Genomic DNA, 57,350 nt, shown 5'->3' with positions numbered 1-57,350 from the left:
CACCTCGCCCGGCCCCGGCTCACGCACCTCCAGGTCCGTCACGACCCGGACCTGCTTCCCGTCGAAGATCACGCCTCGCATCACACGGCCCCCTTGGGCTCCCTGGGCAGGCCGAGCACGCGCTCGGCGATGATCGTGCGCTGGATCTGGTCCGAGCCGCCGTAGATCGTGTCGGCCCGCGAGAAGAGGAACAGGTGCTGTGCGGCGTCCAGTTCGTAGGGAGCCGACGCCGACCAGTCGGCGGGGCCCACCCCGGCCGCCGCGCCCCGCACCAGCACCGCGAGTTCCCCGAGCCGCTGGTGCCACCCGGCCCACAGCAGCTTGGCCACGCTCGGGGCGCCCGCGTCACCGGAACTCCCCAGGGTGCGCAGGGCGTTCCAGCGCATCGTGCGCAGCTCGGCCCACTGCCGCACGAGCCGTTCCCGTACGACGGGGTCCCGCGCCGCGCCCGACTCCACGGCCGCCCGCACCACCGCGCCCAGTTCCTCGGCGAACCCGATCTGCTGGGCCAGCGTGGACACACCGCGTTCGAAACCGAGCAGGCTCATGGCGACCCGCCAGCCGTCGCCCGCCCCGCCGACGACGTGCTCCGCGCGGGCGCCGTCGAAGAAGACCTCGTTGAAGTCGCTGGTGCCGGTCATCTGGCGGATGGGGCGGACCTCGATCCGGCCGGGCTGGTCCATGGGCACGAGCAGGAAGCTCAGCCCGTGGTGCCGCGCCGAGCCGGGCTCGGTCCTGGCCAGCACGAAACACCAGTCCGCCACGTGCGCGAGCGACGTCCAGACCTTCTGCCCGGTGACGCGGTACGTACGGCCGTCCGGCTCGCGCACGGCCGCGGTGCGGATCCCGGCCAGATCGGATCCGGCGCCGGGTTCGCTGTAGCCCTGGCACCAGAGTTCGTCGCCGGCGGCGATCGGCGGGAGGAAGCGGGACTTCTGCTCGTCGCTGCCGTGGGCGAGGAGCGTGGGCGCGAGCAGGTTCTCCCCGATGTGCCCGGAACGCGGCGGCGCCCCCGACCGCGCGTACTCCTCGGCCCAGACGACCTGCTGGGTGAGACCGGCGGTGCGGTTCCCGTACCCGCCCCGGCCCCACCCGAGCCCGATCCATCCGGCGGCACCGAGGGTGCGCTCCCAGGTACGGCGGTCCGCGACGCCGCTGACGTGCGAGGCCAGCCAGTCACGAGCCTCGCTGCGAAACGCGTCGTCCTCCGGCGTGAAGCCAAAGTCCATCAGGGCTCTCCTCTCACCGGCGCCGCAGGGGCAGATTCCCCAGGGGCGCGGGCCACTGCGCGACAAGCCACGAACCACCCGCACCCGCCACCCGGCCACCGCCCCGAGCTACCGGGCGTTCGGCCGCTCCCCCCGAGCCGCGGCCCGCTCCATCCCCGCCACCCGCTCCAGCATCGGCATCGGATCCACCCCCACCGACCCGGGCAGGAACTCCGCGATGGCCTCCACGGTCCACCCCCCGGAGGCATACGCCGCACGCAGCTCCCTCGGCTGCGCCCACACCGCGATCTTCGCCCCGGCCACCGTGTAGACCTGCCCGGTGATCCCCTCCCGGGAGGCCGCGTCGGACAGCAGGTACACCACGAGCGGGGCGACGTCCTCCGGCTGCCCGATCTCCGCCAGTTCCACCGGCACCCCCGCCGACATCCGGGTCCGCGCCACCGGCGCCACCGCGTTGGCGGTCACCCCGTACTTGTGCAGCCCCAGCGCCGCGCTGCGCACCAGCGAGATGATCCCGCCCTTGGCGGCGCTGTAGTTGGCCTGGGAGACGGACCCCTGGTGGTTGCCGCTGGTGAAGCCGATCAGCGTCCCGGCCCGCTGCTCCCGCATCACCGCGGCGGCCGCCCGGAACACCGTGAACGTGCCCTTCAGGTGCGTCGCGACGACCGGGTCCCACTCCTCCTCGGTCATGTTGAAGAGCATCCGCTCACGGAGGATCCCGGCCACGCAGACCACACCGTCCAGCCGCCCGTACGACGCCAGCGCCACGTCGACGACCCGCTGCCCGCCCGCCATCGTGGAGATGTCGTCGGCGACGGCCACCGCCTCCCCGCCCGCCGCCTCGATCTCCTTGACGACGGCCTCGGCGACCTCGCTCGCCGGTGAGGCCCCGTCGACCGTGACGCCGTAGTCGTTGACGACGACCTTCGCCCCCTCGGCCGCCGCGGCGAGCGCGACCGCCCGGCCGATGCCGCGCCCGGCACCCGTGACGGCGACGACCTTGCCTGCCAAGAAGTTCCCCACGCCCGGCCCCTTCCCGTCCCACGGTTTCTGACGGACCGTTAGATTGTCGGTTCCCGAATTCTACGACCCGTCAGATACGGGAAGACAAGCCCCGGGGAGTACTCATGTCGCTGCCGGACGCGTTCCACGACATCGCCAAGCGCGTGAACAACTGGGGGCGCTGGGGGGCCGACGACGAGATCGGCACCCTGAACCTGATCACCGACGAGGTCGTCCGGGAGGCGACGGCGACCGTGCGCACCGGCCTCCGCGTCCCGCTGGCCCTGCCCCTCCAGCAGGACGGCGTGCAGACCGGTGTGATCCCCGGCCGCGTCAACCCCCTGCACACCATGGTGCAGATCAACCAGGAGATCTTCGGGCCGGGCACGGTCGCGTGCAGCGACGACGTCGTGACCATGGGGCTCCAGGCGGCCACCCACTGGGACGCGCTGCCCCACGTCTCGCACTCGGGCCGGCTCTACAACGGCCGCCCGGCCCACACCGTCACCCCGCACGGCGGCGCCGCGTTCAGCGGCATCGGCACGGTCCGGCACGTGGTCTCACGCGCAGTGCTGCTGGACGTCGCCCGGGCCCGGGGCGCGGAGCGGCTCGACGGGGGGTACGCCGTCACGCCCGAGGACCTGGACGCCGCCGAGGAGCTGGCCGGCACCCGGGTGCGGGCCGGTGACCTCGCGCTCGTGCGGACGGGACAGATCCGGAGCCTCCTGGCCGGGGACCGGCACGGCTACGCGTACCCGTCGCCGGGGCTGTCGATCCGTACGCCGGAGTGGTTCCACGCGCGCGATGTCGCGGCCGTCGCCAGCGACACCCTGACCTTCGAGGTGTTCCCGCCCGAGGTGGACGGACTGTGGCTGCCGGTGCACGCCCTGCATCTGGTGGAGATGGGGATGCCGCAGGGGCAGAACTGGAATCTCGAAAAATTGTCCACAGCCTGTGGAGAAGCGGGCCGCTATGCCTTTCTGCTGGCCGCGACACCCGAGCCGTTCACGGGCGCCACAGGTGCCCCGGTGGCGCCCGTGGCCGTCCTCTAGGACCACGGGCAGGAACACCCCATGGCGCCCCTGCTCGAAGAGCTCGGGGGAGCGTTCACGAGGAGCAGCCGAGGACCGCCCCGGGTGGGGCGCACTGGTCGGGTGTGTTGCCGGTGATGACGGCACCCGTCAGGACGACCGCACCACCGTCACGCAGGACACCGCCGCCCTGCTCGCCCGCGGTGTTCCCGGTGACGGTGGCGAGGACCAGTGTGGAGGTGCCGGCGAGGTTGTACAGGCCGCCGCCGCCGAGTTCGGCCTCGTTCTGCGTCACATGGGTGGCGACCAGCCGCACCGAGGCGCCGAGGTTGGCGATGCCGCCACCGTTCGAGGCGGCCGAGTTCGTCGCGATCCTCGACGAGTTGACGGTCAGGTCACCGGCACCGGCGAAGACGCCTCCGCCTTCGAAGGTCTCGGCGTCGTTGCGGCTCATGGTCACGCTGCTGAGCGACGTGCTTCCGTAGGTGGCCAGTCCACCACCGGTGTAGGTGGCGGTGTTCTCCGTGACGGATCCGCCGCTCACGGTCAGCCGGCCGGCGGTGCCGACATGGACGCCGCCGCCGTCCGAGGCCGTGTTGCCCGACACGAAGCTGTTGGACAAGCGGGCGGTCCCGCCGGAGGCGACGGCGACCCCGCCGCCGAGTCGCGCGGCCTCGCCACCGGTGACGCGGGAGTTGGCCAGCGACAGGATCCCTTGCGTGAGGACGCCGCCCCCGGACCCCTCCGGGGTCGCCGTGGCGCTGCCGTTCGCCAGTGTGACGCCGTTGAGCGTGAGTGATCCGCCGGCCGCGACCTCGGCGATGCGGAACGGCGTGCCGGCGACGCGGGTGATGCTGGCCGAGGCGCCGCTGATGACCAGGTTCCCGGTGATCACGGGAAGCCCGTTGGGGCCGTTGGGACCCGGGGACTGGGCCGGGCCGGAGAGCGGGTAGTCACAGCCCGGCGTGAGCGAAATGGACCCGGAACCACGGCTGTTGGCCTGGTTGATCTCCTGGATCAGCGCGGCGACGTTCCCGCACGGCACCGTCGCCGCCCGGCGTGGGCCGAGGCTGCCGGCGGCGGCGTGCGGCACCGTACCCGCCACCGCCGTACCCAGCAGCGCGGCCAGCGCCAGGCTGCGCACTCTTCTCACGGTCAGCACGGGATCTCCCTTCGTCGGTGCGCCGGGCTGCCTCTCGGCAGTCCCACTTGACCGTGGCCGTCGATCGGGCGCACTCAGGGCAAGCCGGATGAGTGAGTTCCGCGCCCGGGCGAGCCGCATATTCCAATGGGCCATTCGCGTGACATGACACAGAGCGTCTTGCCGGTCCTGTGGCGGAGGTGGATTACTGAAGGAGATCCAACCGGTGGGCCGCCCATCCTCACCGGGGGTTGCGGCAGCCGCACCACCTGCGACTTCTCCGGAGAAGCCGGGAGTGAATGTTGGCAGACCGCGATGGGCACCCCTGGTGGGGACTTGGATCCAGTCGGCCGGTGTCGTCCACGACACCGGCCGACGCCATGCCGGAGCCGGAGCCGGACCCGCACCCCGTCACCCATTACTCCGTCCGGGTGACGTGCGAGGACACCCCCTTGTCACTCGGTTGGCCCTGTGGGTCACTGAGAGTACGAACCGGCGGGCTGCCCATCCCCGAGCCGGGGGGAACGTCGAGGCAGCTCATGCCGGTTTTCTCCTTGCCCAGGGGGCGTACCGGACCTGTTTCTTCGCCCGCCCAGGGCCCGGCAGCGATGACACCTCCGACATCGCCGGACGCCTTGCGCCGGTTCCTCGCACGTCTCCAACGACCAGTGAGGAGTGCTACATGCCCATTTCTCCCAACCAGGGGTCCACCGGCGGCGGAACGCTGGTGACGATCACGGGCACGAACCTGTCGAACACCAGCGCCGTGAAGTTCGGCAGCAAGTCGGCCACCGCCGTCACCAACGTCTCGCCGACCCAGGTCACCGCCGTCTCCCCCTCGGGCACCGGCGCGGTCGGGGTCACCGTGACCACACCCGGCGGGACCAGCAACCCGGTTCCGTTCTTCTACGTCGGCGCCCCCTTCAAGTCGTCCCTGGGGACGTCGTCCGGTCCGCTGGCCGGGGGCAACACCATCAGCCTCAACGGCACCGGTCTGTCGACGGCCACGAGTGTCTCCTTCGGCGGGGTCACCGCGACGCCGACCGTGAATTCCGACAGCTCGCTCAGCGTCACGGTTCCCGCAGGCGCGGCGGCCGGGCCGGTGTCGGTCAGCGTCACCACCGCGGGCGGCACCAACAACGGTCTGACGTACACCTACGTCGACACACCGGCGATCACGTCCCTCACCCCGACCTCGGGTCCGACCTCGGGTGGCACCGCGGTCACCCTCACGGGCACCAACCTCGACAGCACCGAGGCGGTCACCTTCGACGGTGCCGCGGCACCGTTCTCGGTCATCAACACGACGACCCTCTCGGTGGTGACCCCGCCCGGCGCGGCGGGCGCGGTGGACGTGGTGGTGACCAACCCCGCCGGATCGGCCACCGCCGCAGGCGCATTCACGTACGTCGCCGGTCCCGGCATCTGATCCCCCTGGCGGCCTCCGTGCAGCGGAGGCGATGACGCCCGTCCGGGCGGTGGCCCCCCTCCGCCCGGACGGGTCCCGTTCGTTTGCAGGCGTGTCCCCATGCGAAGGAGTACAGCTTTGGCCGCTCCTGTGGTTTCTTCCGTCACCCCCCTCCAGGGGCCGGCCTCCGGCGGTACGACCGTCGTGGTGACCGGATCAGACTTCACCGGCGCCCTGGCCGTTCGGTTCGGTGTGAAGAGCGCGACCTCGTTCACCGTCAACAGCAGTACCCAGATCACGGCTGTCACGCCGTCCGGCACGGGTACGGTCAACGTCACCGTCACCACCAGTCAGGGCACCAGCAGCCAGCAGGTGACGTTCACCTATGTCACCGTTGCCGCTCCCACCCTCACCGGCCTGACCCCCAACCAGGGCCCGACCTCCGGCGGCACCCCCGTCACCCTCACCGGCACCGGCCTCACCGGCGCCACAGCCGTGTCCTTCCGCGGCACGCCGGCAACCTCCTTCACCGTCAACTCCGCCACCCAGATCACCGCCACAGCCCCACCGAACACCGCCGGCACCGCACCCGTCACCGTGACCACCGCCGCCGGCACGAGCAACAGCCTCACCTTCACCTACTTCGCCGCACCCGCCGTCACCGGCCTGACCCCCAACCAGGGCCCGACCTCCGGCGGCACCCCCGTCACCCTCACCGGCACCGGCCTCACCGGCGCCACAGCCGTGTCCTTCCGCGGCACACCGGCAACCTCATTCACCGTCAACTCCGCCACCCAGATCACCGCCACCACCCCGCCGAACACCCCCGGCACCGCACCCGTCACGGTCACCACCGCCGCCGCCGGCACCAGCAACCCCAACAATCCGCAGGCCTACTTCTACTACGCGGCCCGGCCCGCGTTGACCGCCGCTGTTCCACCCTCCGGTTCCGCTGCCGGCGGCACCCTCGTGACGCTGACCGGCACCGACCTGCTCAATGCGACAGCGGTGCGGTTCGACGGGGTGGCGGCGCTCTCGTTCACCGTCGATTCCGCCATCCAGATCACGGCGGTCACGCCGCCCCATGCGGCCGGCACCGCGTCGGTGACCGTGACCACCCCCGGCGGCACCAGTGACCCCGTCGGTTACGTCTACCTCGCGTCCCCGACACTGAGCGCTCTCGCCCCCGATCGCGGACCGGCGAGCGCCGTCACCGTCGTCACACTGACCGGTACCAACCTCGCCACCGCCACCGACGTCCGCTTCGACACGTCTTCGGCGTCGTTCACGGTGGTCTCGCCGACCCAGATCACCGCCGTGGCCCCCACGGGACCGGCCGGTCCGGTCCCCGTCCGCGTCACCACTCCCGCCGGCACGAGCAACCCCGTCACCTACACCCGGATCGCGGCCCCCGTCATCTGACCGGCGGCGTCCGCACCGTCCCGGGCCGGATTCCTCCGGCCCGGGACGGTTCTGGCGTCCTTCACCACCCCCCGCAGCAAGGACGGCCGACGGCGCGGCACTGCACACCCCGAGCTCGGCAGTCCGCGCCGCCACCCCGATCCGGCATCCCGGCCCCGGGTTCCCCGGCCCTGAGACGACGGGCACCGGATCACGACCCACACTCGCCGAGGACTCCCGTCGCTGAAGCCCTCGCCGTCCCCTCACGGCGAATCGTTCCCACAAGCGTGATCAAACCCTTACGACGCGTCAACGCCCGTTCGGAGGTTTGCCACTTATGACCTTTTTGATCCAGGCGCGCACGGAAGCACGACCAGGCGCACCGCATCGTGGCAGGACCGGAGCGTTCAGTCGCCGTGCCCCCGTACACCTCGGTCGCCAATCGGACGGCCGGGCCCTACACCGCCTCGTAGGTGATCCCCTCGCGAGCCGCCACGGCCCCGCCGTACGGCGCGACACGACTCCCGCACACGGCGGCGCCGCGCGGTTCGGCGCCGCAGTCCAGCTCGCACCAGATGCGCTTACCGGTGCCCTCGGCGCTCCAGCCCCAGCGGTCGGCGAGACCGTCGACGAGGGCGAGACCGCGGCCGCCGGTCGCGTCGTCGTCCGCGCATCGGGGCACGGGGGCGCGGACGCTGCGGTCGGCGACCTCGAGGCGGACGATGGCCTCCCCGGACGCCGCACCCGGCAGCGAGAGCCGCAGCACCGCCGGGCACCCGGTGTGCACCACGGCATTGGTGACGAGTTCGGAGACGAGCAGGATCAGCGTCTCGGCGACGGGCTCATCGGCCTGTATGCCGGACCCGGCCAGGCGGGAGCGGGCCCACCGCCGGGCTCGCCCCACTTCTGCGGGGTCGGGCCGGATCTCCAGCTGCACTTGAAGCACCTGCACCGCTCACACCATCCGAACCGGCGGACACTTAGGCTCGCGCCTCACGAGGGCCACGATCGTAGCCATTTTCTGCATGGCCAGAACAACGGCCGGGACGAGGATCACAGAACGTGAATCCCTTGTGGGACAGCATGGTTGACGTACAGTCACGCCAACAAGCGCTTCGGGCATATTCCAGCGCGAAGGAGTACCCGTGCGGCATACTGTGCGACGCTCGCCGCGGGCAGTCGAACAGGCGGCGCCACGGGGTCGCACTGCGCTCGGAGCCACTCGCATCTGACACAAGGTACCGGAGTCGGCAATCGACTCCAGGCCGTAACGAGTCACACTGAGGACACAAGCCGATATCAACGCTCCGTGATTCCGGTGTGCCACGATCCGTGACATCTCCGGGAGGGGCGTGCGGCGATACCCCGGTCAGACGGCCCGTCAGACCGCTTCGGACGCCAGGGTCGCCGCGAGCAGCTCCTCACTCTCCGTGACTCCGCCCGCACGCCGGGTTCGAACCCATGCGCGTTTCAGATGCAGATGGACCTCGGACTCCCAGGTGAAGCCCATGCCGCCGTGCACCTGGAGACAGTCGCGGGCGCCGCGCACGGCGGCCTCGTCGGCGAGGAGCCGGGCCGCGGCGATGTCGGCGGGGTCGCCGGTGACGGCGGCGGCGTAGACCGCGGCGCGGGCCGTCTCGACCCGGACCAGGATCCCCGCGCACAGGTGTGCCACCGCCTGGAAGGCCCCGACGGGACGGCCGAACTGTTCGCGCACCCGGGCGTGTTGCGCCGCGAGTTCGCAAACCCGGGTCGCCGTGCCCAGTTGCTCGGCCGCCGTGAGCAGGATCGCGACGGGATCGGGCGCGGGTCGCCGGGCGGTCACGCGGTGCAGGGGGGTCAGCGGGTCGATCGAGCGCAGCGGCACGGCCCCCGTGGCGTCCCCGCGGACGACGTCCGCATCCGCCAGCCATTCCACGAGCCCGCCGTCCACGGCCGCCACGACCGTCTCCCCGGTGGCCGCGCCCGGTACGGCACCGGCCGCGAGGTGGGTGGCGACGAGCGGGCCGGGCAGCAGCACCCGCCCGGCCTCCTCGAACGCCAACACGGCCTCCGGCAGGCCGAGTCCGACCCCGCCCTGCGCCTCCGGCAGCCGCAGGGCGAAGAACCCGAGGTCCCCGAGGGCCCGCCACAGCCCCCGGTCGACCCGCGGCGGCCCGACCGCACGCCCCGCACCGGCCCCGCCACCACCCTCGGTGACACCGCTTCCGTCGGCCGCCTCCACCGCAGCCCGCAAGGCCGTCCCGTCGAACCGCCGTGCGAGCACCGCGCGCACGCCCTCCCGCAATGCCCGCTGGTCGTCCGTCAGCCGGAACCGCACGCAAGCTCACCGTCCCTTGGGCAGGCCGAGGATGCGCTCGGCGATGATGTCGTGCTGGATCTGCGAGGTGCCGGCCGCGATGGTGTAGGACAGGGCGGACAGCCGGTCGAGGGTCCACGGGCGGTTCAGGTCCAGGCAGTCGGGACCCAGCACCGCGGCGGCGGCGTCGTAGAGCTCCTGACGGGCGTGCGAGTAGCGGAGCTTGAAGACGGAGCCCGAGGCGCCCGGCACCCCGCCCGCCGCCTCCGCCGCACTGACGTTCCACTGTGTGAGCCGCCACAGCGCCCGGAACTCGGCGTGCAGTCCGCCCAGCCGGCGCCGCAGTGCCGGCTCGTCCCACCGGCCGTTCTTGCGGGCCTCGACGGCCAGTTCGCCCAGCACGCGCCGACAGGCCACGACCTCGCCCGCGAACGCCGTGCCGCGTTCGAAGGACAGCGTCACCATGGTCACGCGCCAGCCGTCGTTCTCGTCCCCGACCCGGTTCGCCACCGGCACCCGCACCTCGTCCAGGAACACCTCGGCGAACTCTGCCGACCCGGCGAGCGTCCGCAGCGGCCGTACGGTGATGCCGGGAGCGTCCATGGGCATGGCCAGCCAGGTGATGCCCCGGTGCTTCGGCGCCTCGGGATCGGTCCGCACCAACAGCTCGCACCAGTCGGCGACTTCCGCGTGCGAGGTCCAGATCTTGGAGCCGGTCACCACGTAGGCGTCACCGTCGCGCCGCGCGTGGGTGCGCAGCGCCGCGAGGTCGGAACCGGCGCCCGGTTCGCTGAAGCCCTGGCACCAGACCTCCTCCCCGCGCAGGATCGGCGGCAGCCAGCGCCGCCGCTGTTCCGCGGTGCCCTCGGCGGCGATGGTCGGGCCCGCGTGCAGCAGGCCCACGAAGTTGGCACCGACGTAGGGGGCACCCGCCTTCTCCGTCTCCTCCAGGAAGATCAGGCGGGTCGTCGGGGAGGCGTCCCAGTGGACGTCGGCGTACCCGGCGTCGTGGAGCCGGCGCTGCCAGCCGAGGTCGTAGGCGCGCCGCCCCGGCCAGTCGCCGGGGGACGGCTTGGGCGGGAGGCCGGGGAGCACCGCCGCGAGCCACTCCCGCAGCCGGGCCCGGAAAGCGGCCTCCTCGGGCGTGTCCGACAGGTCCATCAGCGGTCGAGGTCCAGGTCGAGCATCCGGATGGCGTTGCCCCGCATCAGCTTGTACACCGTCTCGTCGTCGAGGCCCTCGACGTGCTCGAGGGCGACCTCCTTGGTGTGCGGGAACGTCGAGTCGACGTGCGGGTAGTCGGTCTCGAAGGTGGCGTTGTCGCGGCCCACCACGTCCAGGGACGCCACCCCGTGCCTGTCGCGGAAGAAGCAGCAGAAGATCTGCCGGTAGTAGTACGTGGACGGCGGCTCGGGGATGGCGCCCCGCACCCCGCCCCAGGCGCGGTGCTCCTCCCAGACGTCGTCGGCGCGCTCCAGGGCATAGGGGATCCAGCCCATCTGGCCCTCGGAATAGGCCAGTTTGAGGCGCGGATAGCGCACCAGGACTCCGCTGAAGAGGAAGTCCATCATCGAGGCCATCGCGTTGTTGAAGCTGAGTGAGGCCTGGACGGCGGGCGGGGCGTCCGGGGAGGCGGCGGGCATCTGCGAGGACGAGCCGATGTGCATGTTGACGACCGTGCCGGTCTCCTGGCAGGCGGCGAAGAACGGGTCCCAGTAGCCGGAGTGGATGGACGGCAGTCCGAGGTGGGTGGGGATCTCGGAGAAGGTCACCGCACGCACCCCGCGGGCGGCGTTGCGGTGGATCTCCCCGACCGCCAGGCCGACGTCCCACAGCGGGATCAGGCACAGCGGGATGAGCCGCCCGCCGCTGTCGCCGCACCACTCCTCGACCATCCAGTCGTTGTAGGCGCGCACGCAGGCGAGGGCGACCTCCTTGTCGTGCGCCTCGGCGAAGGTCTGGCCGCAGAAGCGCGGGAAGCTCGGGAAGCACAGGCTCGCCTCGACATGGTTGAGGTCCATGTCCTTCAGGCGTTCCTTCGGGTCCCAGCAGCCGGGCCGCATCTCCTCGCGGGTGATGCCCTCCAGGGTCATCTCGTCGCGGTCGAAGCCGACGGCGGCGATGTTGCGCTTGTACGGGAACTTCAGGTCCTCATAGACCCACCAGTCGGTGGGCTGGCCGTCCGGGTCCATGGTGATGCGGTATTTGCCGCCGACGTAGGCGAGTTCACCGATGCCCGCGGTCAGCGCCCGGGGGCCGCGCTCGCGGTACTTGGCCGGCAGCCACGTGTCGAAGAGGTGGGCCGGTTCGATCACGTGGTCGTCGACGCTGATGATGCGGGGCAGTTCGGTCGCCATGGGTCCCCTCCGCCGGACGGTACTTATCTGATGACTCGTCAGATAGCATCGCACCTGACGGTCCGTCAGCCAAGGAGCTCGCCGAGCAGCAGGGGGCAGCCGTGAACGACACCCCGCACGCCCTGAGCGCGTCCCGCACGCTGTGGGAGCTGGTCACCCGGCGCGCGGCCCTCACGCCCGACCGCCCGCTCTTCCTCCAGGACGACCGGACGCTGACCTTCGGGGCTCTCCGCACCCGTGCCGAGCGGGTCGCGGCCGGGCTGTACGGCATGGGCGTACGCCCCGGCACCGTGGTCGCCTGGCAGCTGCCCACCCGCATCGAGACGGCCGTGCTGTCCTTCGCCCTGGCCCGGCTCGGCGCCGTGCAGACCCCGGTGATCCCCTTCTACCGGGACCGCGAGGTCGGCTTCGCGCTGCGCGAATCCAGGGCCGGGTTCTTCGCGGTGCCGGGCACCTGGCGCGGCTTCGACCACGCGGAGATGGCCCGGCGGCTCGGCGCGAAGGGCGTCTTCGAGGCCTACGACGACCTGCCCGACGGCGATCCGTCCGTACTGCCTCCCCCGCCCGCCGACGGCACCGCCGTCCGCTGGATCTACTGGACGTCCGGCACGACCTCCGACCCCAAGGGTGTTCTGCACACGGACCGTTCACTGCTCGCGGGCGGCTCCTGCCTCGCGCACGCACTGCGCCCCTCGGCGGACGACGTGGGCTCGATCGCCTTCCCGTACGCCCACATCGGCGGCCCCGACTACACGGTGATGCTGCTGCTGTACGGCTTCCCGGCGGTGCTGTTCGAGCAGTTCGCGCTGCCGGACGCGCTGACGGCGTACCGCGCGCACGGGGTGACGATGGCGGGCGGCTCGACGGCGTTCTACTCGATGTTCCTTGCGGAGCAGCGCAAGCGGCCGGGAGAGCCGGTGGTGCCGTCACTGCGGCTGCTGGCGGGCGGCGGGGCGCCCAAGCCGCCGGAGCTGTACCACGCGGTCGTGCGCGAGATGGGCGTGCGGCTCACCCACGGTTACGGCATGACCGAGGTGCCGATGATCACCATGGGGAACCCGGACGACACCCCCGAGCTGCTGGCGACGACCGAGGGGCGGCCGCCGGAGGGCATGGAGATACGGATCGTGGACGGGGAGGTGCGGCTGCGCGGGGAGGCCGTGTGCCGCGGCTATCTGGATCCGGGGCAGACGGCGGAGGCCTTCGACGCCGAGGGGTTCCTGCGCACCGGCGACCTCGGTCGGCTCACCGAGACCGGGCACCTGGTCCTCACCGGCCGGCTGAAGGACGTGATCATCCGCAAGGGCGAGAACATCTCGGCCCAGGAGATCGAGGACCTGTTGCACCGGCATCCGGCGGTCGGGGACGTTGCGGTGATAGGCCTGCCCGACGCGGCGCGCGGCGAGCTGGTGTGCGCGGTGGTGGAACAGCCGCCGGGGGCCGGGGCCTTGACGCTCGCGAGCGTCACCGCCTTCCTGCGCGCCGAGGGGCTGTCGGTGCACAAGCTGCCGGAGCGGCTGGAGGTGGTGGACGCCCTTCCGCGGGGCGAGACCCTGCGGAAGGTGCTGAAGTACAAGCTGCGCGAGCGCTATTCGGGCACGGTGAAGTAGCGGGCGAACGCGGGGACGACCTCGGCCTCGCCGACCTTGCCGTCACCGTCCGTGTCGAGCGTGGCGGCGGCCGGTCCGGCGACGTCCTCGGGGACGCCGAGGCACTTCAGGACGCGTCCGGCCTCGTCGACCGTCGCCGTGCCGTCGCCGTCGGTGTCCGCGACGTCCAGGGCCGCGTGCAGGAAGGGGCGGGCGATCTCGGCGAACCGGTCGGGGTTGTCGCGCAGGCGCTTGACCGCGCCGTTGACGAACTCCTCGCGCGTGATGCGCTGGTCGCCGTCGCGGTCCGCGATTCCGGCCATGCCCTGCCAGAAGGCCTCGGCACCGCCGTACAGGGCCTGGCCCTTGTCGGACCGGGCCGCCACGGCGAACTCCGTGAGCAGCGCCTTGGCGGCGCCGTAGAAGTCCTCGCGGTCGATGTAGCCGTTGCCGTCCTGGTCGAAGGTGGCGAACCGGGCGGCGATCCTGCGCTCGTACTCGCTGCTGACCATGTCTCTCTCGGGCCGCCTTACGTCGGGTGGGGTGCGTCTCGGTCGGAGCGTACGACGGAGGGTGCCGTTCGGGCGCGGGAAAACGTCACTTGTGCCAAGACCGGGGGAATTCCGGGACAACGGCGTGTCGGAACGGCGACATTCGCCGTACCGTGCGTCATCGGGCCGTCACGCGGACAGGGGTTCGCCCTCGTCGCCGAGGGCCGCCTCCACATCGCCGTACACGTCGAACAGTCTGCGGACACCCAGCGCGCCGAGCACCCGGTTGACGTGGGACCCGTCGGCCGCGCCCCGGGCGGGCAGCACGAGGCGCAGCCGGCCCTGGCACGAGCGGATCAGCCGGCGGGCCGCGATGAGCACGCCGACGCCGCTGGAGTCGCAGAAGAACACCTCGGACAGATCCAGGACGAGACAGTGATGTCCCTCGGCCACCACGTCGTGCACGCGCTGACGCAGCACCGGTGAGGTCACCAGATCCAGCTCGCCCGACACCTGGAGCACGGCCCATTCGCCCTGCTCGCCGCCGGTCACTTTGAAGGTCACCACCACGCCCTTCGATCGCCAAACCGGAAGCAGACCCTACGCTTCCTTGCAGCGCGGCTGCCCAGCGGCGGTTCCCTGAAACGCAACCCGGAAAACGGATCCCCCGCAGAAGAGGCTTGTTTTAGTCGACTTCGATCCTGTTCGATCCTCTTCAGGCAGGTCTGATCGGAGGTCGGTGGGGTAGGCGCGAGCCCAAAGGCACCCGGTGCGAGCGCCGGTGGTCCTCTACCACCTGCAGCCGGTCAGGGGGCGCACATTGCCACAAAGGGGCGTGCGCCACCGGACGTGCCGACTACATTCGAGGAGACGTCGGACACAGGCTGGACACAGCACGCGCGCGGGACACGAGCAGAGGGGGTGAGGGGGTCACATGGCGGAAAAGGACGTACCGCCTCGCTGGGACCGCACGATGCAGCAGCGGCTCGCCCGCGGCGAAGCGGCCGCCCTCGGCGAGCTCTACGACCGGTTCGCCTCCCTCGTGCACGGCCTCGCGCACCGCGTGCTCGGCGACGAGCGCGCCGCCGACGGCATCACCCGCGAGGTCTTCGTCCACGTCTGGGAGCATCCCGACTCCTACGACCCCAGGCAGGGGCCGTTGCGTACCTGGGTCGCCACCCTGACGCACCGGCTCGCGGTGCAGCGGCTGCGCGCCACCGAGACCGCCGCCCTCGCCCGGGACGGCGCCGGCACGGCGGAGGAACTGGAGCACAGGGTGCGCCGCGCCTCGGTCGCCGCCCGCGCCGACTACATCGTCCAGTCCATGCCGGTCCCGCTGCGCTCGGCCCTGGAGCGGGCCTACTTCCAGCGCCGCGACTACCGCCAGACGGCCACCGACCTCGGCATCACCGAGGACGAGGCCCGCCGCCGCCTGCGGCTCGGCCTGCAACTGCTCTCCACCGCCCACGACACCGAACCACCGGGCGCCCCGCCCGGATACGGGGGTGCGGCGTGAACGGGCCGGACCGGTTCGAGGCGTACGAGGGCGGCGCGGGGGAGGACGACCCAGAGGAGCAGGACAACAGCCGGGACGAGAGCGACATCCAGGACGAGACCGACGTGCGGGACGAGACCGGCACCCCGCGCGCAATCGGCGAGTCCGGACACGGCCCCGCCCCGGACACCCCGGACGCCTCCGACGGGCCGGGCAGGCCGGGGCCGGGCGGCTTCGGCAGGCCGGGTGGGCCACGGGCGGGCGGCTTCGGCAAGACGGACGAGCCAGGGCCGGGCGGCTTCGACGGGCCGGGCGGGCTACGGCCGGACGGCGCCGGTGGGCCGGACGAGCCACGGCCGAACGGCCCCCACGGGCCGGACCAGCCACGGCCGGACGGCGCCAATGGGTTGAACGGGCCACGGCCGGATGGCACCGACGGGCCGGACGAGCCGGGCCCGGACGGCCCCGACGGGCCGGGTGGGCCGGGCCGGAGCGAGCGCGGTGGGGCCACGGGGCGCGGGCGGCCGCCGCGGATCCCCACGCCCCGGGCCTCCGTCGAGGACAGCGGGCTTCCGCTGCCCGCGCCGGCGGACCTCGGCGATCCGCCACCGCCCCCCGCCCCTCCGGTCTTCGAGCACCCCGTGCTGAAGGCCCTGCTCGGCGCCTGGGCGCTGGCCGCCTGCTCGGCCGAGGAGGCCACGGCCGTCGAGGAGCACCTCGGCGCGTGCGGCTCCTGCGCCGACGAGGCCCGGCGGCTGCGCGAGGCGGTCGGACTGCTGCAACGCCCCGAGAGCCTCGACCTGGACCCGGGGCTGCGCACCCGCGTCCTGGACACCTGCCTGGAGCGGCGCCCGCCACACGTCCCGGTGCCGGAGTGGGCCGCCGCGTACGACGCCGAGACCGCGCGCCTGGACGCGCTGCTGCAGGACTTCGGCGACGCCGAATGGCACGCGCCGGTGCGGCTGCGCTGGTTCCGCTCCGACGAGTCGACGAGCCGCCGCACCACCGTCGCCGGCGTCATCGCGCACCTGCTCAGCGTCGACGGCCTGGTGGGGGTCGCGCTCGGTCTGGACGACCCGCTGGGCGACGCCCCGGCCCGGCGTCCGACACCGGCGGCCCGCACCGAGGCGTTCTGGCGCGCCTCCCACTTCCCGCCCACCCGGTCCGTCCGCACGCCCTGGCGGGAGCAGAGCCACAACCTCGTGCGCACGGTGTCCTTCACGGGCGGCGGCGCCGAGCAGACGCCGGTGTCGTACGGCGACTTCGAACTGCCGCTGCACGACGCGATGCTGGACCGCGCCTTCGAGTGCTGGGTGCACGCGGAGGACATCGCCGACGCCGTCGACTACCCCTACGACCCGCCCTCGCCGCGCCATCTGCACCGCATGATCGACCTGGCGGCCCGCATGCTGCCGACGGCACTGGCCCACCGGCGCCGGGCCGGTCTGGCCGCCCCGGCCCACCACCGCCACCTGGTCGCCGCGGGCGAACCGGGCCGCAGTCTCCGGCTGGAGATCGAGGGCTCGGGCGGCGGCGAGTGGCTGATCCCGCTGGACTCCCCCGCGGCGAAGGGCTCCGCCGAGCACGAGGTGGCCCACGTGGCCCTGGACGGCGTCGAGTTCTGCCGCCTGGCCGCCGGCCACGTCCCTCCCCAGGAGGCGGCGGCAGGCCAGGTGGGAGACAAGGAGGCGATCAGAGACGTCCTGTTCGCAGCCGCTTCACTCAGCCGGATGTAGTCCCCGGCCCCAGGGACGTGCCCTCAGGGGCGCGGGGGAACCGCGCGAACAACCACGCGCAACCCGCACCCGCCGCCGGACGGGACACCCCTAGCTCCTAGGCGAAGATCACAGTCCGCCGCCCATTGGGCAGAATCCGCCGCTCGGCATGCCACTTGACGGCCCGCGCCAGCGCCTGGCACTCCACGTCCCGCCCGATCGCGACCAGCCCGTCCGGCGTCACGTCATGCCCGACCCGCTCGACCTCCTGCTCGATGATCGGCCCCTCGTCGAGATCGGCCGTCACATAGTGCGCCGTCGCACCGATCAGCTTCACACCCCGCGCATGAGCCTGGTGATACGGCTTCGCCCCCTTGAAGCTCGGCAGGAACGAGTGGTGGATGTTGATGATCCGCCCCGAGAGCGCCTTGCACAGGTCGTCCGACAGCACCTGCATGTACCGGGCGAGCACGACCAGCTCGACGCCCTCCTCACGCACGATGTCGAGCAGCCGCCCCTCCGCCTCGGCCTTCGTGTCCTTCGTCACCGGAATGTGGTGGAAGGGGATGTTGTACGACCCCACCAGCTCGGCGAAGTCCGTATGGTTCGACACCACTCCCGCGATCTCCACGGGCAGCGCCCCGGTCCGCGCCCGGAACAGCAGGTCGTTCAGGCAGTGCCCGAACTTGCTGACCATCAGCAGGATGCGCATCTTCTGGTCGCCCCGGTTGATCTGCCAGTCCATCTGGAAGGAGTCACCGATCGCCGCGAAGCTCGCCCGCAGTTTCTCCACGGTCACCGGGGCGTCCGCCGAGAAGTGGACCCGCATGAAGAACAGTCCCGTGTCGTGGTCGCCGAACTGCTGGCTGTCCTCGATGTTGCAGCCGGTCATGAACAGGTAGCTCGACACGGCGTGCACGATGCCCTTGCGGTCAGGGCAGGAAAGGGTGAGGACGTACTGGTCGGCCGGGACCGCGGCGCTGGTGGACTGCTCGTTCATGCAGGACAGGTTCCCACAAGGAACGACACCACCGGCAATCGTCCCGCTAGGCGGACCTGGTCATGATCCGCAGCACTTCCAGGCTCCGCGGCGCCGCGTCCGGCTCCTCGCCGTCGCTCGCGGCGAGCCGCACGTGCGCGTCCCGGGCCGCCTGGACCGCTTCCGGCCACGCCTCGTGCTCGAGGTAGGCGGCGACCGGTGCGTCGGGCCCGACCTGGTGCATGATCCGCAGCACCCGCAGCACCGCGGTGTCGACGAGGGCCGCCTCCTGCGAGTCACGGAAGATCGTGCCGACGTACTTTTCGGCGGACCAGTGGTCCAGCCAGGTGTCCTCGACCAGCCGGTACACCGCGTCGGTCACGTCACCGTAGCCGTCCACACCGGCCAGCCAGACGTCCCGCTGGAACCCGGGATCGGAGAGCATGTGCAGCGCCGAGCGCACGTTGCTGCGCCAGCGCCACCACGGCATGTCGTTGACAGGCATGCCGCCCATGGTGGAGGAGCGACGGCCACGACGGGAAGAGTTCTCCGAAGCTTGCACGGTCATCGATCGTACGTTCCCCTCCACATCGCTCCCACAGGCCCCCGCAATTCACCTGCGCGTCACCCATTGTTGACCAGAGATCACGCACCGGTTAGCCGTGTGACGGAATCGTGCGGAAGCATGACCGGCAGGCGACGCACCCGCAGCACATTCCTCCCCGGCCTCCTCACCCGTCACGCCAGAGGCGCCGCACTCTCCGCGGGCACGGCGGTCGCGTGCGTGTCGCTCCTCGCCGGATGCGGGGTCGTCCCCGGCACCACGGGGGGTGTCGGGGACGACGACACCATCACCGTCATGACCTGGGCGCCGCAGGACACCAAGGCCACCAACAAGCCCGGCATGCCCGCCTTCGCCCGCGCCTACGCCCGCTGGATCAACGCCGAAGGCGGCATCAACGGCCGCAAGCTCAACGTGCTGACCTGCAACGACCACAACGACAGCGTGGCCGCCGCGAAGTGCGCCCGGCGTGCCGCCAAGGAGAACGTGGTCGCGGTCGTCGGATCCTACAGCCAGTACGCGGACTCGTTCTTCCCCTCGCTGGAGGGCGCGGGCATCCCCTACATAGGCGGCTACGGCATCACCAACGCCGAGTTCACCAGCCCCCTGTCCTACCCCGTCAACGGCGGGCAGCCCGCGCTGCTCGCCGGCCTCGGCAGCGCCCTCGCCGACTGCGGGCCCGTCGCGCTGATCCGGCCCGACACCATCGCGGGCGACCAGCTGCCCCCGCTGCTGGACTCCGGTCTGAAGGCGGGCGGGCACCGGGCCTCGACCGACCAGCGGGCGGCGGAGGACGCCACCGAGTACGACGGTCAGGCCGACCGGGCCCTGCGCACGACCGCCGCCGGCCCGGCGGACGACGGGTGCGTGGTGCCTGCGCTGGGGGACCGCAACGGCACCTTCATGGACTCCTTCCGGCGGGCCCGCGAGGACTACCCCGAGGTGCGGACGGCCACCGTGCTGGGCAGCGTCGACCAGACGGTGATCGACGCGACCGGCGGGGCGTCGGGACCCTACGAGGGCTCGTACATCACCGGCTGGTACCCGGTGGCGAGCGATCCGCGCTGGGACGGGATGAAGCGGGTGATCCGCGAGGAGGCCTTCGGCGACAACCGCATCGATCCCGCGGACGCCGGTGTGCAGACCACCTGGATCGCCTACACGGTGTTCCGGCAGATCGTCGAGTCGCTCGGCGACGGCGAGGTGAGTGCCGACACCGTGGCGGAGGCCCTGGACGACGGTCTCGAGGTCGAGACGGGCGGGCTCACCCCGACGCTGCGGTGGCGGTTCCAGGACAAGCTCGCCGCGGTGGGCTTCCCCCGCCTGGTCAACGCCAACGTGACCCTGCAGGTGGTGCGGGACGGGCGGCTCGTCGCGGCCCGCAAGGGCTTCGTCGACACCACGAGGACCCTGGAGAACGCCGACGTGAACTACTGAGCGTCCCCGCCCGGTGGTTCACGCCGGCCGGCCCGTCCCTGTCACAGCTGCGTCGGCTGGCGCTCGGTCAGGCCGTACTTCCTGGCGATGCCGTTCCACAGCCCGGCCGCCTTGGCCTTCTCCGTGCTGGCGATGCCGCTGGCCCGGTTGCCGGCCTGGGTCTGGCCCGTGGCGCGGGCCTGGCCCTTCTTGCAGCCCTTCTTGCCGGCCGTCTGGTCGGCCCAGGCCGCGTAGTGGTTGTCGGCCGAGGCGGAGGCCTGCCAGGCCTTGGTGAGGGCCGTGGTCAGCGCGGCGTGGTCGGGCAGCTTGTCGACCTCGATGCCGGAGAGCCGGGTGACCAGCGAGTTGCGCTGCTTGGCCGCGTCGCGCAGGTCCTTGGCGGCCTTGGGGAGGTTGTCGCAGCCCTTGACGTCGGCGACCGCGTTGATCACGGTGCTGCGGCTGTTGCCGCTGTCGGCGAGCAGCTTGTCCAGTTCGACCGCCTGGGCCCGGGCCGGGTCCGCGGACGGCGAGGCGGAGTCGTCCGTCGCGGGTGCGGAGGCGGCCACGGTCTTCTTGTCGCCGCCGTCGTCGTCATCGCCGCCCCCGCCACCGGCGAGCAGCGCGCCCGCGCCGACACCGAGGACGGCGATGCCGATGCCGACGGCGGCGATGACGGGAACGCGCGATCCGGTGCGGCCACCGCGCGAGCGGCCCGCGGCGGGCGGGGCGTGAGAAGGCTGGGGAGCACCGTACGGAGCCTGCGACTGCACCTGCGGCTGCGGCTCCTCGATGCGGGGCATCTGCTGGGTGGCCCCGGCAGGGCTCTCGGCGCCCGGGTCACTGCGGAAGAGGTTCTCGAACCCGGCGGGCGGCTGCTTGTCGCCGCCGCCGGGGACCGGCGGGATGTACTGCGTCGCCTCGGCGTCCGGATGCGAGGCGGGCGGCAACGGCCCTGCGCCCGCTCCGGGCCGGGGCCCGGTCCCGAGGAACCGCGTCGCCTCCGGGTCCTCCCCGGAAGGCATCTCGGGCGGCAGTGCCCCCGGGGCGACCGGGGGTATGTACTGGGTCGCCCCCTCGTCGGCGGCCGGGGCGACGGGCGGCAGATACTGCGTGGCCGCGGCGGCGTCTCCCGCGACGGGCGGTATGTACTGGGTCGCGCCCTCGTCCGCGGGCGCGGGCAAGGGGGCGCCTCCGGCCGGGGCCCCGTACGCGCCGGAGGCCGGCGGCAGACCGCCCCCGTACGCGTCGCCACCCTGCCGCTGCTGCGCGGCTCCCCCGTACGCGTCGCCACCCTGCTGCGGTGCTCCCCCGTACGCGTCTGCACCCGGCTGCTGCGGGGCGCCGCCGCCCGGGGCGCCGTACGCTCCCGCGGCGGGCGGCTGCCCGTAGTCGGCGGCGGACTGCGGCGGCCGGCCGGATCCGGATGTGCCGGAGCCCTCCGTGGGCATCGGGGCGCCGCCGCCAGCGGCTCCGTACGAGTCGTAGCCGCCCGTGGCCGCCGGCGGCTGTGGCGTGCTGTACGGGCCGGGGTCGGCCGGTGTGCCGGGGTAGGGGTTCGGGGCCTGGCCGCCCTCCGGGGGGAGGGCGCCCGGGGCCTGGGCGTCCCACGCGGGCTGCTCCGGCGTGCTCCACGGCTGGGACGGGGACTGCCAGCTCTGGCCCGGCGGCGGGGGCGGGGTCTGCTGCTGGTCGGGGCCCCACGGCTGGCCCCACGTCTGGCCCTCCGCGGGGGCCGACGCCTGCGGCGCGCCCCCCGAGGGCGGGGCGGGACGGCGGCCGGCAGCGTCGGCGGGTCCGCCCGTCATGCCCGGCAGCAGGGGTTCGCCACCGTCGGAGGGCAGCACGATGCCTTCGCGCGCGGGGCGCGCCGAGGGCTCCTCGCCCTGTCCACTCTGCGTCACCGGGACTCCTACTAATGGGGGACCTTGTGAATCGTCGGGTCACGCTACCGGGTCCCCAGAGCCCCGTGCCACGCAGCACAGGGCCCGACCACCCGCCCTGTGAGCGCGGTAACACCGACGGCTCACGGCACGTCGCCCACGTCACCTCCCTCGCGCCCGGCGGCCGTTTCCCGCTCGTTCACGCATTCGCGGACCCTGTGTTCATGCCGCCGCCTGCAAGTCGAGCCGTGCCCCGAACTCCCTGACCACCGCCTCGTCCCGGTACGGCTCCAGCCGCTGCTGGAAGTCGTCCAGGTACTCGGCGCCGCGGTTGGAGCGCAGCCCCTCCAGCAGCTCCACGGCCTTCATGCCGGTGTTGCACGCCTCCTCGATCTCACGCTGCTGCACCTGCGCCGTGGCGAGCAGCACATAGCCGATGGCCCGGCGGCGCGCCCGCGTCCGGGGGTGCCCGGCCAGCGACTCCTGCGCGCACCGGGCCGCCGCCTCGGCCTGCCCGAGGTCGCGGTGGCAGTGGGCCAGCTCGTCGGCGAGATAGGCCTCGTCGAAGTGCGCGATCCACACCGGGTCGTCACCTGCGCCCGGGTCGGCCGCCTCGAGGGCGCTCACCGCGAGCCCCGCCGAGGAGTGGGCGGCGCGCACGTCGCCCATGAGGGCGTGCCCGCGCGCCTCCGCCGCGTGGAACATCGACTCCGCCCGCGGCGACACGCGCCCCCGCGCCCCCTCCTGCGCCGCCCGCGCCAACTGCGCGATCTCCCGCGGGTTTCCGAGCTGCGCGGCGAGATGGCTCATGGACGCCGCGAGGACGTACCCGCCGTAGCCGCGGTCCCCGGCGGCCTGCGCCAGCCGCAGCGCCTGGATGTAGTAGCGCTGGGCCAGACCGGGCTGCCCGGTGTCGACGGCCATGTACCCGGCGAGCTCCGTCAGCCGGGCCACCGCGGCGAACAGGTCCCGCCCGACCGCCTCCCGGTACGACCCCGCCAGCAGTCCCGAGACCACGCTGTTGAGGTAGTGCACGACGACCGGCCGCACGTGCCCGCTGCCGTACTGGTGGTCGAGGTCCACCAGCGCCTGCGTCATGGCCTGCACGGCCTGCACGTCGGACTGCCCCACCCGCGGTCCCGCCGAGCGCGACACCTGCGCGTCGGGCACGGAGATCAGCCAGTCCCGGCTGGGCTCGACCAGCGCGGACGAGGCGACGGAGGAGCCGGACAGGAAGTCCCGCCGCCCCACGTCGCTGCGCCACAGCTCGCAGACCTGCTCGATGGCCCCCAGTACCGTCGGCGAGAACTGCAGGCCCACGCCCGAGGCGAGGTTCTTGCCGTTGGCCATCCCGATCTCGTCGATCGTGACCGTGCGGCCGAGCTTGCGTCCCAGGGCCTCGGCGATGATCGCCGGTGCGCGGCCCCGCGGCTGCTGTCCGCGCAGCCAGCGCGCCACCGACGTCTTGTCGTAGCGCAGGTCCAGGCCGTGCTCGGCACCGCACATGTTGACCCGGCGGGCCAGGCCGGCGTTGGAGCATCCGGCTTCCTGGATGAGCGCCTGGAGCCGTTCGTTCGGCTGCCGGGCGACGAGCGGCCTTGCGGCCATGGCGTACCCCCTGAGGCTGCGGTGCCTGCCCACGCACCGAGTTGACGTGTCTTCCGCGGCCGAACCCCCCTCACGTCCCAGCGAAGAGATCCGGCCGTGAAGATCAATGCCCCGCCGACCAGGCGAAAATGCGAGGCATGTGAGGAATGCCGGGGTAACGGCTGTTGCCGGCCCCACTCGTGGCTACCCAGCCCCGGCCACCGTTCCTCCTGCGCGCCCCCGCACATGCACCCATGCGCCCCGGGAACAGGGGCGATGCTCTCCCCCGCGCACGCGGGCGGGCGTAACCCCTGGTGACGACCAGAGTTGTGTTCATCGTGGAAGAGACGATCGCCGGCACCGAAGCCGCTCAGATCCCGAAGCAGCGCGGGGAATCGCTGCTGGAGACCGCTGTTCGCTACGTCGAGGAGCGCCACTGGGACGTGTTCCCCGGCACCTGGCTCAAGGCCGTCGACGGCAGCCAGCGCTGCTCCTGCGGTGACGTGGCGTGTCCGGCGCCCGGGGCGCACCCGGCGCGTCCGGACTGGGCGACGCAGGCGACGGGCAGTGCGACGGTCGCGCGGCGGATGTGGCAGAAGCAGCCGACGGCGTCGATCCTGCTGCCGACGGGGCGGACGTTCGACGCGATCTCCGTGCCGGAGACCGCCGGGTTCCTGGCGCTGGCGCGGATGGAGCGGATGGAGCTGACGCTCGGGCCGGTGGCGCTCACGCCGGACCGGCAGATGGAGTTCTTCGTGCTGCCGGGGGCCGCCGTGAAGGTGCCCGAGCTGGTGCGGAAGCTGGGGTGGTCGGTGTCGTCGCTGGATCTGACGGTGCTGGGTGAGGGGGCCTACGTGGCAGCGCCGCCCACGCGGTTCGGGGCTCGGGGGGCCGTGCAGTGGGCCTGCCGGCCTACGCCGGCCAATCGGTGGCTGCCGGATGCGGAGGAGTTGATCTCGCCGTTGGCCTATGCGTGTGGGCGGGATCGGTAGCGCCTGATTCCGCGTGGTTGCCGTTGTCCGGCGGCTGCGGGTTGATCGTGGTTGTTCGCGCGGTTCCCCGCGCCCCTCAAAGAAGGGCGTCGCCCCGCCGTAGGGTTCTACGTGACGGAGGGAGGCGCGGTGGGATCCAGCGCTGTGCGGGTGCGGGGGCTCTGGAAGCGGTTCGGGCAGCAGGTCGCTGTCGCCGGGATCGATCTCGAGTTGCCCGCGGGCAAGTTCATCGGGCTCGTCGGGCCGAACGGGGCCGGGAAGACCACCACGTTGTCGATGGTGACCGGGCTGCTGCGCCCCGACCACGGGACCGTCGAGGTGGTCGGGCACGACGTGTGGCGGGACCCCGTCGAGGTGAAGGCCCGGATCGGGGTGCTCCCGGAGGGCCTGCGGCTGTTCGAGCGGCTGTCGGGGCGGGAACTGCTGGCGTACAACGGGCGGTTGCGCGGCCTGCCCGGTGCCGAGGTCGACAAGCGGGCCACCCAGCTCCTGGACGTCCTCGACCTGGCCGGGGCCCAGCACAAACTGGTCGTCGACTACTCGACCGGCATGCGCAAGAAGATCGGGCTCGCCACCGCTCTCCTCCACAATCCCGAAGTGCTCTTCCTGGACGAGCCGTTCGAGGGCGTCGACCCCGTTTCCGCGCAGACCATCCGCGGCGTCCTGGAGCGGTACACCGCCTCGGGCGCCACGGTCGTGTTCTCTTCCCACGTCATGGAGCTCGTCGAGTCGCTGTGCGACTGGGTCGCGGTGATGGCCGCCGGGCGGATCCGCGCCACCGGCACCCTCGCCGACGTGCGCGGGGACGCGCCCTCGCTGCAGCGGGCGTTCCTCGAACTCGTCGGCGCGCAGAGCCGGGACGCCGGCTCCGACCTCGACTGGCTGGGCGGAGGGGCGCGGTGAGCGGCCCCGCGCTCACCGCCGTCTTCGTACGGCTGAAGCTGTCGCTGCTGCGCAACGGGCTGCGGCAGTCCGGCGGGCGCAAGGCCGCCTACATCTCCTCCGCCGTCTTCGCGCTGCTGTTCGCCGCGCTCCAGCTGATCGGGCTGATCGCGTTGCGCGGACACGCGCACGCCGAGTCGGTGGTGGTCCTGGCGGTGGCGGTGCTGGGGCTCGGATGGGCGGTGATGCCGCTGTTCTTCCCGAGCGGTGACGAGACCCTCGATCCGACCCGGCTGGTGATGCTGCCGCTGCGGCCCCGGCCGCTGGTGCGGGCCCTGCTGACGGCCTCGCTGGTGGGCATCGGGCCGTTGTTCACGCTGTGCCTGCTGGCCGGTTCCGTGATCGCGGTGGCGCGGGGCGGGGCCGCGTTCGTGGTGGGCGTGGTGGCCGTCGTACTGGCGCTGCTGGTGTGCGTGGCCCTCGCGCGGGCCGTCGCCGCCGCCAATGTGCGGCTGCTGACCAGCCGCAAGGGGCGGGACCTGGCGGTGCTCAGCGGGCTCGTCATCGCGATCGGGGCGCAGATCGTCAACTTCGGCGCGCAGCGGCTCGGGCAGTCGGGGCTGGGTGAACTCGACCCGGTGGCGCACGTCCTGCAATGGGTGCCGCCGGCGTCGGCGATCGGGGCCGTGCACGCGGTGTCCGAGGGCTCCTACGGGCTCGCCGTCGTGCAGCTGGCGCTGACCGCCGGTGCGCTGGTGGCGCTCCTCGCCCTCTGGTCGCGGCATCTGACCCGGCTGATGACCTCGCCCGACGGATCCACCCTGCCGAGCGCCGGGTCGGCCGCCAAGGAGCGGGCCTCGACCGGGCTGGGGCGGCTGCTGCCCGCGGGCCGCACGGGCACGGTCATGGAGCGCGGCCTGCGGTACGTGTGGCGGGACCCGAAGACCAAGGCGGCCTGGGTGACGTCGCTGGCCATCGGGCTGATCGTGCCGGTGTTCAACGCCTGGCAGGGCACCGGCTCGGTGTACTTCGCGTGCTTCGCCGCCGGGATGCTCGGCATCCAGATGTACAACCAGTTCGGGCAGGACACCTCGGCGTTCTGGATGGTCGCGATGACGATCTCCTCGCCCCGGGACGCCTACGTCGAGCTGCGCGCCCGGGCTTACGCCCTGCTGCTGATCACCCTGCCGTACGCCACGCTCGTGACGGTTCTGACGACGGCCATGCTGGGCGACTGGCGGCGGCTGCCCGAGGCGCTGGGGCTGTCCTTCGCGCTGCTCGGTGCGATGCTCGCGACCGGGGCGTGGACATCCGCCCGCTTCCCCTACTCCATCCCGCAGGAGGGCTACAAGAACGTCGCCCCCGGGCAGACCGGGCTCGCCTGGATCTCCATCTTCGGCGGGATGATGGCGGCCGCCCTGCTGTGCGCGCCCGTCATCGCGCTCACGATCTGGCTGAACGTGAGCGCCGACGGCGACGAATGGGCGTGGCTGCTGTTGCCGGTGGGCACGGCGTACGGGGCGGCGCTCACGGCGGCGGGGCTGAAACTGGCCGCTCCGCGCACGGCCCGGCGGCTGCCGGAGATCCTGGCGGCCGTCAGCAAGGGGTGACCCGCCCGCGGTGACCGGCCGTCAGCGGCCGCTTTCGCCTTCGCTGTCCCCGTCGCCGTCGCCGTCGCCCAGCGAGTCCAGGAACGGCTCGATGGCGGCGCGCCAGGCCTCCGGCTGGTCGTAGTGCACCAGGTGGCCGGCGTCGGCGACCTCCGCGTACTGGCCGCGGGGCAGGACCCGGACCATCTCCTGGGCCTCCGCGCGGCCCAGCTCGCCGTCCAGACCGCGCACGACCAGGGCGGGGCAGCGGACCTGGGCCAGCTCCTCCCAGTGCGCGTCGTACACCCACGTCTCACGGGAACGGAGCATCTGCTCCGGCTCGAAGACCGGGCGCCAGCCGTCCGGGGACTCGGCCATCACCTCGGCGTAGAACTCGCCACGGGCCGGATTGGGCCGCTCCACCCAGGGGTCGTCCTCGCCGAACCACTTGCGGACGTCGGCGAGCGTGGCGAAGGGCAGGGGCCAGGACTCGAACCACTGGCCCCACTCGCGCTGCGAGGCGGCTCCGAGCGCGGAGGCCCGCATGTCGCAGATGATCAGCCCGCGGACCAGGTCCGGACGCTTGGCGGCGAGCTGCCAGGCGGTCAGCGCGCCCATGGCGTGACCGATGAGGACCACCGGGGCGAGGCCGAGCTCCTCCAGGGCGGCCTCGGCGTCGTCGACGTAGGCGTCACGCGTGAAGGCGCCCTGCGGGGGTTTGTCGCTGCGGCCGTGGCCGCGCTGGTCGAGGGCGACCGCGCGGTAGCGCGCGGACAGCCAGCGGGCGGTGGACGCCCAGTGCGAGGCGCGGCCCATGAGACCGTGCAGTAACAGCACGCCCGGCGAACCCTCCGGCGCGGTGCGCCCGTCGTACGCCCCCTGGCCGTCCTGCGCCGGGTCGGTCTTGGGCGGGTCGCCGAACTCCCAGGCCGCCAGGCGTACGCCGCCCGTCCCGGTCACGTCGATGCGTCGCGCCATGTCTGGCACCCCCCAAGCTTCGCGCGGACCGCGGCTCATCGGAGCCGGCCGGTCCTGTGAACCGTGTTCTGCCTGCTGTGCCTTCTGCCGTGCTGGTTGCCGTACGCGTCGGTGCACCTGTGCCGTGCGCCGCCCGCAGACTATCGAATGCGCTTTCGAGGATGGCGTTCTCGCGGGCAACACCCCTCGTTCGAGTGACCATCCTCGGGGATTGATCGCCGCTGCCGAGGGGAGATCTTCATCGGGAGGCGGACCGCTCGGGGAAACCGGTCCGAGGGGAATGACCCTGAGAGCTCGGGGCTCCGGGTCAGCACAGGGGAGGACAGGCCCCGGCGCCGCACGGCGCCGGGGCCCTCCGCGTCCTTACGGCACATCCTCCCGCCCCCTCCCCGGCCTGGCGGTCTCACTGTCGAGCCGCGGCCCAGAGCCCTCAGGTCATATGCCTCACGCGACAGCGTCGCACGGGAAACGGACGAGCGCTGCCATTCGACGGACTGGATCCCCGATTCGGTCCGGATCACGCCAAGAGACCTCCGATGCCACAACGACCGCACGGACAGCGGGAGTTGGCGACACCCTGGCGCGAGGGGCGGCCGGGCTCAGGGCTTGGCGACGAACACGTGGGAGGCCACGTCCGACTCCAGCTCGGCCGCCTCGCCGCCGCTGCCCACCAGCACCCCGCCCGCCGACTCGGTCACGCTCACCACCGAGCCGGGCTGCACGCCCGCCCGCCGCAGCGTGTACATCAGCTGCGCGTCCGTCTGGATCGGCTCGCCGATCCGGCGCACCACGACCGTCTTGCCCTCGGCACCCGGGGCGAGGCTGGCCAGCGACACCATGCCCTCGTCCAGGAACGGGTCGGCGCCGTCCTTCTCGCCGAGCTCCTCGAGACCCGGGATCGGGTTGCCGTACGGCGACTCCGTCGGGTGCCGCAGCAGCTCCAGGACGCGGCGCTCGACGGCCTCGCTCATCACGTGCTCCCAGCGGCACGCCTCCGCGTGGACCTGCTCCCACTCCAGACCGATCACGTCGACGAGCAGACACTCGGCGAGGCGGTGCTTGCGCATCACGCGCGTCGCCAGCCGGCGGCCCTCGTCGGTCAGCTCCAGATGCCGGTCGCTGGCGACGGACACCAGGCCGTCTCGCTCCATCCGCGCCACGGTCTGACTCACGGTCGGCCCGCTCTGGTCCAACCGCTCGGCGATACGGGCGCGCATGGGGACCACACCCTCTTCCTCCAGCTCGAGGATGGTGCGGAGATACATCTCCGTGGTGTCGATCAGTCCGGACATACGTGCCCCTCGAATGAGATCTGCCGGAGGCTGGACGGCTCACCGGCGTGTGCGCTGGCCCTGAACCCAATTCTGCCGGATACCACCGACAACCGTGCCGCCGGAGGCGAAGCGGAGGATTACCCGGCCGCGCGCAAGGGTACGGACTTCCCCTTCGGGAGCCTTCCGCCGCTCGGCGCGCGGCCCCCACGGCCGTATTGACACCGCACTGGTCCAGACCGCACCGTGATGCGCGACACCAGCCGCCCAGGCCTGCCCGAAGGGACCCCGTATGAGCGACCGCGCGCCGGCCGGCCCGTTCCTCGACGCCGCCATCGGCCTGCTGCAGCGGCTGCGCGACGAGGAGACCGACAGCATCACCGCGGCCGGGACGCTCCTCGCCGACACCGTCGCGGACGGCGGCCGGCTCTTCGCCTTCGGCGCCGGGCACTCCTCCCTCGCCGCGCAGGACCTCGTCTACCGCGCAGGCGGCCTCGCCCTGATGAACCTGCTCGTCGTGCCCGGTGTCGTCGGCGTCGACGTCATGCCCGCACCGCTCGGCTCCGCGCTGGAACGCGTCGACGGCCTCGCGAGCGCCGTCCTCGACAGCTCGCCGCTCCGCGCGGGCGACGCCCTGCTGATCATCTCCCTGTCGGGGCGCAACGCGCTGCCCGTGGAGATGGCCATGAACGCACGCGCCCTGGGCGTGAAGGTCATCGGCGTGACCTCGGTGGCCTACGCCTCCGAGACGAAGTCCCGGCACTCCTCCGGGACGTACCTCAAGGACCACTGCGACCTCGTCCTCGACTCGGGGATCGCGGTCGGCGACGCGGCACTCACCCACGAGGACATCCCGGCCCCCTTCGCCCCGGCCTCGACGGTCGTCACCACGGCCCTCCTCCAGGCCGTCATGGCGACGACCGCCACCACCCTCGCCGACCGGGGCATCGAACCGCCCCTGCTGCGCTCCGGGAACGTGGACGGCGGCCACGAATGGAACGCCCGGGTCATGGAGCAGTACCGCGACCGGATCTTCTACCGGTACTGAAACCGGCACGGGCGCCGGCACCGGGGTCCGCACCACGGCAGAGAGGAGACCGGTCCCGCCCCGCAGCGGCGGGACCACGCCGGGCGCCGCTCACTCCCCGCCCGACAACCCCGCGAGATCCAGCGCCGCGGCGATCCGCAGCGCCACGTCCTCCGCGTACAGCGCGTCCGAGCGCTCGAAGGCGCTGCGGCCCGCACCCCGCAGGAACGTCACGACACCCAGCGTCCGGCCCCGGCTGCGCAGCACCGCGCACAGGGCGTGCACCGCATCCGGAGGCCACTGGCGGGCCACGGCCCACTCGCGGGCCGCCTCGGGCGGGGCCGTGCCCGCGCTCGCCCGCAGGGCCCCCGCCCGCTCCGCACACTGCAGGGCCGGGTGCCCCTCGGCGTAACGCACGGGCAGGCCCGCGTGCCCGGACAGGCTGCTCGGGCCCGGCGCTCCGGACGGCGTGGCGGCGACCCGGACCAGCCGGACGGGCCCTTCTGCCTCCCCGTCGGTGAGCGCACCCCCGGCGACCCGGTCGATCAGCGCGTGGTCGGCGAACCCGGCCAGGGCGAAGTCCAGGTGGACCGTCGCCGCCTCGGCCGGATCCTCGCACTCGGCCGCCGCCCGCGACGCCCGGTGCAGCTGCTGCGTACGGAACCGCAGCAGGGACGCCTCCTGCTCGGCCTGCTTGGCCTCCGTCACGTCCTGGAACAGCCAGCCCACCCCCAGTGGGACGGGCTCCTCCGCGAGCGGCGAGGCCAGTCTCAGGAAGCCGCTGCGCCAGCACCTGCGCTGCTCACCCTCCGCGGCACGCACGCTCACCCACACCTCGGCGGGCGCGGGCGGCGCGCCCTCCGCCAGCACGTGCTGCAGCGCGCTCTCCAGCTCCTCCACGCCCTGCGACAGCAGCTCCCCGAGCGGGCGCCCCAGCACCGACGTACGGCCGGTGCCCAGCGCCCGGGCCGCGTGCGCGTTGACCACGGCCGGCCGCAGGTCCACGTCCACCAGGACGACACCCCAGCTCGCGTCCTCGAACAGCGCCTCGCTCAGCGCGATCGAACGCTCCAGATCGATCTGCGCGTGCACCTCGCTGAACGCGCAGTACACACCCGCCGGCTTCCCGTCGGGTCCGAGCACCGCCGCCGACTGCGTCCGCACGAGCACCCGCCCGCCGTCTTTGGTCAGCAGCGCGAACTCGTGCACCTGCCGCCCCGGGGCGTGCATCGACGACAGCAGCCGGCCCTCGACCTCCTCGGCGTCCGCGCTGCGCACGGCCCATCCGGCGAGCCCCCGCCGCCCCACGGCCTCGTCCGCGCTCCAGCCGAGGATCCGCTCGGCCTCGCGGTTCCAGTGCGTGACGACGCCGTCGGCGTCGAACGCGCACAGCGCCGCGTCCATCCCGTCCAGCAAAGCGGCAAGCAGATCCGAACCATCCGAACCGTCCCGCTCGGGCTCGTCCGGCCCCAGCTCGTCGGTGGTCCCACTACGCCGGGAAGCACTCACCTGGACCCCCTGCAGGCTGCGTCCGCACGTACGGCACGTCGGTTCGCTCCTTGCAATCATTCAACTGGAACGTGACCCAGCGCACACCGGGTTCCCACAACATTGAAGGAATCGTTGTACGGCGGCAATGCCCACGTCAACGCCGCCGGGGCCGTCCCGGCGGGCCCGTCACCGGCCCGCCGGCACCCTTGGCCGGCCGGCTAGTCGATCAACGGCAGGGACCCGCCGCCGCTGCCCCGCCGCGCGTACACCTCGATCTCGATCCTCATGCGGGGGTCCGCCAGCCCGCAGACCATCATCGTCGCGGCCGGCCGCACCTCCCCGAAGCACGTGCGCAGCACCGGCCAGCACGGCTCGAAGTCCTCCCGCTCGGGCAGCAGGTACCGCACCCGCACGACGTCCGCGAACGAACACCCGGCCTCCTCCAGTGCGGCCCCGATGTTCCGCAGACACTGCTCGGCCTGCTCCACCACGTCCTCGGAGATCGTCATCCGCGCGTAGTCGAACCCGGTCGTCCCCGACACGTGCACCCAGTCCCCGTCGACGACGGCCCGGGCGTACCCGATCCGCTCCTCGAACACCGAACCGCTGAGAACCGCCCGCCGCTGCGTCATGGAGTCAAGGTCTCAAAAAAACGGTTGATGCGGGACCGAACGCTTTCTTAGGGTTCAGGTACACGAGAAGGGAGGTGGTTCGGCAGATGTATGAGAACCGGACGCGTGAGGTGGCTGCGGGCTAGCGGCTCGTCACCACACTCAGTGCGGTGCCGGACCAGCGTGTGATCGAAGCGCGCAGCCGGCCCAATCTCAGGCAGTCACCCGACCCGCGAGTCGCCGGTACGTCCGGCCGGCTCCTCCCCAAGAGGAACCAGACTCGCGGGTCGTCTGCGTTCTCCGAGGTGCCCGGGGGTGATGGCGGTGGGTGCGTGGCACGAGGACCGGATCGGCAGCGCTCTGCGGGGTGAGAACCCGGCCGTGATGCGGAGGCTGGATTCCGGGTTCGCGGCGATCGGTGATGTGCAGTTCCTGCCCGGCTACTCGGTGCTGCTCACCGATGACCCCGCCGTCCAGCGGCTGTCCGAGCTGCCACGGAGCGCGCGGCTGGCGTTCCTGGCCGACATGGACCGGCTGGGGGAAGCCGTCGAGCGGGCCTGCCGGCGGGTGGAGACCGGGTTCCGGCGGGTCAATCTGGAGATCCTCGGGAACACCGACGGGTTCCTGCACGCGCACGTGTGGCCCCGGTACGTGTGGGAGCCCGAGGAACTGGTGCGGTTGCCCGTGTGGCTGTATCCGCGGGAGATGTGGCGCGAGGAGCGGTACGCCCTCGGGCCCGCGCACGACCGGCTGCGGGGGGCCATCGGGGAGGAACTGGACCGGCTCGCGGGCGGGGAGGGGCGGGGGGCCTCACCCGGGGTCGGGTGAGGCCGTGAGCGGGAGTGTCAGTGGGCGATGTCCTCGTAGCCCTCGATCTCGCGGGGGTTGCGGGTGCCCGGGCCCACATAGCGGGCCGAGGGGCGGACCAGGCGGCCCGTGCGCTTCTGCTCCAGGATGTGGGCGGACCAGCCGGCCGTGCGGGCGCAGGTGAACATGGACGTGAACATGTGGGCCGGGACCTCGGCGAAGTCCAGGACGATGGCCGCCCAGAACTCGACGTTCGTCGCGAGGACGCGGTCGGGGCGGCGGGCGTGGAGTTCCGCGAGGGCCGCCTTCTCCAGGGCCTCGGCGACCTCGAAGCGGGGAGCGCCCAGTTCGCGGGCGGTGCGGCGCAGGACCCGGGCGCGCGGGTCCTCGGCGCGGTAGACGCGGTGGCCGAAGCCCATGAGGCGTTCGCCCTTGTCGAGCGCGTTCTTGACGTAGGCCTCGGCGTCACCCGTGCGCTCGATCTCCTCGATCATGCCGAGGACGCGGGAGGGGGCGCCGCCGTGCAGCGGGCCGGACATCGCGCCCACCGCGCCGGACAGCGCCGCCGCCACGTCCGCGCCGGTCGAGGCGATGACCCGGGCGGTGAAGGTGGACGCGTTCATGCCGTGCTCGGCGGCGCTCGTCCAGTACGCGTCCACGGCCGCGACGTGCTTGGGGTCCGGCTCGCCGCGCCAGCGGATCATGAAGCGCTCGACGACGGACTGGGCCTTGTCGATCTCCCGCTGCGGGACCATCGGCAGGCCCTGGCCACGGGCGGACTGGGCGACGTAGGAAAGGGCCATGACGGCTGCCCGGGCCAGGTTCTCGCGGGCCTCTTCGGCGTCGATGTCGAGGAGGGGTTTGAGGCCCCAGACGGGCGCCAGCATGGCCAGGGCGGACTGGACGTCCACGCGGATGTCGCCGGAGTGCACGGGAATGGGGAACGGCTCGGCGGGGGGCAGGCCGGGGTTGAAGGCGCCGTCGACGAGCAGGCCCCAGACGTTGCCGAACGAGACGTGGCCGACGAGGTCCTCGATGTCGACGCCCCGGTACCGGAGTGCGCCGCCCTCCTTGTCGGGTTCGGCGATCTCCGTCTCGAACGCGACGACTCCTTCGAGCCCGGGTACGAAGTCGGACATCAGGCGGCTCCTCGTGATGTAAGTGACAGATGGTGTGTTATGGGGTGAGACGAACGAACCATGTGTCAGTCAGCTTGCGCAGCGGGCGCCGTCCAGTGGATCCACGGTCGTGCAGGCGACTCGCGGTCCTGGCCGGTTGCCCCTGTGATGCCCCGTTCGGATGGCGGTCACCCAACCGGAACGGCACGGAAACGATATCTCCGAGTGCCACACTTGGGGAGGGTTCACGGCACTCAGTGCCAGGCAGTGACGAAGGACACCGTCCGTACGGCAAGATGACCGGGTGACCGACCGCGACGACGTCCCTTTCGATCTGCCTTCGATGCGCAAGCAGTACCGGGCCGAGGGCCTCTCCGAGACCGAGCTGGCCGCGACGCCCGTCGAGCAGTTCGCGCGCTGGTTCAAGCAGGCCGCGACGGACGGCGGACTGTTCGAGCCGAACGCCATGATCGTCTCGACGGCGGACGCCGAGGGGCGGACGAGCGCCCGTACGGTGCTGCTGAAGCACTTCGACACGCAGGGCTTCGTCTTCTACACCAACTACGAGTCCCGCAAGGCGCGTGATCTGGCGGAGAACCCGTACGTCTCTCTGCTGTTCCCCTGGCATCCGATGGCCCGGCAGGTCATCGTGAGCGGGGTGGCGCGGCGGACCGGGCGGGACGAGACGGCGGCGTACTTCCGCACCCGGCCGCACGGCTCGCAGCTGGGGGCGTGGGCCAGCGCCCAGTCGTCGGTGGTCCCCACCCGGGCCGACATCGACGCCGCGTACGCCGAGCTGGCCGCGCGCTACCCGGAGGGCGAGCAGGTGCCGGTGCCGCCGCACTGGGGCGGTTTCCGGGTGGCCCCGCAGACGGTGGAGTTCTGGCAGGGACGCGAGAACCGGCTGCACGACCGGTTGCGGTACGTGGAGCAGCCGGACGGCAGCTGGCGGGTGGAGCGGCTCAGTCCGTGAGGCTCAGATGCCGATGAGCCGGACTCGGTCGCCGCACAGCCGCGCCATGTCGTCGACGTCGGACGTCAGCACGGCCACGGGGCCCGGCTGCCTCAGTGCCACCTCGGCGACGGTCGCGTCGATCGCGTACTTGTGGCCGTGCAGCCCGGCGGCCTTCAGCAGTTCCGCGGACGCTTTCGCGGCGCCCTCGGTCACCGGCTCGACCTTGACGCGGGAGAGCGCCCACTGCAGACGGGGCATGTTCACGCGCGCATGACTGACTTCCACGATGGTGTTGGCGCCGATGACGAGATCGGCGCCCATGGCGTGGAGAACCTGGAACATCGCCAGGATCTTGCGATCCTGGGCGATCCAGGCGGAGAGCCCCTGAGAGTCCAGGACAACCGTCTCGACGTGCTCCGTCACGCCGCGCTCGCCGATCCGCCGGCATCCGCAGTGCCGAGGATCCTGGAGCGGGCCTCGGCCAGCTCCTCCTCGGTGAACGCCCCGTGCTCCTCCTGGTGACGCATCAGGTCGGCGCCGAGCAACTGATGCCGCAGCTGGCGTGCCACCGCCTCGGCGACATAGCCGGAGACGTTGTCGGTGAGCTTCCTGAGCTCGGCGACCTGGTCTGTCGGCAGTGTCACCGTGATGCGCGTCGTGTCCGCCATGCTCCGAGCATACCGCGGTATGCACACTCCGCGTCCGTGCTGCCACCAGCCCCTCAGCCCAGCGTCTCCTCCAGCAGTCCCGCCCACTGCGCGACCACCCGTTCCCGGCGGGCCGCGTCGTCCGTGAGGAGGTTGGCGAGGCCGAGGCCGCGGGCCATGTCGAGCAGGCCCTGGACCGTTTCGCGGACGCCGGGGACGGACTCGTCGGCGGCGAGGAGGTCGACGGCTATGCGGTGGGTCTCGCGGCCGACGCGGGATTCGAGTTCGGTGACGCGGGGCCGGAGCTGCTCCTCGTTGGAGGCGGCGACCCAGAGGTGGAGGGCGGCGCGGAACAGCGGCCCGGTGTAAAGGTCGACCAGGGCGGCGACGACGGCGTGGCGGTCGCCGGCCGCCCCCTCGGGGAACAGGGCGCGCAGGGCCGTGGAGCGTTCCTCGGCGACGTACTCGACGGCCGCGGTGAAGAGGTCCTCGCGGGTCGGGAAGTGGTGCTGGGCGGCGCCGCGGGAGACGCCGGCGCGTTCGGCGACCACGGAGACGGTGGATCCTGCCCAGCCGTGTTCGGCGAGGCAGGACACGGCGGCTTCGAGGAGCCGCTGCCGGGTGGCCCGGCTGCGGTCCTGCTTGGGGACTCTCTCCGCACGGTCGACCGTGCTCACACCACCCATGCCGGATCCCGTCGTTCGAGGAAGGCCGTCATCCCCTCGCGGGCCTGCGGGGAGGAGAACAGCCGGGCCGAGAGCGCGGTCAGGTCGGCCGCGTCCCGGTCGAAGGCTTCCAGCACCCTAGCCGTGAGCAGCCGTTTCGTCTCGGCCAGGGCTTCGGGGGCGGAGCGGCGCAGACCGTCGAGGATGGGTTCGAGGGCCTGGTCGACATCGCTGTCACAGGTGGTGAGCAGGCCCGTTGCCACGGCCTCGGAGGCTGTGAAGCGTTCGCCGGTGAGGTAGTGGCGGGCCAGGGCGCGGGGGTCGGCGCGGGGCAGGATCGGCAGGGAGATCACGGCCGGGGCGACCCCGATGCGGACCTCGGTGAAGGCGAAGGTGGCTTCCGTGGAGGCGGCCGCGATGTCGCAGGCGGCCAGGAGGCCGAGGCCGCCCGCGCGGACATGTCCGGTGACGCGGGCGACGACCGGTTTGGGCAGCTCGACGATCTGCCGCAGCAGGGCGACCAGTGCCTCGGGCGGTGGCGGATCCTTGAGGTCGGCGCCCGCGCAGAAGGTGTTGCCGGTGTGGGTGAGGACGATCGCGCGGACGCCGGTGTCCTTGGCGGCGTCGGTGAGCGCGTCGGCCAGTTCGCCGACGAGGGCCGCCGACAGGGCGTTGCGGTGGTGCGGCGCGTCGAGGGCCAGGCTCTCCACGCCACGCGAGCGGGTACGGGCGATCAGCGTCATGCGCTCTCCCTGAGCTGTCGGCGGAGGATCTTGCCGGAGGCCGCGCGGGGGACGCCGACGATGAAGGTGACGTGGCGTATCCGCTTGTAGGGGGCCACGCGCTCGGCGACGTGCGTCATGATCTCGGCCGCGGTGAGGTCGGCGGCGCACGGCTGGCGGACCACGTAGGCGTGCGGAACCTCGTTGCCGTCGGCGTCGTACCTGCCGATGACCGCGGCGTCCGCGATGCCCGGGTGGGTGAGGAGCAGGGCCTCCAGCTCGGCGGGGGCCACCTGGAAGCCCTTGTACTTGATGAGTTCCTTGACCCGGTCGACGACGAACAGCCAGCCGTCGTCGTCCACATGACCGACGTCGCCGGTGTGCAGCCAGCCGTCCGGGTCGATCATCGCGGTGGTCGCGTCGGGACGGCCGAGGTAGCCCTTCATGAGCTGCGGGCCGCGGATGAGGATCTCGCCGGGTTCGCCGGCGGGGAGGTCCTTGCCGGGGTCGTCGAGGGAGACGATGCGCATCTCGGTGCCCGCGACGAGCTTGCCGACGGTGCCGGGCGGGGCGTCGCGCATGGCGTCCAGGGGGACGACGTGGGTGCCGGGCGACAGTTCCGTCATGCCGTAGGCCTGGCCGACGGGCGGCAGGCCGAGGCGCTGGGAGCAGGCGGCTGCGAGGCGGGCGTCCAGGGGTGCGGCGGCGCTGATGATGTAGTGCAGCGACGACAGGTCGTACTGGGCCACGGCCGGGTGTTTGGCGAGGGCCAGGACGATGGGCGGCGCCACGTAGAGGGCCGTGATGCGGTGGTTCTGGACGGCCGCGAGGAACTGTTCCAGGTCGAAGCGGGGCAGGACGACGACGGTGGCGCCCTGCCGCAGGGGTGCGTTCATCAGGGCCGTGAGGCCGTATATGTGGAAAAAGGGAAGAACCGCCAGGACGCGGTCTCCCGGGCCCGCGGGGACCGCCGGGTGGAGCTGGGCGAGGTTGGTGGCGATCTGCCGGTGGGTGAGCATCACGCCCTTGGGGACGCCGGTGGTCCCGGAGGAGTACGGCAGGGCGGCGACGTCCTCGGCGGGGTCGATGGCGACCCGCGGCTCGGGGGCCGTGGAGGCCAGCATGTCGATCAGGGAGCGGTGGCCGGTCGCGCTGTCGCACACGAAGATCTCCCGTACGCCGCCCGCGAGTTCGGCGGCGCGCCGGGCGGTGTCCAGCAGGGGTGACACGGTGACGATCCAGCGGGCCGCCGAGTCCCGGAGCTGTTTGGCGAACTCGTCGGCGGTGGCGAGCGGGTGCACGGTGGTGACGGTGGCACCCGCGCGCGTGGCCGCGTAGAAGGCGGTCGGGAAGGCCACGGTGTTGGGGCTGTGCAGGGCGAGGACGTCGCCCTTGCGGACCCCGGTCTCGGCGAGGCCGGCGGCGACGCGCCGGTGGAACCGGTCGACCTGCTCGTAGGTGAGGGTGGTGCCGTCGGTGCCGTCGATCAGCGCCGGGATGTCGCCGAACTCGGCGGCCCGGGCCAGGACGGCGTCGTGGATGGGCAGTTCGACGGGCGGGACGTCTGCGTACTCGCTGCGGAACATGGCTGGTTCCTCCTCGCGGCGCGGGAAGTCTCAGGTTCTCAGTACGACTTGGGCAGGCCCAGGGTCTGGTGGGAGACGTAGTTGAGAATCATCTCCCGGCTCACCGGGGCGATACGAGCCACGCGCGAGGCCGTGATCAGCCGGGCCAGACCGTACTCGCGGGTGAGGCCGTTGCCGCCGAGGGTGTGCACGGCCTGGTCGACGGCCTTCACGCAGGCTTCCCCGGCGGCGTACTTGGCCATGTTGGCGGCCTCGCCGGCTCCCATGTCGTCGCCCGCGTCGTAGAGGGCGGCGGCCTTCTGCATCATCAGGCGGGCGAGTTCGAGGTCGATGTGGGCCTGGGCCAGGGGGTGGGCGATGGCCTGGTGGGCACCGATGGGGGTGTTCCAGACGCTGCGGTCGCGGGCGTAGTCGATGGCTCCGGCCAGGGCGTGCCGGCCCATGCCGATCGCGAAGGCGGCGGTCATGATGCGCTCGGGGTTGAGGCCGGCGAAGAGCTGGAGGAGCCCGGCGTCCTCGTCGCCGACCAGGGCGTCGGCGGGCAGCCGTACGTCGTCCAGGACGAGTTCGAACTGCTTCTCCGCGGCGTTCAGTTCCATGTCGATGGGGCGGCGGGTGAAGCCGGGCGTGTCGCGCGGGACGATGAAGAGGCAGGGCTTGAGGCGGCCGGTGCGGGCGTCTTCGGTGCGCCCGACGACGAGGGTCGCGTCGGCGATGTCGACGCCGGAGATGAAGACCTTGCGGCCGGTGAGGAGCCAGTCGGCACCGTCCCTTCGGGCCGTGGTGGTGATGCGGTGGCTGTTGGAGCCGGCGTCGGGTTCGGTGATGCCGAAGGCCATGAGGCGGGTGCCGTCGGCGAGGCCGGGGAGCCACTGTTGTTTCTGGGCGTCCGTGCCGAAGCGGGCTATCACGGTGCCGCAGATGGCCGGTGAGACGATCAGCATGAGGAGAGGGCAGCCGGCTGCGCCGAGCTCTTCGAGGACGATGGAGAGTTCGGAGATCCCGCCGCCTCCGCCTCCGTACGCCTCGGGGAGGTTGACTCCGAGGTAGCCGAGTTTGCCTGCCTCTGACCAGAGCTGGGCGGGATCGGTTTCACGGCCGTGGCGTTTGCCCAGTGCGGCGACGGCTTTCCGGAGGGACTTGTGTTCGTCGGTCTCGATCGTGGCCATGTGACTCCTTCGTCGTGGCTGATCGCGCAGTTCCCCGCGCCCCTAAGCGGTCTCTGTCACCACTGCCAGCAGTGAGCCCGGCTCCACCTGCTGTCCTGGTACGACGCACAGGTCGGTCAGCGTTCCCGTCACCGGGGCCGTGATCTTGTGCTGCATCTTCATCGCCTCCAGCCAGAGCAGGGGCTCGCCCGCCTTCACGGGCGCCCCTGCCGTCAGGCCGTCGGCGACTCGGACGACCGTGCCCGGCATCGGCGCCAGGAGCGAGCCCGGGGCGTGCTGGGTGGTGGGGTCGGGGAAGCGGGGCAGGGCGGTCAGGGTGGTGGTGTTGACGTGGATCCGGTCGCCGTAGTGGGAGACCTCGTACTTCCGCTCCACCCCGTCCACTTCGAGGATCACGAGGTGCGCGTCCGCATGCACCACCCGTACCCCCTCCGCCTCCGGGCCCTGCCGGGTGTGCCGGTAGCGGGCCTCGTGTTCCTCGCCCGCCATCAGGTACCGCTTGGTCTGCGGCTGCGCGGGGACGTTGCGCCAGCCCCCGAAGCGGGATCGGCCGTGGGCGTCGGCGAGGGCGGCGGCCAGGGGGGCGTGCGGGTCCGGGGACGGTTCGGTCAGGCCCGGCAGGTGGCGCTCGTAGAAGCCGGTGTCCATGCGGGCCGCGGTGAACTCGGGGTGGCGCAGGGAGCGGACCAGGAGGTCGCGGTTGGTGACGGGGCCGTGGATCGCGGCCCGTTCCAGGGCGGAGGCCAGGATGCGCAGGGCCTCCGGGCGGGTGGGCGCGTGGGCTACCACCTTGGCGAGCATGGGGTCGTAGTGGACGCCGATCTCGTCGCCGTCCGTGTACCCGGTGTCCAGGCGGACGGACCGGGGGACGGTCAGACGGTGCAGCGTGCCGGTCTGCGGGGACCAGCCGCGCGCCGGGTCCTCGGCGTACAGGCGGGCCTCGACGGCGTGGCCACGCGCGCGTGGCGGCTCGGCTGCGAGGGGGTGTCCCTCGGCGATCCGGATCTGCTCCGCCACCAGGTCGATGCCGAACACGGCTTCTGTGACGGGGTGTTCGACCTGGAGGCGGGTGTTCATCTCCAGGAAGTGCGCGTGGCCGTCGGCGACGAGGAACTCGACCGTCCCCGCGCCCACGTAGTCCACGGCCCGTGCCGCCCGTACGGCGAGGGCGCGGACCTCCTCGTCGAGTTCCCCGGACAGGCCGGGCGCCGGGGCCTCCTCGATCACCTTCTGGTGGCGGCGCTGCAGGGAGCAGTCGCGGGTGCCGAGAGGCCAGATCGTGCCGTGGGTGTCGGCGAGGATCTGCACCTCGACGTGGCGGCCGTTCTCCACGTACGGCTCGACGAAGACCTCACCGTCACCGAAGGCGCTCGCGGCCTCGGCCCGGGCCGCGGCCAACTCGCCTTCCAGGTCGGCGAGTCGGCGTACGACGCGCATGCCACGGCCGCCGCCACCGGCCGCCGCCTTCACCAGCACGGGCAGGTCGGTCCCGGTGACGTCGGTGAGGGGCCGGATGCCCATGAGCCGTTTGGCGCGGGTCTTGGACGCCATCGCCTCGATGGCCTGTGGGGGCGGGCCGATCCAGCGCAGGCCCGCGTCCAGGACGGCCCGGGCGAAGTCGGCGTTCTCGGAGAGGAAGCCGTAGCCGGGGTGCACGGCGTCCGCCCCGGCGGCGACGGCGGCCTTCACGATCAGGTCGCCGCGCAGGTACGTGTCGGCGGGCGTCTCCCCCGCGAGTCGTACGCTCACGTCGGCCACGCGCGCGTGCAGGGCGTTCGCGTCGGCGTCCGAGTGCACGGCGACGGTACGGATGCCCAGGTCGTGGCAGGTGCGGAAGACGCGGCAGGCGATCTCGCCCCGGTTGGCGACCAGCACAGAAGTGATCACTGAAGGTTCCTCACATCCGGAAGACGCCGAAGCCGCCGCGGGCGCCCTCGTAGGGGGCGGTGTGGATCGCGGAGAGGCACAGGCCGAGGACGGTGCGGGTGTCGCGCGGGTCGATGACGCCGTCGTCGTAGAGCCGCCCGGACAGGAACATCGGCAGCGACTCGGACTCGATCTGCTGCTCCACCATGGCGCGCAGTGCCGCGTCCGCCTCCTCGTCGTAGGGCTGTCCCTTGGCGGCGGCCGACTGGCGGGCGACGATCGACAGGACGCCCGCGAGCTGCTGCGGGCCCATGACGGCCGACTTGGCGCTGGGCCAGGCGAACAGGAAGCGGGGGTCGTAGGCGCGGCCGCACATGCCGTAGTGGCCGGCGCCGTACGACGCCCCCATGAGCACGGAGAGATGGGGCACGCGGCTGTTGCTGACCGCGTTGATCATCATCGCGCCGTGTTTGATGATGCCGCCCTGCTCGTACTCCTTGCCGACCATGTAACCCGTGGTGTTGTGCAGGAAGAGCAGGGGGATGTCGCGCTGGTTGGCGAGCTGGATGAACTGGGCGGCCTTCTGGGACTCCTCGCTGAAGAGGACTCCCCGGGCGTTCGCCAGCACACCCACGGGATAGCCGTGGAGGGTGGCCCAGCCGGTGGTCAGGCTGGTCCCGTACAGCGGCTTGAACTCGTCGAAGTCGGAGGCGTCGACGATGCGCGCGATGACCTCGCGCGGGTCGAAGGGGCTCTTCAGGTCGCCGGGAACGATGCCCAGCAGCTCCTCCGCGTCGTACTTGGGCGGCTCGGCCGGCCCCGGATCCTCGTACGCCTTGCGGTGGTTGAGGCGGGCGACCACGCGGCGGGCCTGGCGGAGCGCGTCCGGCTCGTCGACGGCGAAGTAGTCGGCGAGGCCCGAGGTGCGGGCGTGCATCTCCGCGCCGCCCAGGGACTCGTCGTCGCTCTCCTCGCCGGTGGCCATCTTCACCAGCGGCGGACCGCCGAGGAACACCTTCGCCCGTTCCTTGACCATGATCACGTGATCGGACATGCCGGGGATGTAGGCGCCGCCGGCCGTGGAGTTGCCGAAGACGACCGCGACGGTGGGGATGCCCGCGGCGGACAGCCGGGTGAGGTCGCGGAAGATGGCGCCGCCGGGGATGAAGATCTCCTTCTGGGAGGGGAGGTCGGCGCCGCCCGACTCCACCAGGCTGATGCAGGGCAGCCGGTTGGCGAGCGCGACGTCGTTGGCGCGCAGGGCCTTCTTCAGCGACCAGGGGTTGCTCGCCCCGCCGCGCACGGTCGGGTCGTTGGCGGTGATCAGGCACTCCACGCCCTCGACGGTCCCGATGCCGGTGACGAGCGACGCGCCGACGGTGTGGTCGCTGCCCCACGCTGCCAGCGGGGACAGTTCCAGGAACGGCGTGTCGGGGTCGAGGAGCAGCTCGATGCGCTCGCGGGCGAGGAGTTTGCCGCGCCCCCGGTGCCGTGCGACGTACTTCTCGCCGCCGCCCGCGAGGGCCTTGGCGTGCTCGGCGTCGAGGGCGGCGAGCTTGGCGAGCATCGCCTCGCGGTTGGCCCGGAAGTCGGGGCCGTGAGGGTCGAGCCCGGAGGTCAGGACGGTCACAGCAGGGCCTCCGGTATGTCGAGGTGGCGGGAGCGCAGCCATTCGCCGAGGGCCTTGGCCTGTGGGTCGAAGCGGTGCTGCGCTGCGACACCGGCACCGAGGATCCCCTCGACGACGAAGTTGAGGGCGCGCAGGTTCGGCAGGACGTGCCGTACGACGGTCAGCTCGCGGCTCTCGGGGATCAGTTCGCGGAAGCGGTCGGCGGTCAGCTCGTGGGCGAGCCACCGCCAGGCGTCGTCCGTGCGCGCCCACACCCCGACGTTGGCGTTGCCGCCCTTGTCGCCGCTGCGGGCACCCGCGACACGGCCGAGGGCGGTCCTGGTCACCGGCCCGGGCGGCAGCGGCTCGGGCAGCGGAGGCTGCGGGACCTCGTCGAGGACGAGGGTGTCGTGGGGCGGCGGCACCGGGACCCGGTGTCCGTCGTGGAGGACCGCCACATGGTCGATTGCCCCATGGGGGACGTACACATCCTCGAAGACCCCATAGGGCGATCCCTTTCCGGGTGGGGCCAGCACATGGAAGCCCGGGTAGCTGGCGAGTGCCAGCTCCACGGCCGCCCCGCTCAGCGCCCGCCCGGCGGTCTCCTGGTCGCGGTCGCGCACGACGAGCCGCAGCAACGCGCTCGCCGTCTCCTCGGCGGGCGCGTCGGGGCGGTCGGTGCGGGCCAGCTCCCAGCGCACGTCGGACACCTTGGCGAGGGCCGGTTCCAGCTGCTCCCGCACCAGGGCGGCCTTGGCCTCGATGTCGAGGCCGGTGAGCACGAAGACGACCTCGTTGCGGAAGCCGCCGAGCCGGTTGAGGCCGACCTTGAGGGTGGGCGGCGGTGCCTCGCCCCGCACGCCCTCGATCCGCACCCGGTCGGGCCCGTCCTGGCTCAGCCGCACGGTGTCCAGCCGGGCGGTGACGTCGGGCCCCGCGTACCGGGCACCGGCCGTCTCGTAGAGCAGTTGCGCGGTGACCGTGCCGACGTCGACGAAGCCGCCGGTGCCGGGGTGCTTGGTGATGACGCAGCTGCCGTCCTCGTGCAGCTCCGCGAGCGGGAAGCCGGGGCGGCGGACGTCGCCGTCCCGGAAGAAGGCGTAGTTGCCGCCGGTGGCCTGCGCCCCGCACTCCAGGACATGCCCCGCGACCACCGCGCCCGCGAGCCGGTCGTGGTCCCGTGGGGTCCAGCCGAAGTACGCGGCGGCGGGCCCGGTGACCAGGGCCGCGTCCGTGACCCGCCCGGTGACGACGACGTCGGCGCCCGCCCGCAGGCCCTCCGCGATGCCGAAGCCGCCGAGGTAGGCGTGGGCGGCGAGAGTGCCGGGGTGCGCTGCGGTGAGGTCGTCACCCGTCACGTGCGCGACCCGTACGGGGATGCCCAGCCGGCCGGCCAACCGCGCCACGGCGTCGGCGAGTCCGGCCGGGTTGAGGCCGCCCGCGTTGGTGACGATCCTGACGCCCCGCTCGTGCGCGAGCCCCAGGCACTCCTCCAACTGCCGCAAGAACGTGCGGGCGTATCCGGCGGCGGGATCCTTCAGACGGTCCCGGCCGAGGATGAGCATGGTCAGCTCGGCGAGGTAGTCGCCGGTGAGGACGTCGAGTTCGCCGCCGGTGAGCATCTCGCGCATCGCGTCGAACCGGTCGCCGTAGAAGCCGGAGGCGTTGCCGATGCGGAGGGTCATGAGGCGGTCCCCTTCGGCGGGCGTCCGCCGCCCGGTGGCCCGGCGAAGGCCTGCGCGAGGTCGAGCCAGCGGTCGGCGTCGGGTCCCTCGGCGCGCAGGGCGAGGTCGCAACGGTGGGCACGCTGGGTGACCAGGAGGCAGAAGTCGAGGGCCGACCCGGTGACGCGCTGCGGGGCGTCCTCGGGGCCGTACGCCCACAGGTCGCCGGAGGGGGCGCGGAGTTCGACGCGGAACGGGTCGGCGGGCGGGGTCAGGCCGTGCACGCCGTAGGCGAAGTCCCGGGTCCGGACCCCGAGCCGGACCACATGCCGCAGCCGGTCGGTAGGTGGGCGCACCACACCGAGGGCGTCGGCCACGTCCTGTCCGTGGGCCCAGGTCTCCATGAGGCGGGCCGTCGCCATGGAGGCAGCCGACATGGGTGGGCCGTACCAGGGGAAGCGCGCCTTCGGCGGAGCGGCCCGCAGCGCCTCCTCCAGTGCCGCACGGCCGTCACGCCAACGGGCGAGCAGCTCGCCGGGCGGGAGTCCCGCGCCCTCCTCGGCGCCCTGGTCGACGAAGGAGTCCGGCGCTGCGAGGGCCTTCTCGACCAGTGTGTGGAAGCCGTCGGCGTCCGTGACGGCGAGCAGGGCCGAGCGGTCCGTCCAGGCGAGATGGGCGATCTGGTGGGCCACGGTCCAGCCGGGCGCGGGGGTCGTGAGCGACCAGCGCTGCGCGGACAACCCGGCCACGAGGCGGTCGAGTTCCTCGCTCTCCTCGCGCAGATCGTCGATCACGGGCATCGGATCGGACACGGGCGCTCCCCTCGGGGCACGGCGGTGTGCGGGGTGGTGCGGTGCGGGGTGGTGCGGCGTGCTGAGGAGCATGGCAGCGGCACCAGAAACAATCAAGCATGCTTGCATGAAATTGTCGGGGTGGCCGGAAGCGTGCTCTTCGGCGGCGCGATCAATACACTGCGGGTCGCGCTCGTTCCCCTGGTCACGCGTCGGGGGAGACACAAGAATGAGCACCTGGAACCCGGGCGGGCAGTCGCCGTACGACCCGAACGGACAGCAGCCGTATCCGCCCCGGCCAGGGCCGTATCCACCCTCCCCCGGGCCGTACGCGCCGCCGGGAGGTGGGTATCCGCCCCAGGTATCGCCGCCCGGGGGTGGCCATCCGCCCCATGTGCCCCACCCCTATATGCCGCACCCGGTTTCCCCGCCGCCCGGTCCCGTGGCGCGGCTGCGGCGGCGGATCGGCCCGATCCGCACCGCGCGGCGGGTGTTCAAGCCGTCCCGGCCGGGCCTCGTCGAGGATGCCTTCATCGCGCGCATGCAGAAGATCCGCACACTGGTGGGGCTGGCCGCGGTGGTGTGGGTGTCGGTGGCCTACAAGGTGAGCAGCTCGGTGGGTGATGTCGCCGAGGACCGTCTCGACCAGTCGTGGTCCAGCGTGCTGGTGCTGTCCGTGACGTTCCCGGTGGTCGTGGGTGTCCTGCTGGCGCCTGACCGCGCCGTCCGCCCGCCGGGACCTGCTGCGCCGGGCCGCCAGGCCGGTCGGCGCGATGGTGGCCCTGATCGCCGCGGTGTTCGTGTTCCCGCTGATGGTGCTCACCGGCTTCGTCGAGGGGCGGTTCGCCACCAACCCGGCGATGACCGTGGTCACATGGGTGGTCGTGGTGCTCGTCCTGGTGTGGGTGCTGCCGTTCATCGCCTGGGGCGTCGGCCTGGCCCTGCTGCACGTGTTCCGCACGGCCGACATCCACCAGACGATGCCGCCGCTGCTCGCCATGACACTGGTGCGGGAGATGACGCTGGTCGACCTGTTCACCGGGGCGTAGTCGGGGGTGCCCGGGCCGGTGCGCGCGGTGTTCATGCTCGGGGCGCCGCTCTCGGTGACCGCGGTGGGCCTGTGGGAGCTGCGGCGGCTGCGGGCGCACTACGGGATCTCGGTGCGCGGGATGCTGGTGCGCTAAAGGGTGTTGCAGAACGGCGATCACGACAGGATCCGGTCAATCGCGGCAAGGTCGACTGCCCGGTTGTGTGCCGATTTCCCCCCGTCCTGGCAGCGCCCTCGAGGCACCTCTTGCAACATCGGTCCGCGTTCTGCAACACCCTTTAGGGGGTGGCCGCAAAGTCGGGTCGTTCGCCCGGAGAGCGGGCCCCGCGGCGTTCGGTGCGCGCTCTCGGTGTGCCGGGCGGGACCCGCGTACTGGTTGTACTCGGGTGTCCGCCCGGTGCGGCGAGTCCCCCCTCCCCCCGCTCGAAGAGCTGGGGGAGCGTGCCGGGCGTCGCGGGCAGGCGAGACCTCGCGGACCCTGGGCCGCGCTCCTTCGCGGACACGGCCCGAGGGGTGCCGTCCGGATCACTGTCGGCTCCGCTCCGCCGCTCTCGCCGCCTCCTCCAGCCGGTGCCGATGGGCGTCCCACATGGCCCGGTCGCCCGGCGGCATGCTGTCCTTGCCCGGCGTCAGGCCGACCGACCCGTCGATGAGTTCGCGGACGATGTCGGCGTGGCCGGCGTGACGGCTGGTGTCGGCGATCACGCGCACCAGGAGGTGGTGCAGTGTGGTCTGCCGCCGCTCCTCGGGCCACCAGGGGACGTGCCCGGTGGCGTCCAGCGGCAGCTCCCCGATCGTGCCGTCCGCGTGCTCCCACGCCCTGCGGTACAGCCCGGCGATGTCCTCGCGCGACTCGTCGGGGGTGGCCCACATGTCGGCGTTGGGGTCGGCGTCCTGCGTGTACCACCAGGGCGGTGGGGTCTCGGCGAAGAACGGCCGGCCGAAGGTGTCCCCGAAGTACCCCAGTTCCACCCCGGCCGCGTGCTTGACCAGCCCCAGCAGGTTGGTGCCGGTCGGGGTGAGGGGGCGGCGGATGTCGTACTCCGAGAGCCCGTCGAGCTTCCAGAGCAGGGCGTCGCGCGCATCCTGGAGATAGCGGAGGAGGTCGGCCTTCGGGCCCGGTGCGGTCATGCGGGCAGTGTGGCACCCGGCACTGACAACCGGGCCGGGCCGACGACCGGGCACCGGGCCGACCACCCGCCCGGGGCGACGGCCGGTCGCCCGGCGGCCGGTCAGCCCTCCAGGCCCGTGCTCTCCAGCGCGGCCTTCTTCCTCCGCCCCGGCACCACCTGGGTACGCACCGCCCCCATGCTCGCCGCGACGACGAGGGCGATCGCGGCGGCCTCGGCGGCGCTGAGGGCCTGGTCGAGGATGAGGAAGCCGGCCGTCGCGGCGATGGCCGGTTCGAGGCTCATCAGGATCGCGAAGGTGGAGGCGGGCAGGCGGCGCAGGGCGAGGAGTTCGAGGGTGTAGGGCAGGACCGAGGAGAGCAGGGCGACCGCCGCGCCCAGGCCCAGGGTCACCGGGTCGAGCAGCTTCGTACCCGACTCGGCGATGCCCAGCGGCAGGAACAGCACCGCCCCCACCGCCATCGCCAGCGCCAGCCCGTCCGCCTGCGGGAAGCGGCGGCCCGTACGGGCGCTGAAGACGATGTAGGCCGCCCACATGGCGCCGGCCCCCAGGGCGAAGGCCGCACCGGTGGGGTCGAGACCGTCGAAGCCTCCGCCGCCGAGGAGGAAGACGCCGGTGAGGGCCAGCGCCGCCCAGACGACGTTGATCGCGCGGCGGGAGGCGAGGACCGAGAGGGCGAGCGGGCCGAGGACCTCCAGCGTGACCGCGGGGCCCAGCGGAATGCGCGCGACGGCCTGGTAGAAGAGGCCGTTCATCGCGGCCATGGTGATGCCGAAGACGACCACCGTGCCCCAGTCGGTGCGCGAGTGGCCGCGCAGCCGCGGCCGGCAGACCAGGAGCAGGACGACGGCCGCCACCAGCAGGCGCAACGCCACGACTCCGAGGGCACCGGCCCTGGGCATCAGCGTCACCGCCAGGGCGCCGCCGAACTGCACGGAGATCCCGCCCGCGAGCACCAGGCCCACGGGTCCGAGCGAGCCGAGACGGCCCGGGCCGGCCGCGGGGGCGGCGGCACCGGTCGTGGGCTGGGGTGTGGCGGTGGTCTCCGGCGTGGTCACGGGCGGGTCCTGGGCTCGGCGGGGCGGGGTCCGGGTGGTGCGCGTGTGCGGTGCGTACACCCGGACACACTCAATGTGCATCCCGATGCACTGCACAGTCCAGGGTAATGGACTCCGTCAGGTGCGTGAACCCCTTTTGCCTCTGTCCCAGGGCGTGAGACGTCACCGCCGGGAGAGGTAGAGGTCGAACGCCCTGTGGAGCAGCCGGTTGAGCGGGTAGTCCCATTCGCCGAGGTACTCCACGGCCTCGCCACCGGTGCCCACCTTGAAGCGGAGCAGGCCCAGCAGGTGGCTGGACTCCTCCAGGGTGTCGGTGATGCCGCGCAGGTCGTAGACGGCGGCGCCGAGTGCGTGCGCGTCGGTCATCATGCGCCACTGCACGGCGCTGCTCGGCTGGACCTCGCGGCGGCGGCTGGTGGAGGCGCCGTAGGAGTACCAGACGTGGTCGCCGACGGTCAGCATGGTGGCCGCGGCGAGCACCTCGCCGTCGTGGTAGGCGAGGTAGAGCCGCATCCGGTCGGGGTGTTCGGCGGTGAGCGCGCGCCACATGCGCTGGAAGTACGGCAGCGGGCGCGGGATGAAGCGGTCCCGCTCGGCGGTCTCGCTGTACAGCTCGTGGAAGGCCGGCAGGTCCTCCAGGTCGCCGCGCACGACCTTCACCCCGGCCTTCTCCGCCTTCTTGATGTTGCGGCGCCACTGCTGGTTCAGGCCGTTGTGGATGTCCTCCAGCGACCGGCCGGCGAACGGCACCTGGAAGACGTACCGGGGCTGCCCGGCGGCGAAGCCGTCCTCGCCGGTGGCCCGGGTCTGCCGCCAGCCCATGCGGCGCAGATGGTTCGCGACCTGGGCGGCCCGGGGTTCGTACGACGTCGCCCGCACGTCGCGCAGCCGCCGGGCGGCCGGGTCGGCGATCGCGGTCTTGACCGCGTCGGCGCTCCAGCGGCGCACCACGACCGGCGGGCCCATCCGCACCGCGAAGGCGCCCCGCCGTCTCAGGTGGGCGAGCATCGGCTCCAGGAGGCGGTCGAGGCCGGGTTCGTGCCAGTCGAGGAGAGGGCCTTCGGGCAGGTACGCGAAGTAGCGCGGCAGTCCGGGCAGCCGCGGCCCGGGCAAGGGACGCAGCAGCACCAGTCCCGCGCCGACGAGCTGCCCGCCGTCGTCGAACCAGCCGAGGCTTTCCGCCTTCCAGTCGGGCTTCACCTCGCCCCAGGACGGCACCTGGGTGTGGCTGACGGAGGGGCGGGCCGTGACGAACGCGAGGTGCTCGTCACGGGTGATCGGCTGGACGCGGACGCTCATGCGCGGGCTCCTTCGAGCAGCGGCCCTCGGCGGGCGGTGACTGGTTCCGCGAGCCTAGGAGCGGCGTCGGCCCGCCCCCGGCTCAGACACTCGCATCTACCGGCCCCGTGGCCCGAACGCCTCACCACACGGACCCGCCCACCCCGTCGCCCGAACGCCTCACCACACAGGCCCGCCCACCCCGTCGCCCGAACGCCTCACCACACAGGCCCGCCCACCCCGTCGCCCGAACGCCTCACCACACAGGCCCGCCCACCCCGTCGCCCGAACGCCTCACCACACGGACCCGCCCACCCCGTCGCCCGAACGCCTCACGTCCCGTCGCGCCCGGGGTGCCCGTCGAGCGCCTCGGCCAGCACCTCCGCCAGGTGCCTGCCGCGCACGCCCGCCAGCTGCTCCAGCTGGGTGCGGCAGGAGTAGCCGTCCGCGAGGACCACGGTGTCCTCCGGGGCGTCCCGCACCGACGGCAGGAGCTGTTCCTCGGCGCAGGCGGTGGACACCTCGAAGTGCCCCCTCTCGAAGCCGAAGTTGCCCGCCAGGCCGCAGCAGCCGCCGCTCAGTTCACCGGTGAGCAGGGCCGCTTCCCGCAGCCGGCGGTCGGCGGCGTCGCCCAGCACGGCATGCTGGTGGCAGTGGGTCTGCCCGGCCACCGGACGGTCCACACGCGGCGGCGTCCAGCCGGGGGCGTGGCGCTCCAGCGTCTCGGCGAAGGTGAGGACCTTCGCGGCGAGGCGGGCCGCGCGCGGGTCGTCGTGCAACAGCTCGGGGACGTCCGTGCGCAGGGCCGCTGCGCAGCTCGGCTCCAGGACGACGACCGGGGCATCGGTCTCCAGGACCGGTTCCATCAGGTCGAGCGTGCGGCGCATGACGGCCCGGGCCCGGTCGAGCTGCCCCGTCGACACGTACGTCAGCCCGCAGCAGACGCGCCCCCGGCCACGCAGCAGGGACAGCGGATCGAGGGCGACCGTCCTGCCGTCGCCCACCGGTGGCTTCTCCAGTCGCAGCGTCGGCGGCAACGCCACCCGCAGCCCGGCCGCCTCCAGCACCCGCACGGCGGCCTGTCCCACGGCCGGCGAGAGGTGCTCGGTGAAGGTGTCGGGCCACAGGACGACGAGCGGCCCCTGCCCTACGCCTCCGGCACCGCCATGAGCGGACTCGCCACCACCGCCGCCCCCGGCCCTGCGCCGCTCCCACCACCCGCTGAACGTCCGCGTCGCCAGCCGCGGAATTTCCCGTTCCGGCGCGAGACCGCCCAGCCGCTTCGCCACCCGGGCCAGGGGCGGTACCGCGGACAGCGCGTTGACCAGCCACGCCGTGCGCGTACGGGACACCGCCCGCAGCCACACCGGCAACCGTCCCAGGGCGTGGTGCGCGGCGGGCCGGCGCCGGCCGGCGTAGTGCCGGTGCAGGAACTCCGCCTTGTACGTGGCCATGTCGACCCCGACCGGGCAGTCCGACCGGCAGCCCTTGCAGGACAGGCACAGGTCCAGCGCGTCCCGGACCTCCTCCGAGCGCCAGCCGTCCGTGACCACCTCACCGGCGAGCATCTCGTGCAGCAGCCGGGCCCGACCGCGCGTGGAGTGCTCCTCCGCGCCCGTCGCCCGGAAGGACGGGCACATGACGCCCGAGCCGGACACCGAGGTCGTACGGCACTTGGCGACGCCCACGCAGCGCCGCACCGCCGCCGAGAAGTCGCCGCCGTCGGCGGGGTAGCCGAAGGCCACGTCAACCGGTTCGCGGGGCAGGACGGAGAAGCGCAGGCCGCTGTCCAGCGGCGCGGGGCGGACGAGCATCCCGGGGTTGAGCAGGTCGTCCGGGTCCCACACGCCCTTGACCTGCTCGAAGAGGCCGACCATCTCGGAGCCGTACATCCTCGGCAGCAGCTCCGCCCGCGCCTGCCCGTCGCCGTGCTCCCCGGACAGCGACCCGCCGTGCGCCACCACCAGCTCCGCGAGTTCTTCCGAGAAGCGGCGGAACCGGGCGACGCCGGGGGCCGTCAGCAGGTCGAAGTCGATCCGGACGTGGATGCAGCCGTCCCCGAAGTGCCCGTACGGCGTGCCGCGCAGCCCGTGCGCCGCCATCAGCGCCCGGAAGTCCCGCAGGTACGCCCCGAGCCGGGCGGGTGGCACCGCGCAGTCCTCCCAGCCCGGCCACGCCTCGGTCCCGTCGGGCATGCGCGTCGCCGTACCGCTCGCGTCCTCCCGGATCCGCCACAGCGCCCGCTGCCCGGCCGGGTCGGTGACCACGAGCGCGTCCACGACGTCGGCGGCCCGCACGATCGCCTCCGCACGCGCGCGTGCCTCCCCCGCCGACTCCCCGCCGGTCTCCACGAACAGCCAGGCCCCGCCCCGCGGCAGTGCGGCCGTGGACGGCACCAGGTCCGCCGCCATGCCCTCCACCGTCAGCGGCCCGAACGGCAGCAGCCCGGCCGCCGCCTCGGCCGCAGCGCTCTCGTCGGCGTAGCCCAGCACGGCCAGTGCACGCGCGCGTGGCGCCTCGACGAGGCGTACGACGGCCTCCGTCAGGACGCCGAGCGTGCCCTCGGAACCGCAGAAGGAGCGGGCCACGTCGGAGCCGTTCTCCGGCAGCAGGGCGTCCAGCGCGTATCCGGAGATGCGGCGGGGCAGCTCCGGGAAGCCGGTGCGCAGCCGGGCGAGTTCCCCCTCGGCCAGTTCCCGCAGCCCGTCCGGCGCCCCGGCCCAGTCCCTCCCGAGCCGCAGCCGCCCGCCCCGCGCGGTGACGACGTCCAGTTCCCGCACGCTGTCCGCGGTCGTCCCCCACGCCACGGAGTGTGAGCCGCACGAGTTGTTGCCGATCATGCCGCCGAGGGTGCAGCGGCTGTGCGTGGACGGGTCGGGCCCGAAGCGCAGGCCGTGCGGGGCGGCGGCCTCCTGGAGCCGGTCGAGCACCAGCCCCGGCTGCACCACGGCCGTCCGCGCCTCGGCGTCGAGGGCGACCAGCCGGTTCATGTGCCGGGTGAAGTCCAGGACGACACCGGTGCCGGTGGCCTGCCCGGCGATGGACGTGCCCCCGCCGCGGGCGACCACGGGCACGCCTCGCTCCCGGCACACCGCGAGCACCGCCGTCACGTCGTCGGCGTCACGCGGAGCGACCACGCCGGCCGGGACCCGCCGGTAGTTGGACGCGTCCATGGTCGTCAGCGCCCGGGACGTGACGTCGAACCCGACCTCGCCCCGGACGACGGCACGCAGCTCCGCTTCGAGATCCGTCATGCGTCCAGGATGCATCCGGCCACTGACGGTGACGGCCCCTAGCCCTTGACCGCGGAGCTCGCCACGCCCTCCACGAACCAGCGCTGGAAGAACGCGAAGACGATCAGCACGGGCAGCACCAGCAGGACTCCGAAGGCGAGGATCTGGCCCCAGTCCGGCGGCTGCTGCCCCTGGAAGACGCTCATCTCCAGCGGCAGGGGGCGCACGGACGGGTCGGACACCATCAGCACCGGCCACAGGAAGGAGCCCCACTGGATGAGGAAGGTGAGGATCGCGACCGAGGCGAACACCGGCCTGGACATCGGCACGATGATCGCGAAGAAGGTGCGCCAGGGGCCCGCGCCGTCCAGCCGGGCCGCCTCCTCGATGCTCGTCGGGATCTTCTTGAAGAACGTGTGGAACTGGTAGATCGCGAAGGCGTTGGCGACGAACGGCAGCGCCTGGACGAGCAGCGTGTTGCGCTGGCCGTTGAACATGTAGAACAGCGGCACCGCCACCGACTCGAACGGGATCAGCATCAGCAGCAGGACGAGGGTGAACACCGCGTTCTGCCCGCGCCACTTCAGCCGCGTCAGTCCGTAGGCCGCCATCGAGTTGACGATCAGCCCGCCCGTCACCACCACGAACGACAGCAGCACCGACACGCCCATGAACTGCCAGAAGTAGCCGGTGCTGTCGGAGTTCAGGCTGTCGAGGACGGCTGTGTAGTTGTCGAAGGACAGGTGGGTGGGCAGGAAGCCGGACAGGCCGTTCAGGACCTCGTCGGACGGCTTGAGGCTGCCGAGGAAGAGGTAGAGCGCGGGGAGGGCGAAGACGAACGCCAGGACGCTCAGGACGGTGTAGTCGAGGACGCGGCGCACGGGCGTACGGGTCATGGCCATGGGTGGGTCAGTCCTCGTTGTCGGGCCGGACGACGCGGCGCTGGACGATGGTCAGGGCGACGACGATCAGGAAGAACACCACCGTGACGGCGGAGGCCTGGCCGATGTCGTTCTGGTCGAAGGCCGTGGTGACGGCCTGGTACATCACGGTGCGGGTGGCGTCCTCGTCCAGGCCGCCGCCGCGGATGAGGACGTACACCTGGTCGAAGACCCGGAAGGACAGCACCGAGGTCAGCATCGCGACGAACACCAGGGTGCCGCGGATGCCGGGCAGGGTGACGTGCCGGAACTGCTGCCAGCGCGAGGCCCGGTCCAGCTCGGAGGCCTCGTAGAGCTCGCCCGGGATCTGCTGGAGGCCGGCGAGCAGGATGACCATCTGGAAGCCGACGCCCTGCCACACCGACAGCACGATGATCGAGCCCATCGCGGTGAGGCCGTCACCGAGCCAGTCGAAGGCGCCCCAGTTGCCGAAACTCACGGTGTCCAGCAGTGAGTTGAGCATGCCCTGCTCGCTGCGGGCGAGGATCAGCCGCCAGATCACGGCGACCAGCGCCATGGGGAAGACCACCGGCATGAAGAAGAAGGACCGGAACAGGCCGATCGCCTTCAGCTTGCGGTTGAGCAGGATCGCCAGCGCCAGCGCCAGCCCCGTCTGGAGCGGTACGACGACCGCGGCGAAGGTCAGGTTGTTCAGCAGCGCCCGCAGGAACGGGCCGGACAGGTCGGGGTCGGTGAACAGCCGCCGGTAGTGCTCCACGCCGAAGAAGGCCGGCTCCAGCGGCGAGCCGAGGCGGACGTTGCAGAAGGAGAGCACCACGGCGTAGCCGAACGGGATGCCGACGAAGGCGATCAGCCCGACGACGGCCGGGGCGGACATCAGCAGCCCGTGCAGCCGGTCACGGTTGCCGCGCGCGGCACGCGGGGGCTTGGCGGGGGATGCGGACGAGACGGCCTGCGCCCGGTCTGGGCCCGCGGCCTGCGCGGATTCCACGGTTTTCACGGGAGGGGTCCTCTTCCCGGCGGGGCGGGCCCGGCCGGCACGCGGACCGCGTCGCAGCGGCACCACGTCACCGACGGCCCGCCCGGGCCGATGCGTCCTGCGGGTTACGGGATCTCGTAGCCGGCGTTGTCGGTGAAGTCCCGGTCGATGGCGCGGGCGGCCTTCCGCAGGGCTTCCCCGGGGTCGGCGCCGCCGTAGATCGAGTTGAGGGCCGTGTTGAACTTGGCGGTGACGGTGGGGTATCCGGCGGTCACCGGGCGGGTGACGGCGACGCAGGAGGAGGTGATGTCACTGTCGCCGCACGGCTTGGCCAACTGGTCGGCGAAGAGCTGGAGCGGGCCGCCCTTCTTGTACAGCTCGCTCTTGGCGAGGGCCGACTTGGTGGCGGGCACCGCGCCGTTGGCCTTCGTCATGGCGCCGACGTTGGTGTCGTTCAGCAGGTAGTCCAGGAAGGTGCCGGCGGCCTTGCCGTTCTTGCTGTCGGCGCCGATGCCCCACGCCCACGAACCCTGTCCGGTCTTGGGACCGTTGCCGAAGTCCGGCAGCGGCAGTACGGCGAGGTCGTCACCGAGGGCCTCGCTGTAGGCGGGGTAGTTCCAGTGTCCGACCCAGCTCAGCGCCACCTTGCCCTTGGCGAAGGCGTTGCCGTCGGTGTTGGGGTCGACATAGGGCTTCCAGGACTGGAAGGTCTTCATCGCGGAGACGGTCTTGGGGCTGTCGAGGGCGCCCTCGGCCTTGCCGTTCTTCAGCAGGCCGCCGCCGGCCGACCAGGCGATCGGGGAGAAGCCGAAGGTTCCCCACTCGGAGGCCAGGCCGTACTGCTCCGATATGTCGAGGACCTTGCCGTCGGCGTCCTTGCCCTTCAGCGCCTTGAGGGCCTTGCCGAACTCCTCGGCCGTCCAGGCGTCGTCCACGCTCTTCGGGTACGTCACGCCGGCCGCGTCCAGCAGCTTCTTGTTGGCGTACAGACCGAGCCCGGCGTCGAACATGCCCAGGCCGTAGTGCTTGCCGTCGATCTCGCCCTGCGCCTTGATCGCGTCGGTGGCGTTGGCGAGGGTCTTGGCGGAGACATGGCCGTCGACCGGGGCGAGCTTGCTGTTGTAGACGAAGTTCGCCATCGTCGGGCCGTCGAACTCCAGCACGTCCGGCAGTTCGGAGGCGTCGGTGGCGGTGATGGTCTTCGTGTAGTCCTTCTCCGGTATGAGCTTCAGCTCGGCCTTGACGTCGCTCTGCGAGGAGTTGAAGGACTTCACCGCGTTCTGCAGCGCGGTCGCCTCGCTCGCCTGGCCCTGGTGGGCCCAGACGCTGATGGTGCCCTTGCCGCTGCCCTCCTCGGCGGAGGTGTCGCTGCCGCCGCTCCCGCCGCCACAGGCGGCCAGTGCGGCCAGCGGCAGCAGGGCGAGGGCCGTCAGGCCCGTACGGCGGTGTCTTCCGTGGCCGGTGATCATGGTGGTGCCTCCGAGCGGGGTGTGCGGTGGGTGCGCGGACGGTGGGGAGGAGAGGGGAGGGGAGGGGGGAGCTGAGGGGAGCCGGGGAGGATGCGGGGCTAGCGCTGCCGGCCGGTGCGCGGCGGGGCGGTGGTCTCGCGGAGGATGAAGCGGATGGGCATCTCGACGGGGCGCGGCGGCCCGGCGTCCGGCTCGTCGAGCTGCGCGAGCAGCAGCCGGGCCGCCTC

Annotated in this window: 51 protein-coding genes (2 of these 51 cut by a window edge); 14 read left to right on the top strand and 37 right to left on the bottom strand. The window is 72.5% G+C overall.

Translation table 11 applies throughout. From position 1 onward, the window contains the following. The 3 genes from AB0937_RS11120 to AB0937_RS11110 all read right to left on the bottom strand — a co-directional run. A protein-coding gene (locus tag AB0937_RS11120; protein WP_366711008.1) for a Zn-dependent alcohol dehydrogenase crosses the window boundary here: on the bottom strand, positions 1-81 show its 5' portion. Its footprint begins 969 nt before the window's first position; the window shows 81 of its 1,050 coding nt (coding positions 1-81); the start codon lies at positions 79-81; its stop codon lies off the left edge, out of view. Further along, positions 81-1,229, bottom strand: coding sequence for an acyl-CoA dehydrogenase family protein (locus AB0937_RS11115; protein WP_366711007.1), 1,149 nt, complete (start codon positions 1,227-1,229; stop codon positions 81-83). The genes AB0937_RS11120 and AB0937_RS11115 overlap by 1 nt, the downstream gene beginning before the upstream one ends. A gap of 108 nt (positions 1,230-1,337) precedes the next feature. Then, the gene (locus AB0937_RS11110; protein ID WP_366711006.1) at positions 1,338-2,252 is read right to left on the bottom strand and encodes an SDR family oxidoreductase; all 915 of its coding nucleotides are present in this window, start codon (positions 2,250-2,252) and stop codon (positions 1,338-1,340) included. Positions 2,253-2,356: 104 nt separating this feature from the next. Here AB0937_RS11110 and AB0937_RS11105 point away from each other — a divergent pair, with 104 nt between their 5' ends. Continuing rightward, complete coding sequence (locus tag AB0937_RS11105; RefSeq protein ID WP_366711005.1) at positions 2,357-3,283, top strand: cyclase family protein; 927 nt, start codon at positions 2,357-2,359, stop codon at positions 3,281-3,283. Between the two features lie 55 nt (positions 3,284-3,338). Here the strand turns inward: AB0937_RS11105 and AB0937_RS11100 are convergent, their stop codons facing one another. Continuing rightward, the gene (locus AB0937_RS11100; RefSeq protein ID WP_366711003.1) at positions 3,339-4,424 is read right to left on the bottom strand and encodes a right-handed parallel beta-helix repeat-containing protein; all 1,086 of its coding nucleotides are present in this window, start codon (positions 4,422-4,424) and stop codon (positions 3,339-3,341) included. Between the two features lie 661 nt (positions 4,425-5,085). Between AB0937_RS11100 and AB0937_RS11095 the strand changes: the two genes are divergently transcribed. Both AB0937_RS11095 and AB0937_RS11090 read left to right on the top strand, forming a co-directional pair. Then, the gene (locus AB0937_RS11095) at positions 5,086-5,832 is read left to right on the top strand and encodes an IPT/TIG domain-containing protein (protein WP_366711001.1); all 747 of its coding nucleotides are present in this window, start codon (positions 5,086-5,088) and stop codon (positions 5,830-5,832) included. Between the two features lie 99 nt (positions 5,833-5,931). Continuing rightward, on the top strand, positions 5,932-7,233 hold the full coding sequence (locus AB0937_RS11090) for an IPT/TIG domain-containing protein (protein WP_366710999.1): 1,302 nt from the start codon (positions 5,932-5,934) through the stop codon (positions 7,231-7,233). A gap of 436 nt (positions 7,234-7,669) precedes the next feature. On the opposite strand, the gene AB0937_RS11085 is transcribed toward AB0937_RS11090, so the two are convergent. The 4 genes from AB0937_RS11085 to AB0937_RS11070 form a co-directional block, all read right to left on the bottom strand. Further along, positions 7,670-8,149 carry an ATP-binding protein gene (locus AB0937_RS11085; RefSeq protein ID WP_366711105.1) on the bottom strand — a complete coding sequence of 160 codons (480 nt, stop codon included), beginning with the start codon at positions 8,147-8,149 and terminating at the stop codon, positions 7,670-7,672. A gap of 444 nt (positions 8,150-8,593) precedes the next feature. Continuing rightward, positions 8,594-9,532 (bottom strand): acyl-CoA dehydrogenase family protein, encoded by a 939-nt coding sequence (locus AB0937_RS11080; RefSeq protein ID WP_366710997.1) that lies wholly within the window; start codon positions 9,530-9,532, stop codon positions 8,594-8,596. 6 nt (positions 9,533-9,538) lie between these two features. After that, positions 9,539-10,672 carry an acyl-CoA dehydrogenase family protein gene (locus AB0937_RS11075; protein WP_366710995.1) on the bottom strand — a complete coding sequence of 378 codons (1,134 nt, stop codon included), beginning with the start codon at positions 10,670-10,672 and terminating at the stop codon, positions 9,539-9,541. After that, positions 10,672-11,868: an amidohydrolase family protein gene (locus AB0937_RS11070; RefSeq protein WP_366710993.1), complete on the bottom strand. Its 1,197-nt coding sequence runs from the start codon at positions 11,866-11,868 to the stop codon at positions 10,672-10,674. The genes AB0937_RS11075 and AB0937_RS11070 overlap by 1 nt, the downstream gene beginning before the upstream one ends. A gap of 101 nt (positions 11,869-11,969) precedes the next feature. Between AB0937_RS11070 and AB0937_RS11065 the strand changes: the two genes are divergently transcribed. Beyond that, the gene (locus tag AB0937_RS11065) at positions 11,970-13,478 is read left to right on the top strand and encodes an AMP-binding protein (RefSeq protein ID WP_366710991.1); all 1,509 of its coding nucleotides are present in this window, start codon (positions 11,970-11,972) and stop codon (positions 13,476-13,478) included. Here AB0937_RS11065 and AB0937_RS11060 read toward each other — a convergent pair. Both AB0937_RS11060 and AB0937_RS11055 read right to left on the bottom strand, forming a co-directional pair. After that, positions 13,457-13,969, bottom strand: a complete 513-nt coding sequence (locus tag AB0937_RS11060; RefSeq protein WP_366710989.1) for an EF-hand domain-containing protein — start codon at positions 13,967-13,969, stop codon at positions 13,457-13,459. The two genes, AB0937_RS11065 and AB0937_RS11060, sit on opposite strands and share 22 nt — an antisense overlap. 168 nt (positions 13,970-14,137) lie before the next feature. Then, positions 14,138-14,518, bottom strand: a complete 381-nt coding sequence (locus tag AB0937_RS11055) for an STAS domain-containing protein (protein WP_366710988.1) — start codon at positions 14,516-14,518, stop codon at positions 14,138-14,140. Between the two features lie 364 nt (positions 14,519-14,882). Between AB0937_RS11055 and AB0937_RS11050 the strand changes: the two genes are divergently transcribed. Together AB0937_RS11050 and AB0937_RS11045 are read left to right on the top strand one after the other, a co-directional pair. Then, a complete protein-coding gene (locus AB0937_RS11050; protein ID WP_366710986.1) occupies positions 14,883-15,464 on the top strand; it encodes a sigma-70 family RNA polymerase sigma factor in 582 nt (193 codons plus the stop codon). A gap of 386 nt (positions 15,465-15,850) precedes the next feature. Next, positions 15,851-17,179: a zf-HC2 domain-containing protein gene (locus tag AB0937_RS11045; RefSeq protein ID WP_366711104.1), complete on the top strand. Its 1,329-nt coding sequence runs from the start codon at positions 15,851-15,853 to the stop codon at positions 17,177-17,179. A 97-nt stretch (positions 17,180-17,276) separates the two neighbouring features. Here the strand turns inward: AB0937_RS11045 and purU are convergent, their stop codons facing one another. Both purU and AB0937_RS11035 read right to left on the bottom strand, forming a co-directional pair. Further along, positions 17,277-18,158 (bottom strand): formyltetrahydrofolate deformylase, encoded by an 882-nt coding sequence (purU, locus tag AB0937_RS11040; RefSeq protein ID WP_366710984.1) that lies wholly within the window; start codon positions 18,156-18,158, stop codon positions 17,277-17,279. Positions 18,159-18,204: 46 nt separating this feature from the next. After that, positions 18,205-18,705, bottom strand: a complete 501-nt coding sequence (locus AB0937_RS11035; protein WP_234850192.1) for a hypothetical protein — start codon at positions 18,703-18,705, stop codon at positions 18,205-18,207. A 117-nt stretch (positions 18,706-18,822) separates the two neighbouring features. Between AB0937_RS11035 and AB0937_RS11030 the strand changes: the two genes are divergently transcribed. Further along, the gene (locus AB0937_RS11030; RefSeq protein WP_366710982.1) at positions 18,823-20,136 is read left to right on the top strand and encodes an ABC transporter substrate-binding protein; all 1,314 of its coding nucleotides are present in this window, start codon (positions 18,823-18,825) and stop codon (positions 20,134-20,136) included. A 41-nt stretch (positions 20,137-20,177) separates the two neighbouring features. Here the strand turns inward: AB0937_RS11030 and AB0937_RS11025 are convergent, their stop codons facing one another. Further along, the gene (locus AB0937_RS11025; RefSeq protein ID WP_366710980.1) at positions 20,178-22,019 is read right to left on the bottom strand and encodes a hypothetical protein; all 1,842 of its coding nucleotides are present in this window, start codon (positions 22,017-22,019) and stop codon (positions 20,178-20,180) included. Between the two features lie 201 nt (positions 22,020-22,220). After that, entirely contained in the window at positions 22,221-23,606 is a 1,386-nt protein-coding gene (locus tag AB0937_RS11020; RefSeq protein ID WP_366710979.1) for a transcriptional regulator, read from the bottom strand. Positions 23,607-23,914: 308 nt separating this feature from the next. Here AB0937_RS11020 and AB0937_RS11015 point away from each other — a divergent pair, with 308 nt between their 5' ends. The 3 genes from AB0937_RS11015 (at position 23,915) to AB0937_RS11005 (ending at position 27,069) form a co-directional block, all read left to right on the top strand. Beyond that, positions 23,915-24,577, top strand: a complete 663-nt coding sequence (locus AB0937_RS11015; RefSeq protein ID WP_366711103.1) for a bifunctional DNA primase/polymerase — start codon at positions 23,915-23,917, stop codon at positions 24,575-24,577. A gap of 111 nt (positions 24,578-24,688) precedes the next feature. Next, positions 24,689-25,480 (top strand): ABC transporter ATP-binding protein, encoded by a 792-nt coding sequence (locus AB0937_RS11010; protein ID WP_366710977.1) that lies wholly within the window; start codon positions 24,689-24,691, stop codon positions 25,478-25,480. Next, positions 25,477-27,069, top strand: a complete 1,593-nt coding sequence (locus tag AB0937_RS11005) for a transporter (RefSeq protein WP_366710975.1) — start codon at positions 25,477-25,479, stop codon at positions 27,067-27,069. Before AB0937_RS11010 ends, AB0937_RS11005 begins: the two co-directional genes overlap by 4 nt. A 21-nt stretch (positions 27,070-27,090) precedes the next feature. Here AB0937_RS11005 and AB0937_RS11000 read toward each other — a convergent pair whose 3' ends face one another. Further along, entirely contained in the window at positions 27,091-28,026 is a 936-nt protein-coding gene (locus AB0937_RS11000; RefSeq protein ID WP_366710974.1) for an alpha/beta hydrolase, read from the bottom strand. A 599-nt stretch (positions 28,027-28,625) separates the two neighbouring features. After that, positions 28,626-29,318 (bottom strand): metal-dependent transcriptional regulator, encoded by a 693-nt coding sequence (locus AB0937_RS10995; protein ID WP_020276329.1) that lies wholly within the window; start codon positions 29,316-29,318, stop codon positions 28,626-28,628. Positions 29,319-29,589: 271 nt separating this feature from the next. Between AB0937_RS10995 and AB0937_RS10990 the strand changes: the two genes are divergently transcribed. Continuing rightward, positions 29,590-30,345 carry an SIS domain-containing protein gene (locus tag AB0937_RS10990; protein WP_366710973.1) on the top strand — a complete coding sequence of 252 codons (756 nt, stop codon included), beginning with the start codon at positions 29,590-29,592 and terminating at the stop codon, positions 30,343-30,345. A gap of 90 nt (positions 30,346-30,435) precedes the next feature. Here the strand turns inward: AB0937_RS10990 and AB0937_RS10985 are convergent, their stop codons facing one another. Then, a complete protein-coding gene (locus AB0937_RS10985; RefSeq protein ID WP_366710972.1) occupies positions 30,436-31,833 on the bottom strand; it encodes a PAS domain-containing protein in 1,398 nt (465 codons plus the stop codon). A gap of 200 nt (positions 31,834-32,033) precedes the next feature. Continuing rightward, on the bottom strand, positions 32,034-32,447 hold the full coding sequence (locus tag AB0937_RS10980) for a RidA family protein (RefSeq protein ID WP_366710970.1): 414 nt from the start codon (positions 32,445-32,447) through the stop codon (positions 32,034-32,036). 297 nt (positions 32,448-32,744) lie between these two features. Between AB0937_RS10980 and AB0937_RS10975 the strand changes: the two genes are divergently transcribed. Further along, positions 32,745-33,254 carry a diadenosine tetraphosphate hydrolase gene (locus AB0937_RS10975; protein ID WP_366710968.1) on the top strand — a complete coding sequence of 170 codons (510 nt, stop codon included), beginning with the start codon at positions 32,745-32,747 and terminating at the stop codon, positions 33,252-33,254. 17 nt (positions 33,255-33,271) lie between these two features. Here the strand turns inward: AB0937_RS10975 and AB0937_RS10970 are convergent, their stop codons facing one another. After that, positions 33,272-34,372, bottom strand: a complete 1,101-nt coding sequence (locus AB0937_RS10970; protein ID WP_366710967.1) for a citrate synthase 2 — start codon at positions 34,370-34,372, stop codon at positions 33,272-33,274. 283 nt (positions 34,373-34,655) lie between these two features. On the opposite strand from AB0937_RS10970, the gene pdxH reads away from it, so the two are divergent. Further along, positions 34,656-35,324: a pyridoxamine 5'-phosphate oxidase gene (gene pdxH, locus AB0937_RS10965; RefSeq protein ID WP_366710965.1), complete on the top strand. Its 669-nt coding sequence runs from the start codon at positions 34,656-34,658 to the stop codon at positions 35,322-35,324. Between the two features lie 3 nt (positions 35,325-35,327). Here pdxH and AB0937_RS10960 read toward each other — a convergent pair whose 3' ends face one another. Genes AB0937_RS10960 through AB0937_RS10915 form a run of 10 tightly spaced genes read right to left on the bottom strand, consistent with a single transcriptional unit; the run spans position 35,328 to position 46,046 of the window. Further along, a complete protein-coding gene (locus AB0937_RS10960; protein ID WP_350700262.1) occupies positions 35,328-35,729 on the bottom strand; it encodes a DNA-binding protein in 402 nt (133 codons plus the stop codon). After that, positions 35,726-35,974: a type II toxin-antitoxin system CcdA family antitoxin gene (locus AB0937_RS10955; protein WP_366710964.1), complete on the bottom strand. Its 249-nt coding sequence runs from the start codon at positions 35,972-35,974 to the stop codon at positions 35,726-35,728. The genes AB0937_RS10960 and AB0937_RS10955 overlap by 4 nt, the downstream gene beginning before the upstream one ends. Before the next feature lie 53 nt (positions 35,975-36,027). Continuing rightward, positions 36,028-36,639 carry a TetR family transcriptional regulator gene (locus AB0937_RS10950; protein ID WP_031135992.1) on the bottom strand — a complete coding sequence of 204 codons (612 nt, stop codon included), beginning with the start codon at positions 36,637-36,639 and terminating at the stop codon, positions 36,028-36,030. Next, positions 36,627-37,361: an enoyl-CoA hydratase family protein gene (locus tag AB0937_RS10945; RefSeq protein WP_366710962.1), complete on the bottom strand. Its 735-nt coding sequence runs from the start codon at positions 37,359-37,361 to the stop codon at positions 36,627-36,629. The genes AB0937_RS10950 and AB0937_RS10945 overlap by 13 nt, the downstream gene beginning before the upstream one ends. Continuing rightward, positions 37,358-38,926, bottom strand: coding sequence for a 4-coumarate--CoA ligase family protein (locus AB0937_RS10940; RefSeq protein ID WP_366710960.1), 1,569 nt, complete (start codon positions 38,924-38,926; stop codon positions 37,358-37,360). Before AB0937_RS10940 ends, AB0937_RS10945 begins: the two co-directional genes overlap by 4 nt. A gap of 38 nt (positions 38,927-38,964) precedes the next feature. Beyond that, positions 38,965-40,095, bottom strand: coding sequence for an acyl-CoA dehydrogenase family protein (locus AB0937_RS10935; protein WP_366710959.1), 1,131 nt, complete (start codon positions 40,093-40,095; stop codon positions 38,965-38,967). Positions 40,096-40,137: 42 nt separating this feature from the next. Then, positions 40,138-41,982 carry a biotin carboxylase N-terminal domain-containing protein gene (locus tag AB0937_RS10930; protein WP_366710958.1) on the bottom strand — a complete coding sequence of 615 codons (1,845 nt, stop codon included), beginning with the start codon at positions 41,980-41,982 and terminating at the stop codon, positions 40,138-40,140. Between the two features lie 10 nt (positions 41,983-41,992). Then, a complete protein-coding gene (locus AB0937_RS10925) occupies positions 41,993-43,591 on the bottom strand; it encodes a carboxyl transferase domain-containing protein (RefSeq protein WP_366710956.1) in 1,599 nt (532 codons plus the stop codon). Continuing rightward, positions 43,588-45,255 (bottom strand): acyclic terpene utilization AtuA family protein, encoded by a 1,668-nt coding sequence (locus AB0937_RS10920; protein ID WP_366710954.1) that lies wholly within the window; start codon positions 45,253-45,255, stop codon positions 43,588-43,590. Before AB0937_RS10920 ends, AB0937_RS10925 begins: the two co-directional genes overlap by 4 nt. Further along, a complete protein-coding gene (locus tag AB0937_RS10915; RefSeq protein WP_366710952.1) occupies positions 45,252-46,046 on the bottom strand; it encodes a TIGR03084 family metal-binding protein in 795 nt (264 codons plus the stop codon). The genes AB0937_RS10920 and AB0937_RS10915 overlap by 4 nt, the downstream gene beginning before the upstream one ends. Positions 46,047-46,723: 677 nt before the next feature. On the opposite strand from AB0937_RS10915, the gene AB0937_RS10910 reads away from it, so the two are divergent. Continuing rightward, positions 46,724-47,074 carry a hypothetical protein gene (locus AB0937_RS10910; protein WP_366710951.1) on the top strand — a complete coding sequence of 117 codons (351 nt, stop codon included), beginning with the start codon at positions 46,724-46,726 and terminating at the stop codon, positions 47,072-47,074. Between the two features lie 524 nt (positions 47,075-47,598). Here AB0937_RS10910 and AB0937_RS10905 read toward each other — a convergent pair. From AB0937_RS10905 to AB0937_RS10870, 8 genes are all read right to left on the bottom strand, one after another. Further along, the gene (locus tag AB0937_RS10905) at positions 47,599-48,204 is read right to left on the bottom strand and encodes a DinB family protein (RefSeq protein ID WP_366710949.1); all 606 of its coding nucleotides are present in this window, start codon (positions 48,202-48,204) and stop codon (positions 47,599-47,601) included. A gap of 101 nt (positions 48,205-48,305) precedes the next feature. Next, entirely contained in the window at positions 48,306-49,262 is a 957-nt protein-coding gene (locus AB0937_RS10900) for an EamA family transporter (protein ID WP_366710947.1), read from the bottom strand. Between the two features lie 162 nt (positions 49,263-49,424). Then, complete coding sequence (locus AB0937_RS10895) at positions 49,425-50,561, bottom strand: peptidoglycan bridge formation glycyltransferase FemA/FemB family protein (protein WP_366710946.1); 1,137 nt, start codon at positions 50,559-50,561, stop codon at positions 49,425-49,427. Positions 50,562-50,872: 311 nt separating this feature from the next. Further along, the gene (locus AB0937_RS10890) at positions 50,873-53,794 is read right to left on the bottom strand and encodes an FAD-binding and (Fe-S)-binding domain-containing protein (RefSeq protein ID WP_366710945.1); all 2,922 of its coding nucleotides are present in this window, start codon (positions 53,792-53,794) and stop codon (positions 50,873-50,875) included. 38 nt (positions 53,795-53,832) lie between these two features. Next, entirely contained in the window at positions 53,833-54,675 is an 843-nt protein-coding gene (locus AB0937_RS10885; RefSeq protein ID WP_366710943.1) for a carbohydrate ABC transporter permease, read from the bottom strand. Between the two features lie 7 nt (positions 54,676-54,682). Beyond that, on the bottom strand, positions 54,683-55,675 hold the full coding sequence (locus AB0937_RS10880; RefSeq protein ID WP_366710942.1) for a sugar ABC transporter permease: 993 nt from the start codon (positions 55,673-55,675) through the stop codon (positions 54,683-54,685). A gap of 104 nt (positions 55,676-55,779) precedes the next feature. Then, on the bottom strand, positions 55,780-57,123 hold the full coding sequence (locus AB0937_RS10875) for a sugar ABC transporter substrate-binding protein (RefSeq protein WP_366710940.1): 1,344 nt from the start codon (positions 57,121-57,123) through the stop codon (positions 55,780-55,782). A 98-nt stretch (positions 57,124-57,221) separates the two neighbouring features. Then, positions 57,222-57,350, bottom strand: partial view of a LacI family DNA-binding transcriptional regulator gene (locus tag AB0937_RS10870; RefSeq protein WP_366710938.1) — the 3' portion only. It continues 891 nt past the right edge of the window; only the last 129 of its 1,020 coding nucleotides appear in the window; the start codon falls outside the window, past its right edge — the gene reads right to left on this strand; it ends in the stop codon at positions 57,222-57,224.

Source organism: Streptomyces sp. NPDC047880 (assembly GCF_040706515.1).
Classification (GTDB): domain Bacteria; phylum Actinomycetota; class Actinomycetes; order Streptomycetales; family Streptomycetaceae; genus Streptomyces.
The sequence above is the reverse complement of the archived record's forward strand: the minus strand, read 5'-3'. Positions and strand labels throughout refer to the sequence as shown.

Bases quoted from the DNA above. Each gene is read 5' to 3' on its own strand.
- AB0937_RS10875 (WP_366710940.1), bottom strand. From the start codon at position 57,123: ATGATCACCGGCCACGGAAGACACCGCCGTACGGGCCTGACGGCCCTC.
- AB0937_RS10975 (WP_366710968.1), top strand. From the start codon at position 32,745: ATGGCGGTGGGTGCGTGGCACGAGGACCGGATCGGCAGCGCTCTGCGG.
- AB0937_RS10885 (WP_366710943.1), bottom strand. From the start codon at position 54,675: ATGGCCATGACCCGTACGCCCGTGCGCCGCGTCCTCGACTACACCGTC.
- AB0937_RS10990 (WP_366710973.1), top strand. From the start codon at position 29,590: ATGAGCGACCGCGCGCCGGCCGGCCCGTTCCTCGACGCCGCCATCGGC.
- AB0937_RS11075 (WP_366710995.1), bottom strand. From the start codon at position 10,672: ATGGACCTGTCGGACACGCCCGAGGAGGCCGCTTTCCGGGCCCGGCTG.
- AB0937_RS10890 (WP_366710945.1), bottom strand. From the start codon at position 53,794: ATGACGGATCTCGAAGCGGAGCTGCGTGCCGTCGTCCGGGGCGAGGTC.
- AB0937_RS10945 (WP_366710962.1), bottom strand. From the start codon at position 37,361: ATGACGCTGATCGCCCGTACCCGCTCGCGTGGCGTGGAGAGCCTGGCC.
- AB0937_RS11105 (WP_366711005.1), top strand. From the start codon at position 2,357: ATGTCGCTGCCGGACGCGTTCCACGACATCGCCAAGCGCGTGAACAAC.
- AB0937_RS11095 (WP_366711001.1), top strand. From the start codon at position 5,086: ATGCCCATTTCTCCCAACCAGGGGTCCACCGGCGGCGGAACGCTGGTG.
- AB0937_RS10995 (WP_020276329.1), bottom strand. From the start codon at position 29,318: ATGTCCGGACTGATCGACACCACGGAGATGTATCTCCGCACCATCCTC.
- AB0937_RS10905 (WP_366710949.1), bottom strand. From the start codon at position 48,204: ATGACCGCACCGGGCCCGAAGGCCGACCTCCTCCGCTATCTCCAGGAT.
- AB0937_RS11030 (WP_366710982.1), top strand. From the start codon at position 18,823: ATGACCGGCAGGCGACGCACCCGCAGCACATTCCTCCCCGGCCTCCTC.
- AB0937_RS10935 (WP_366710959.1), bottom strand. From the start codon at position 40,095: ATGGCCACGATCGAGACCGACGAACACAAGTCCCTCCGGAAAGCCGTC.
- AB0937_RS11020 (WP_366710979.1), bottom strand. From the start codon at position 23,606: ATGGCCGCAAGGCCGCTCGTCGCCCGGCAGCCGAACGAACGGCTCCAG.
- AB0937_RS10895 (WP_366710946.1), bottom strand. From the start codon at position 50,561: ATGAGCGTCCGCGTCCAGCCGATCACCCGTGACGAGCACCTCGCGTTC.
- AB0937_RS11090 (WP_366710999.1), top strand. From the start codon at position 5,932: ATGCGAAGGAGTACAGCTTTGGCCGCTCCTGTGGTTTCTTCCGTCACC.
- AB0937_RS11070 (WP_366710993.1), bottom strand. From the start codon at position 11,868: ATGGCGACCGAACTGCCCCGCATCATCAGCGTCGACGACCACGTGATC.
- AB0937_RS11050 (WP_366710986.1), top strand. From the start codon at position 14,883: ATGGCGGAAAAGGACGTACCGCCTCGCTGGGACCGCACGATGCAGCAG.
- AB0937_RS10970 (WP_366710967.1), bottom strand. From the start codon at position 34,372: ATGTCCGACTTCGTACCCGGGCTCGAAGGAGTCGTCGCGTTCGAGACG.
- AB0937_RS10980 (WP_366710970.1), bottom strand. From the start codon at position 32,447: ATGACGCAGCGGCGGGCGGTTCTCAGCGGTTCGGTGTTCGAGGAGCGG.
- AB0937_RS11060 (WP_366710989.1), bottom strand. From the start codon at position 13,969: ATGGTCAGCAGCGAGTACGAGCGCAGGATCGCCGCCCGGTTCGCCACC.
- AB0937_RS10940 (WP_366710960.1), bottom strand. From the start codon at position 38,926: ATGTTCCGCAGCGAGTACGCAGACGTCCCGCCCGTCGAACTGCCCATC.
- AB0937_RS11000 (WP_366710974.1), bottom strand. From the start codon at position 28,026: ATGGCGCGACGCATCGACGTGACCGGGACGGGCGGCGTACGCCTGGCG.
- purU (WP_366710984.1), bottom strand. From the start codon at position 18,158: ATGAACGAGCAGTCCACCAGCGCCGCGGTCCCGGCCGACCAGTACGTC.
- AB0937_RS10920 (WP_366710954.1), bottom strand. From the start codon at position 45,255: ATGACCCTCCGCATCGGCAACGCCTCCGGCTTCTACGGCGACCGGTTC.
- AB0937_RS11035 (WP_234850192.1), bottom strand. From the start codon at position 18,705: ATGACCGTGCAAGCTTCGGAGAACTCTTCCCGTCGTGGCCGTCGCTCC.
- AB0937_RS10955 (WP_366710964.1), bottom strand. From the start codon at position 35,974: ATGGCGGACACGACGCGCATCACGGTGACACTGCCGACAGACCAGGTC.
- AB0937_RS10950 (WP_031135992.1), bottom strand. From the start codon at position 36,639: ATGGGTGGTGTGAGCACGGTCGACCGTGCGGAGAGAGTCCCCAAGCAG.
- AB0937_RS11115 (WP_366711007.1), bottom strand. From the start codon at position 1,229: ATGGACTTTGGCTTCACGCCGGAGGACGACGCGTTTCGCAGCGAGGCT.